A 56,384-nucleotide genomic window follows, 5' to 3' on the forward strand; every position below is an offset into this window, starting at 1 on the left:
CGGCTCTCGAAGTAGCGCACCACGTGTGTCTTGGACACGTTCAGCTGACGGCCGAGCTCGCGGAGGCTGATCTCCTCGGCGGGCAGCTCGGCCAGCAGCGCCTCGGCCGCGTCCAGAATCTCCTGGCGCCGCAGTTCCCGCTGCTCAGGGCGTCTGGCTCGCTGAAAAGCCGGTACCTCCATCGAACCTCCTCGTGCCGGACGTCACCAGGATAGTGGTCCACCGGACACTTGATAAGTGTCCATCGGACCGTTAACGTGGATGGCATAACGGTCCACTGGACACATCAGAGGGAAGTCACGATCACTTACGACAGGGACGGCGCCTTCGGTGGTTTCAAGAACAGTGGCATCGGCCGTGAGTTCGGCGCCACCGGCCTCGCGCAGTATTTCGAGTACAAAACCATTGCCGCATAAGGAGAACTGTCGTGCGGGAAGCACGTATCACCCTTGGGCACACTGATATCTCGATCCGGCCGATCGGCCTTGGCTGTATGGGAATGTCCCAGTTCTACGGTGACGCCGACGATGCGGAGTCTATCGCCACGATCCACGCCGCCATCGACGCGGGGATCGACCACTTCGACACCTCGGACATCTACGGTGCGGCGGGCGCGGCTACCGGGCAGACAGGAAAAGGCTTCGGGCACAACGAAGAACTGCTCGGCCGAGCCGTTCGCGACCTGCGTGACAAGGTTGTACTGGCCACGAAGTTCGGCGGCAGGCCCGATCCGGAAGGCGGAGTGATCTTCGACGGCCGCCCCGAATACGTTGCCGCCGCGTGTGAAGCCAGCTTGCGCAGGCTCGGCGTCGACCACATCGACCTCTACTACATCCACCGCCACGACCCTTCAGTGCCCATTGAGGACACTGTCGGTGCCATGGCGAACCTCGTTGCCGCGGGCAAGATTCGCGCGATCGGCGTGAGCAACGTCGGGCCGGACCTGCTGCGCCGGGCGGCTGCCGTCGCCCCGATTTCGGCTCTGCAGAGCGAGTATTCGCTGTGGGCGCGCGAGGTGGAACAGGAAGTTCTGCCGACCTGTCGTGAGCTGGGCATCACGTTCGTTCCGTACAGCCCGTTGAGCCGGGCGGCATTGGCTGGCAGTTTCACCAGCGACAGTTCGTTCGCCAGCGACGACTTCCGGTCGACCCTGCCAAGGTTCCAAGGCTCGAACTTCGAGCAGAACCTCCGCCTCGTGGAGGGGCTGAAGGCTCTCGCGGATGAGTGGGGCTATCTCCCCGGGCAGATCGCGCTGGCGTGGCTACTGGCCCAGCCGTACGACATCGCGCCCATTCCCGGCACGAAACGGGCAGCTTATGCCCGCGAGAACGCAGCTGCCACAGCGGTTCCGCTGAGTGCGGACGATGTCGCCTTCCTCGCGGAACTGTTCGACCCAGCGAAGGTGCGCGGGGAGCAGTACGGCACCCTTAAGGTGCGTAGCCAAGCGTCATACGAGAGTGAATGACTGGGCAGCCACGGCTGATATTGCTCTGCGGGCTGCCCAGTTCGGGCAAGACGACGCTTGTTTCAGCTGAGCACGCGGTTGAACTACCAGCCGCAGCGCGCCGATGTGCCGCTGATGATCGGCACGTGGGGCGCAAGGACCGCGGCGCTCGCCGGGCGGATCGCCGACGAGGTCAAGATCGGCGGCACGGCGAATCCGCGGGTAGTCGGCGTGATGCGGGACCGGATCGGATCGCCGGATGTCCGAATCGTCGTCGGCGCGGTCACGGTCGTGGACTCCGACGGCGTCAAAGCCCGTGCGCTGGCACGGACCGAGGTAGCCAAGAGGACGCGTTGAGTTCGGGTGTCAATCCCCTCAGATCGTGGAGACGGTTTATGCCACTTCGGTTCTGACCTGCGTCGCTGATACTGCTCGTGCGTGTGCCATCTGATGCTCGAACGGGATCGGGGCCAGGCCGTCGTTGGCGCTGTGCCGGCGGGTGGTGTTGTAGAAGTCCGCGATCCAGGTCGCGACCTTGATCCGCGCCTCAGCTCGGGTAGTGAACCGGTGTCGGTGTACGAATTCGACCTTGAGTGTGCTGTTGAACGCCTCGGCCGCGGCGTTGTCCAATGCGGACCCGACCCGGCCCATCGACTGCACCACACCCAGCGTCCGGCAGGCCGCCGCGGTCGCTGCGGCGGTGTATTCCGATCCGCGGTCGGTATGGAAGATCACCCCGTCCACGTCCCCGCCCCGGGTGGTCGCGGCCATCCGCAGCGACGCCACCACCACAGCCGCGTCATGGTGGGCGGACATCGCGTAACCCAGCATCCGGCGGGAGAACAGATCCTCAGTGGTCGCGAGATACAGCGGCCCCTCATCGGTGTCGATCTGCGTGACATCCCCGCACCACAACACATCCGGTGCCACCGCGGTGAAGTTCCGCCGAACCAGATCGCGAGCCACTGGCCGTTTCCCCGGCCGGGTCAGCGACCGCCGGCGTTTCGGCGGTCGTCCGGCCAGACCGAGCTCGACCATCCGCGCCGCCACGGTGTTCTCCGAGACCTTCCAGCCGGCCTCCCGCAGGTCACGGGTGATCCGGGGACTGCCATAGGTCTCACCCGAAACAGTGAACAACCTCCTGATCTGCTCATCCAACTGCTCCCGCCGCTGATCACGGGCAGTGGGCTTGCGGTTGATCCACTTGTAGAACCAGGACTGCGAGACCTCCAAGGCCCGGCAGGCGATCGCATGCGGGACACCGTGCTTGGTCCTCTGGGACGCGATGAACTCCGCCACGATCACTGGTTCATCGCGTCCTTCACCCACAGGACCACGGAGCGCTTGAGCACATCACGCTCCATCTCCAACTCGGCCTTCTCCTTCGCCCACTGAGGTGATCTCAGCGACTTTCACGCGATCTTGCCGTGTTCGAAATGCGTGAGGACAAGGGCGGCTTTGACGATGTCGCCGATCTTGCTGGGGCTGGCGGTGAGATGCCGCAGGCTGCGCCAGCGTCCGGTGAGCAGGGCGAAACCACGTTCGCCCAGACACCGCAGGCCACGCAGCAGAGCGTTGCGTGTGCGGGTGTCCACGTCGAGGACCTGGCCATCGGCAGGCTGTTTGACCGGGGTGTGCACGCCGATGCCGGCACCGTCGTAGCCGCCATCGGCCAGCGTCGGCAGATCAAGGTGCGAGGCGGCCCAGTACAGCGCACCCAGCACATGCTCGCGCGCCACGGTCAAGTCATGGAGTGAACCGGGCTCGACATCCGAGACCCACCACGGAAAACCGTCCGGCGCGCACAGCGCTTGGATGTTGCCGCCGTGCTCGCGGGCTTTGCCGGAGTACCACAGGTCGATCGGCTCGCCTTTCACGCTCAACGTTTTCTCGCTACAGCGATCGGCGGAGAAGACCTTTCCATCGAGGATCACGTAGGCCGTGCCCTCATCCTTGGCCCGCTGCAGGGCCTCATGCAGGTCCGGCGCCTGCTCGGCGAGCACGATGACGACCTCATCCAAGTAGCGGTAGCCGGTGGCGCGGGAGATGCCGTGATCGCGAGCCAGGGCGGGGACGTCGGTGTTCTGCCGGAACCAGCGCAGGCCCAGCACCGCGTGGCGAAAGCAGGTCAACGCCCTGCTGTTCTTGCGGGTGCCGCGTCGGCGGCGTTCGGCGTGCAGCAGCCGGCTGAGGTAGAGGGCCAGTTCACGCGGGACATCGAGCATGGCACGATACGCAATCACGGGGAGCCTTCTGGTCCGGACTTGATCTTCGCAATCCAGTTCTACCAAGGGCTCCCCGCCCATCTTTCCCCGGGTCTCACCACTCCCCAGCACATCGACCAGCGCTCGTCCGAGCAGCTTCGCGGCTCAACAAACGAACCAGAATCTTGGTGAGATTACCTCACTGTGCTCGTTCGGCCCGCAGCCGGGCCAACTCCGCACGCTCGGCCTCGTTCAACCCGTCTGCGGGCTGCCCGGTCTGGCGCCGGTCGGCCTGTACCCAGTTGTGCAGGGTGTACGCGCTGATCCCCAGATCCCGTGCGACCTGCGCCACCGACTTGCCGGTCTCGGACACGATGCGCACCGCACCCGCCCGAAACTCCGGATCAAACCGGCGCCTCTTATCTCCCACGACCTGATCATCTCTCTTGGTTCAGGTCTCCACGCTACGAGGGGAAGCACACGGGACACCATACGGCCTGACCAACGACCACGGCGTGCATCTACTGGGCAGCAAGGTTTTGCCGTTGTTGCGTCAGTGGCTGTAGCTCTCGTTCAACGTACTGGCCTTCTTCCACTCGGTCGTTGACGCGTCGTCGAAGTTGACTGAACGGGTGAGCTCGTCCCATTTCGCGTCCTCCGCTGAGCGTTTGCGGGCGGCTCCGGCGGCGATGTCGGCAGCGTCGCTGCCGATCAACAGGCGCATGGGTGGGTCGTCGACCTCGGTGATTTTTACGATCGCCGTGGCCGCGCGGTCCGGGTCGATGGGCGCGCTGTCCACGACATCGCGCAGGTGCTCGGCGATCTGACCGACCGTGCCCTGGTACTCGCTGGGCAAATCGGCGATCTGCATGGACGATCCGGCCCAGTCGGTGCGCATGAAGCCCGGTTCGACGATCGTGACCTTCACGCCGAAGGGCGCGGTTTCCGCGGCGAGCACCTCGGAGAACCCTTCAACCGCCCACTTCGCGGACTGGTAGGCCCCGACGCCGGGAGCGCCGACGCGCCCGCCGATCGACGAAATCTGCACGATATGCCCGGAACGCTGGGCCCGCATGATCGGCACAACCGCGCGGGTCACCTCGACGGTGCCGAAGAAGTTGGTCTCGAACTGCTTGCGGAAGTCCCTGGGATCGATGGTCTCGATGGGTGCGATGTTGGCGTAACCCGCGTTGTTGACCACGACATCGATGCGGCCACACAGGTCCAGTGTGGACTTGACGGCGGCCTCGATCGCGGCTGGATCCGTCACGTCGACGGCCAGTGCGTGCAGCGTGGCCGGGTACTTCTCGACGAGGTCGGCCAGTTGGGACGGTGTCCGCGCGGTGGCGACGACGTCATGGCCTGCGGCGAGTGCGGCCTCGGTGATGCTGCGGCCGAGGCCACGTGATGCTCCAGTGATGAACCAGGTGGACATCTGTTGCTCCTTTCACTGCTTCCGAGATTAACGAAACCCAGTTGCGTAATCAACGCAACTGGGTTGTGTAAAGTGTGATCGTGCAGACATCCGGCTTCCAGCGAGCGCGAAGCGCAGAGCACAAGCAGCAACGCCGCGACGAAATGCTCGACGCGGCACGAAAGCTAGCCACGGACAGAGGAGTGCGCGCGGTCACAATGACCGACATCGCCACCGAGGTCGGTGTGCACAAATCGGCGGTCTTGCGCTACTTCGAGACCCGCGAGGCGGTGTTCTTGGAACTGGCGACCGAAGGCTGGCGAGAGTGGATTGCCGCATGCGTGCCCGCAGTGCACGCCTCGGGCGCAGATCCGGCGAAAGTGGCCCGGGCGATCGCCGACACGCTGGTAGAGCGCCCATTGTTCTGCGACCTGCTGGCGCACGCCCCGATGAACCTGGAACGCGGCGTGTCCGTGGAGGCGGTACGCGAGTTCAAGCTGGCGACCTTTGGGCACATCGACCGATTTGTTGAAGCCGTGACGACGGTCCTGCCGTCGTTGACGGATGCTGACGCGCATGAGCTGGTGTCGGCGGTGAACGCGTTCGCCTCGACGTTGTGGCAGATCACGCATCCGACGGATGCGGTGGCCGAGCTGTACCGGACAGACCCGCAGATCGGCCATGCTGTCGGTGAGTTCGGCCCGAACCTGCGCCAGCAGACCGAGACTTTCATCCTTGGGCTGCTGGCGCGACGCGGCTAGTGGCAGCGGACCTGGTGAGACGAGCCATTGGTGCCCTGCCGAGCAGGGTGCTGACCGGGCGTGATGAGGCCGATGGCATGTGGGGTTGGTTGCCGGGCGTGATCAGGCTGGTGGCATCGTGGGGCTGTCGGGATCGATCGGTTTGTCGTCGCTGATCCCCGTCCCACCGGTCGTGTCACCGTAAGGGCGCTCCGATTTTCCCTTCGTACCTAAGGTTCTGCGGCCTTCTTCGCCCTCCGCGCCGTACTCCTCGCCTCGGGTTGTTGCGCTTTCCCCTACGCCCAAAGGGCTTCGGGCCTCGGTGTCGGTTGGTGGGACACCGGTCCGCTCTTCCTCGGACTTCTCACGGCTGGACTCGCTGCGTTCGTCGTCGGATGGTCCGTCGAACGCTTTCACGTTGGCTTCGGTGGCTCGTTCGCTTCCACCCTCGCCGACGTCGGGGGACCAGCCGTGTTGTGGGTCTTCGTGCCGGGACGGTTTGTCGTTCATCGTCGATTCCTGGGGTTACTGGACCCTGTCGTTCTGCGGATACCAAGGCCCACTGGAATCGAAACGGCAGTACGGAATTAGCGGGATCAGCGAATACGCGTTACAGGCTCACGGGATGTAAGGACCCGCCGTAGCTTCATCCCGACAAACACAGCCACAGCGATGGCTACGGCGGTCATGGGCCAGTTGTTCTGGACGGTGTCGCCATCGGGGTACGTGTAGAGGATCAGGAAGATCGAGACCCCGCCGATCACAGCGATCCGCCTTGCCGGAAGCGCGAATGCCGCGGCGAGCACGAGAGGCCAGCTGAAGTACCACGCGAACGTCACCGAAGACAGCAACACCGTTGCCAGCAAAGCGAGTGCGGCATTGCGGATCGCGATCGGCCCGCCATGCCGCGCCTTCCACCACAGCCACACGATCACGCCCACCAGCGCGACCCAGCCACACAACCGCGCGACGTTCACGACATCAGCCGGATTCACGTCGGCGAAAATGCCGATCACCGAGGTCGCGAGCTTGCCGGCCAGCGTCGGCAACGACAGCCACAGGTCCACGATGGCATTGCCGTCCAACGCCCCGATCCAGCCGAGATCCACGCCCGCCAACAACGTGAATCCGCCGAACACGGCCACGACGATCGCCGCCCCGACACCAGCCGTGATGGCGAACGAACCGACACGGGACGAGTCCTTGCGGTGCGCCATCCACACCCAGACCAGGAACGGCAGCACGACCGCCGCGGTCGCCTTCACCGCGAACGCGGCACCGACGAGGGCGAATCCGAACAGGTGCTGCCGGTTGAGGATGAACAGCGTGCCCGAACAGAGCAGGCCGATCATCAGCAAGTCGTTGTGCGCGCCCGCCACAAGGTGGATCAAAATCAGCGGGTTGACCGCGACCAGCCACAGCGCCATCTCGGGCCTACCCCCGAGGTGACGGCACAGCCCAGGCAATGCGGCGCACACCAGCACCAGGCCGCTGACCATCAGCAGCCGGATCAGGATGACGCCGAGCATGATGTTGGTGCCCGTCAGCGCGACGACGCTCTTGAGCAGGATGATGAACAGCGGGCCGTAGGGCGACGGCGTGTGCTGCCACACCTCGGCGACGTTCTCCGACATCGGCCCGAGCAGCCGCGACGGGCCGTCGGTGTACGGGTCGAATCCGGCGTTGGCCAGGGCACCTTGTGCCAGGTAGATGTACGGATCCTTGGTGAACAACGGCGGCGCGATCACCAGCGGCGCGACCCACGCGGCCACCGCGCGCCACATCCCGCGTACGTCGACCACGTTCGCCTTGATGGCGCGGGCGAGCTTGATCCAGGCCCAGACCAGTAGCGCGACACCGACGTAGACGCTGGTCGACGCGAGCATCTTGCCGTGCCCGTAGCGCCAGATGCCCAGCACGGTGTTGGACAGCAGCGGGTCGAACCGCAGTGTCGCGCCCGCGCCCGCTCCGCCGATCACGATCAGGATCGACCCGATCAGACCGAGCCGGATCGCCCGGCCGCGCACCGAGTCATCGGCGGGCTCGGCGGGTGCTTGCGGAATCGCTGTTGGTGTCGCCATCAGCGGCGGAATATACCTGGGGCTTCGTCGGGCCTGGCGGGTGACAGGCGGTTGTAGGCCCGCGATCATCGCAGGTCGGCACCGTGCGGACGGATGAAGCGTCCAAACGGGAGGAAGCGCGATGAGCGGCTATACGGATGTCCCGCGAGTGCAAGGCGTTCACGGTGGCTGCGGCATGATCGATGTATGCGGATAGCGCTGCTCGGCCCGGTTCAGGCGTACGCCGCCGATGGCACGCCGATCGAAGTCTCGGCGGCCCGGCTGCGCACGCTACTGGCCAGGTTGGCGCTGGCCGTGGGTGAAACCGTGTCGTCCGAGGCGCTCATCGACGACCTCTGGGGACACAACCCGCCCACCGACGCGCTCAACGCCCTGCACGCCCTGATCTACCGTCTCCGCAAGGCTTTGCGCGACCCAGGGGCGCTGGAGTCGGCCGGGGTGGGCTACCGCCTGGCCGTGGCCCCGGAAAACGTCGACATTCGTCAGTTCGAGCACCTGGCCACCCGAGGTAGGCGAGAACTGAGCACGGGCGCGCCCCAGCAAGCCGCAACCCTGCTCGGCGAAGCCCTCAACCTCTGGCGCGGGACCGCGCTAGCCGACGTACGCGAAGCCCCGTTCGCGGATGCCGCCGCGGTCCGGCTGGAGGAACTGCGGGCGGTCGTCCTGGAAGACCGGTTCGAAGCCGAACTGCGCCTCGGTCACCACGCCGAAATCCTGGCCGACCTGACCGCGGCCTCCGCGGACCACCCGCTCAGGGAAAGGCTCGCCGCCCTGCGGATGCGAGCCCTGTCCGCGGCAGGACGTCAGTCTGACGCGCTGGCGGCGTACGAGGAGGTCCGCAGCAGGCTCGCCGACGAGCTCGGGGTCGATCCATCGGCAGATGTGCGGGAAGCGCACCTGGCCGTACTCCGTGGCAGCGTCGAGCGCCCCGAGCTGACTCCAGGCCGTCTGCCTGCGCGGCTGACCAGCTTCACCGGCCGAGACGACGAGCTGAAACTCGTCGCCGAGTTGCTGGATTCGTCACGGCTGGTGACCGTGGTCGGCCCCGGCGGCGTCGGAAAGACAAGCCTGGCCATCAAAACAGCGACCCAGCACCGGACGTATCGGCAGGGCAGGCTGTGGCTCGTCTCGCTGGTGGGTTCGAAGAGCGTGGCCGAAGCGGTCCTCGGCGCCCTCAACTCGCCCAACGCACGCCCGCCGGGCACTGGTCCGGCTGAACCACTAAACCGGGTGGTCGAGCTGCTTGGCGTGAGCGAAGCCGTGCTCATCTTGGACAACTGCGAGCACATCGTGGACGCGGTCGCGCAGTTCGCCCGTGAGGTCCTCGAACGACAGCCCGAGCTGACCATTTTGGCCACCAGCAGGGAACCCTTGGAAGTCATGGGCGAGGCGCTGTGCCGTCTCGGTCCGCTCGACGAATCCCCTGCGGTGCAGCTGTTCGTCGACCGCGCAATGGCCGCACGACCCGGATTCCGGCTCGATGAGTCCACTATGGACCATGTGGTTGACGTCGTCAGGCGGCTTGACGGGTTGCCGCTTGCCCTGGAACTGGCCGCCGCGAGGCTGCGGTCGATGAGTGTCCAGCAGATCGCGCAGCGCCTCGACGACCGGTTCCGGCTCCTGAAATCCGGTAACCGGGCGGCGGATCCACGTCAGCGCACTCTGCACGCGGTGATCGACTGGAGCTGGGACCTGCTGACCGGGCAAGAACAGCTGCTGGCGCGCCGGATGTCCGTATTCCCGACAAGTTCCAGTGCCGACGCGATCGAGGCGGTGTGCGGCGGCGAGGACATCACGGCACTGGTCGACAAGTCCATTGTGGAGGAAACGGCCACCGGCTACCGGATGCTGGAGTCCATTCGCGCGTACATGGCAGAAAAACTCGTGCCAGAACGGGATGAAGTCCTGCGCAGGTTCGCGCGGTACTTCGCCGATCTGGCTGAGCGACACGAGCCATTGCTGCGGTCAGCTAAGCAAGACGAGTCGTTGAAGCTGTTCGAAACCGAGTACGACAACCTGATTTTCGCCCTGCAGACGGCCGTCGACGCCCGCGACGCGATCACGGCGTCCCGGCTGCTGACCCCGTTGTGCTGGTACTGGAGCATGCCGCGATACGACGCGCGCGCCGAAACATTCGTCGCGCAACTGCTCGAGTTCGGCGACGCGCTGCCGGAGGTCGACCAGGTCGCATTCAGGGCGTTCCAGCTGGTCACGGGCACAGGGCCAGCGCCGGACGACGCTGAGTTGGTGCGTGAGTTGATCGAGGACTGCGCGCGAACCGGCGCCCTGCGGCGGTATCCGATGTCGATGGTGGCGACGCTCGGAACCGGCTACATGCTCGGCCTGGACGACCTGGTCGAGCAGGAGATCCGTAAAATCCGTGCAGGCACAGACCCTTGGGCCCGCGCGTGCACGTATCTGGTCGAAGCCTTCGCCCGCTACTTCAAGGGCGACTGGCAAGGCGTCGCGACATCGACTCAGCAAGCCCTGCAAGGGTTCGAGGAGACGGGCGACCGCCTGTTCATCGCGACAGTACTGGCCGGTGTGGCGCACATCAGCACCACCAACGGCGATCACGAAGCCGCGATCCGGGCCTACGAGCGAGCGGTCGCACTGGCCACCCCGAACCAGTGGGAATACCTGGTCGGCCTTGCCAACGAGCGAATGCGTGCGGGCGACCTGCCAGGCGCCCGCCGAGAACTCGACAGAGCGGGTTACGAGAGCGGCCAGCGGCTGATCGACGCTGTGGTCGCGCAGGCCAAAGCCGACTTGTTGCGCCGATGCGGGGATATCGACGGATCCGACCGTGAACTCGACCGGTCGTTAACCTATGCGCGCGATACGCCGATGCCCGAAGAAGCCGCGCACAACATGATCACGCCAGCGAGGATGGCGAATCGCCTCGCCGCAGGCGACATTCCAGGCGCGCGAGCCCTGCTGCCCTCGCTCATCAGCGTGACATCAGGCAACCTCGACCTCCCCATGGCCGCCCAAAGCCTCGCCAGGCTTCGATATTTGGAAGGCGATTTGACTGGCGCGGCCACGGCACTCGGCATGAGCGAGGCCATTCGCGGCGTCTTCGACAAAGGCGACCCAGAACTGCGCGATCTCGTCGCTGACCTGGTCAACCACCTCGGTCAGGACGCGTACGACCAGGCATACGGCCAGGGCGCGCAGATGCCGAGGCAGGACGCGATGGACACCCTGATGAAGCCTGTCAGTGGCTTGTAAGAACGCTGTCATCGCAGGTCGGCACGGTCGATGGCATGACCGAACCATTCACCGAGGTGAAACTGCTCGCCCAGCGGTCGGATGAGCACCCCTTCAAGCTGATGCCCGAACTCATCCGGATACGGGAGGAACGGCCGCTGACCCCGATGATCTTCCCCGACGGACACGAAGGCTGGCTGGCCACCGGGTACGACGAGGTCCGAGCCGTGCTCAGGCATCCGAGGTTCAGCAACCGGTACGAGCTGCAGCACGTGCCGATACCTGGCTTCACCGAAACGCCACCGCCCGCGCAGCCTGGCGACATGCTTGGATTGGACGCGCCCGAACACACCCGCTACCGCAAACTGCTGACTGGCAAGTTCACGCCACGCCGGATGCGGCTGCTGACCGAGCAGGTCGAGGCGTACACCGCGGAGCGGCTTGACGCGATGGAACGGGAAGGTCCGACGGTCGACCTGATGGAGGTGTACGCCCGTCCCATTCCCGCCCTGATGATCTGCGAGCTGCTTGGCGTGCCCTACGACGACCGCGAGCACTTCCAGCGGCTCATCGACGCGATGGTGTTCCGCGAGGGCATGTCGATGGCGGACCTCAGCGCCACCTGGGCCGAGACGCAGCAGTACATCCGTGCGCTGCTCGCTGCCAAGCGCAAGAGCCCGACCGATGACGTGTTCAGCGAGCTGACCAGCAGCGACCTCGACGACGACGAGCTGTCCGGGCTGGGAGCGTTCCTGCTTGGCGCTGGCATGCACACCACGAGTGCCGTGATCGGGATGGGCACGTTCGCCTTGCTGATCCACCCCGACCAGTTCGCGGCCCTGCGCGACGAGCCGGAACTGACCGCGGGCGCGATCGAGGAACTGTTGCGCTACACCGGGATCGGCCCTGGCGCGGTGCGGACCGCGCTCGAAGATGTCGAGATCGAAGGCGTACCGATCAAAGCCGGGCAGACAGTGACCATGTCGATGGACGCGGCCAACCGTGATCCTCGCCGCTTCGCGGACCGTCCGGACGAGCTGGACCTGCGGCGCAACGCGTCCGGGCACCTGACCTTCATCCACGGCGTGCACCAGTGCCTCGGTCAGCACTTGGCCCGTGTCGAACTGCGGACCGCCCTTCCCTCGCTGGTCAGGCGGTTTCCCACGCTGCGGCTGGCGATCCCGGTGCAGGAGGTGCCGATGCGGACCGATGGGAACATCTACGACGTGACGCGGCTCCCGGTGACCTGGGCCGGACCGTCACGCGGCCAGTAACCCACTACGCGTTCCCGTTCGGGCCGTCACATAATTGTCGGCGGCCCGTCTTTTCGAACTGGATGCGTAGGATGATCACTACTGTTTTGACGACTCGTCAAGACAAGGCGCGGGGGCTGCTACTCGGCCTCATGCTCGGCGACGCGCTCGGCGCCCCGTTCACCGGCCGGGCACGCGTATCCAGCGCCGACCTGGCGGCTGAGGAGGCGGCGCCGAGCAGTCTGGTGCTGACCGGCGACGCACTGCTGGCGTTGGCGTTGACCGACCATCTCGCCCGGTTGCCCGCGATCGACAGCGCCCTGCTGGCCGAGGAGCAGGCGGGCATGTGGAAGTCCAGGCCGTTGCGGTGTTATCCCGACTCGGCGATGGTGGTCTTCAGTCAGATCGCCAGTGGTGTGCGGTGGGAATCCGTCACCGTGACCGGTGCCGACGACAGTGTGGCGGAACGGATCACACCGGTCGCCCTGATTGCTGACGACCTTGAGCACGTCGTGCAGCTCGCGTTACGGGCTGCCGCCGTCACGATCCCTGACGAGGAAACCGAACAAGCCGCGACCGTGCAGGCTTCTGCCGCGTTCTTGGCGATGCACAGTGACATGGACTGTCCACTTGATCCGACCCAGCTCACCGCGGACCTCGCCGCCGCATTCCCGTCATGGCAACAAAATCTGACGATCGTGGCCGATCTCGTCGACGCCGACGCGACACCGGACGAAACCGCGGACGCGTTTGGCCACACGGTGCCAAGGGCGTTGGTCGCCTTCCTGCTCAACCCGGATGACCCCGATGAAGCGATCCGCTATGCGATCCAGTGTGGCGGGGAAACCGGGACTGTCGCGGCGATGGCAGGTGCGCTCGCCGGGGCCCGCAGCGGGACTTCGTTGATGTCGAAGACTTTGCTCGGCCGCCTCGAAGGGCGCAAGCACGCGACGCGCCTCGCGGACCAACTTATCGTACCCTAACTGCATGGGGAACGCGCGTTTGTCGTTCAGCCCTCGTGAGTGGTTATGCGTGTTCTAACCCTGCTAACCACTCACGAGGGCTGACATGGGGGTTTGTAGGTGAGTTGGGACAGGTGGTGTTCCCAGACCTCGGGCGTCAGCACGTCACGGGTGGTTGTGCAGATTCGCTGGATCGCGTGTTCCCGGTCCAGATCCCAGATCCGGATGAGGTTGTCGCCGGTTCCGGTGACCAGCACGCGCGCCGTGGGGCTGAACGCGGCTGTGTATCCGGTGTCCATCCGGCCGGACAGCATGCCGATCGGGCGTGCGTTGGCGGCGTCTGAGATGTCCCACAACCGGATCGATTTGTCCGCGCTTGTCGTGGCCAGGGTGCGGCCGTCCGGGCTGAACGCGGCCGAGATGACCGACTCGGTGTGTGCCGTCAACGGGTTGCCCAGCAGCGTCGGGTTCATCGGATCCGCGACGTTCCACAGCCGTACGGTCTTGTCCGCGCTGGTCGTGGCGATGATTTTGCCGTCGGGGCTGACGGTCGCCGAATGCACCGCGCCTGAGTGCGCGGTGACCACGTTGCCCAATGGACGAGGCGCCGCAGGGTCGTCGACATTCCACAGCTTGAGGGTTTTGTCTGCGCTGGTGGTGGCGAGGATGCGCTGGTTCGGGAGGAAGGCGAGGTCGTTGATGTAGTCCGTGTGGCCGGTGCGGAGATCCCCGAGGCGCGTGACTTGCCCCTGGGTGTCCCAGAACGTGACGGTCGAGTCGCCATTCAGGGTCGCGAGGATACGGCCGTCCGGGCTGAACGCGACTTGCCCGCCGAACCTCGTGCTGAGCGCCAGGGGAGTGCCCATTGGCTGCGGATGGGCCGGATCGGACACGTTCCACAGCCGTACTTTCTGATCACCACCGGCGGTGGCCAGGATGCGCCCGTCGGGGCTCAAGGCGAGGTTGTTGAGGTAGGTGTCGTGCCCTTCCAGCGGCGGGCCGAAGGACCTCGGATGGACAGGATCGGTCATGTCCCACAGCCGGGCCGTCTTGTCTCCGCTGGCGGTGGCGAGCAGCCGTCCGTCCTTACTGAACTCCAGCGAACTGACCCAATACGTATGTCCGGCAAGGATTGTCGACGGGATCGACCATAGGCTGACCGCGCTGCTGTCGGTTCCGGCGGCGAGAGTCCTGCCATCCGGACTGAACTCGACCGTATTGACGCCGCTGCTGCCTGCCGACAGCGGTGGCCCGAACGGTACTGGATCGCTTGGAGCAGAAAGGTTCCACAGCCGGGTCGTGTTGTCGGTGCTCGCGGAAGCCAACATGCGACTGTCCGGACTGAACGCTACTTGCCAGACAGCCGCGCTGTGCATGGTGATCGGCTGGCTTTGCGGCACGGCATGCGCTCGATCCGTCACGTTCCACAGGCGGACTGTCTTGTCCTCGCCCGCGGTTGCCAGCATGCGGCCGTTGGGGCTGAACGTGACCGAGTGCACTATGTCGGTGTTGCCAGTGAGTTGGCCGAGTGATGCGGGCTGTTCGAGGTCGGTGACGTCCCACAGCCGGACGCCCTTGTCGTTGCCCGCGGACGCGAGCGTGCGGCCGTCCGGACTGAACTCGACGGAACGCACCGGAGCCGTGTGGCCGACCAGTGGCTGACCCAGCGGCCGCGGCTTGACCGGATCGCTGATATCCCACAGCCGCACGGTTTGGTCGTCGTTCGCGGTGGCGATGGTCTTGCCGTCTTCGGTGAACGCGACCGAGTAGATCGTTCCGTTGTCGCCGGACAAGGGCTGGCCGAGTGCGGTGGGATGCGCGGGATCGCTGACGTCCCACAGGCGCACGACGTTGTCGTTGCCCGCGGTGGCCAGCAGCTTCCCGTCGGGACGGAACACCGCCGACGTGACCCAGCTGGTGTGTCCGGTCAGCGGCTGGCCCAACGCGACCGGACGAGATGGATCACGCATGTCCCACAGCCGGACCGTTTTGTCGTCGCTGGCGGTGGCCAGGATCTGGCCGTCCGGTCGCCATGACGTCTCGTAGACCGGTCCGGTGTGGCCGAGGATCGGGGTGGCCAGCGGTGTGTTCTGGGTCGAGATGAGCCTGGAGTAGACCTCTTGGTCGTCCGGCCGGATGCGGTGCGCGACCAGGTTGAGCTGGGCCGACAGCGACGGATCGGCCTCGGCGAGCCGGTCGGCCTCGGCCAGGATCCGCCTGAACTCGGCGTCATTGCGTTCGGTGATCGCGATCGCGGCGGCGACCACCGCGACGATCGCCAGCACGCAGACCAGCGTGACCGCGACGCGGCGGGTCCATGTCGCCCGCTGTCGTTGTTTCGCTGACGCGGCAAGGAAATCCTTGGCGATCCCGGTCGGTCGTTTCGCCCGCAGCAGCGCGGTCTCCAGCCGCGCGCCGCGATAGAGCAGCGACGGATCCCTGCGCTCGGTGTCCCAGGTCTCGGCGTCTTCTTCGAGACGTTGCCGTGCCAGGTTTCCGGCCCGGTCGTTGTCGATCCAGCTCCTCAGCCGCGGCCACGCCTGCAAGAGGGCCTCATGGCTGATCTCGACCGAGTCGGCGTCCAATGTGACCAGTCGGGCCCGTGCCAACGCCTCCAATGCCTCCGCCGCGGCGTTGGGATCGGCTGATCTTTCGACGATTTCGTCTCGTGTGGACCGTCGGCGAGTGTCCCTTGTGTCTCGTCCAACGTGGACAAGGCGCAGCATGACCTCCGGTGTCGCCGATTTCGCCGCGGACGTCAACTCTGCCCACGCTTGTTCGGCTGTGGCGGCGACAGCCCCGTGGATGCCGCCTGCGGCACGGTAGCCCGCGATCGTCAGTTTGCCCGCCTGCCGCCTTTGCCACGTCGCCAGCAGCGCGTGGGACAGCAGCGGCAGGGCGCCCGCGTCGTATGAGCCGCCTCTGGTCCGGGTGCTCGCGCCGAGGTCGCGCATGAGCAGGTCGACCAGGCCGGTTTCGAGCTGGACGCCCACGGCCCTGGCAGGCCGCGTGATCGCTTCGCGCAGTTCGGTCGCTGCCATCGCGCCGAGGACCATTTGCCGGTCCTGCAAGGCTTCCGCCAGTTCGGGGTAGTCAAGGCACTGACCGTAGAAGTCCGCGCGGACACCCAGCACCACCAGCGCGGGCGGGCTTCCCGCGTCGCCTGGCGTGCACGCGGCGCGCAGGGCGTGCACGAACAGCTGGCGATGCTGCTCGTCGCGGCAGAGCGTGAACGTTTCCTCGAATTGGTCGACGATCAGAACAAGCCGTTCGCCCTTTCCGGCGATGCCGTGCCGGATCAACTCGGCGAAATTCTCTGGCTCCTGCTCTTCGTTGGCTGCTGTCGTGAGCACGTCGGCCAGGCCGGGAATATGGAGGAGCAATTCCTTGACCGGGTTGGCGCCCGGTGTCATGAATATCGCGGACGCCAGCGTCGCACCGACACCGGCTTGCAGAACAGAAGACTTACCGGATCCGGAAGCGCCGACGAGCATGATGATCCCGCCGGTTTCGCACGTGTCATCGAGGCGGGCAAGCAAAGCCGCGGTGCTGCGTTCCCTGCCGAAGAACCAGTCGGAATCCTCTTGCCGGAAAGACGCGAGACCGCGATATGGGCAAACGCCGCTATCGACGTCAACGCTCGGCTCATCCGGCATTTCGCCGCTGGCCACCGGGCTGCTCTGCGCCTGTTCCCACAATGCGCGCCAGGTATCGAGGTCGTACAGGCCGTCGACCAGTGGAGCGGTACGTGCCTTTCGGGCCTCGCCGATCAAAATCTCCAGCGTCGCCGCCAATGCGGAGAACCGCGCGGGAACGTTGCGGCCACGTCGCCAGTCACTGATTCGCTGTACCGATACCCGAGTCGGGCGGCCCATTTCGTCGACTCGGCGGGCCCGCGCGACCGACTCGGCGACGCGCTTGAGCGGCGGGTCACCGGCGGCTGCGTAGAGCAGAGCGAACCGCTCCGCGAACGCCGCGCGGTGGTCCGACTCCTGGCCCGGACTGGGCATCTATCGTCCACCCCTCGGTTGGCTGTCCGTCCAGGTTCCGGACCGGAACATCCGTTCTTTCGGCTGAGCAGGCACGCTGGGTGCGGTCAGCCACTGAGGGTAGCCCAAATGATGATCGTTGCAGGGAGAATCCGGAACACGACTTCGCCGGACAAGCACGGCGGAGTGCGTGCCGGCCGACTGGCTCCGGGGCGGTGCCAGTCGACCGGGCAGGTGCTCGGGGAGTAGGGATATTCGCCCGGCCGGGACGGCGGCTTAACTAGGGGTGCCGCCGTAATGGGCGTGGCGAATATCCGTTCTAGGCTGGATCGATGGCGAGAGCGTCAACAACGTCGACGGCCTGTTTTTCACGCTCGAAAGTGCGAAGCTGCCGTTCAGCCCCGCCGCCGGCGGCAACGAGTTGCTTGACATGCTTTTCGGCGAATTCAAGGTCGCCATTTTCCCGTAGCGCGGGTTTGAGCAATTCAAGCAGGTCGTTCAACACGGCGTTCGCGGGAAGCGGAATGCCGTGCTGTGGATGCGGGCATTGACCGCTGATTCCGTCCCGCGCGGCTCGCCACAATTGTGCCCGTAGAATCTCGTTCGGCAGGTCCAATGGCGGCTTTGTGGTATTCAGGGCTGTATGGCTGAGCGCGCGAACGATAACCGCGAGCAATACGGCCTCTTCCAGTGTCGCGGCCACATCGCCGATCCGAAATTCCAAGGTAGGCTGATGTTCGGACAACCTGATGTCCCAATAGACCATTCCCCGGTCAAGGATGGCCCCGGATCGAAGGCAGCCGTTGACAATGGATTCATAATGATCGACGGATTCGAAAGCAGGGGGCGGGCCAGCGGACGGCCACTGCGTCCATTGCCGGTAACGCCAGCTGTGATACCCGGTGTCCACACCGGATTCGATGGGAGAATTGGCGGTGACCGCGAGGAGGATCGGCAGCCAGGGCCGCACCTGATTGATCACCTTGATCCCGGTAGCGGCGTCCGCGATCCCGACATGGACATGACAGCCACACGTGGTGACCTGGTGAATCATCGCCCCGAAGTGTTCGGCCATGCGCTGGTACCGCGGATTCGGTGTGATGGCAGGCGGATCCGGTTCAGCGACCAGCGCGGCACCACTGGGAACCAGCCGGAGGTTGCGGCGCGCGCCAGCCGTGGCAAGCGCGGACCGGAGATCGTGCAGCTGCGTAAGCAATTCGTCGTGCGTCCGGCAGATGCCCGTGGCGGTCTCGGCCTGAGACCGCTTCAACTCGGTCTGCAGCTCGCCATCCTGTTCCTCCGCGGCATCGACGAGCCTGGCCGCGTGTCTAGACAGGTGGCCGTGGCGATCCACGACGAAGAACTCCTCTTCGACCCCCACGGTCAACTGATCGTTCATGTGCGCTCCTCGGGTGTGTCCGGAAGAGATACCCCGGGTTAGACGCTGTTACCCACCGGGTAGGCCTTAAGTCGCCAACCTAGGAGGTATCCATGCGGGCTGTGGTGCTGAACTGCACACTCAAGCCGTCACCAGACCAATCCAACACGGAACTACTGGCCGAACCCGTCGCCGCGGGTCTCCGGGACAAAGGCGCGGCGACGGAGTCATTCCGGGTGGTGGACTACAACATTCTGCCGGGAGTGGAAACAGACCTCGGCGAAGGCGACCAATGGCCAGAACTGCACAAAGCGTTGCTGGCAGCGGAAATCCTCGTGATCGCCTCACCAACATGGCTCGGCAGGCCCTCATCGATAGCCCAGCGAGTGCTGGAACGAATGGACGCCATGATGTCGGAGACAGATGAGCAAGGAAAACCGGTGGCATACAACAAAGTCGCCGGAGTCGTGGTGACCGGGAACGAGGACGGCGCCCACCACGTGATCAGCGAAATCTCCGGGGCCCTGAACGACATCGGATACACAATCCCAGGCCAAGCATGGACATACTGGAACATGGGCCCAGGTCCCGGACCCAGCTACACGGACACCGACCATGGCCACGAGTGGTCACACAAGACGGCGGCGACCATGGCGGACAACCTGTTCGCGGTGGCTTCAGCCTTGCAAGCCAATCCAATCAGCTGAATCCAGGTGAGGCCTCGGGGCCAGCTGAGCCTCGGGGCCGGGGCCAGCGCCGGGGGCTACCAGGGGCCGCCATTTCGATGCCGAGCCGACCTGACGGGCCAATGGACCACCTGATCATCAGCCAGTGTGGGCCTTCCAACCCCATCCTTGCCTTAGTCGGGCCTCAGTTGTTGCTTCATGTCCATGCCACCTTGCCCCTCGGGGACCGATTCGTCGGCAGCCTTCTCCGGCGAATCCTCGTCCGCGAAGGTCGGCTTCGTATGCTCGCCCGCGAAGTCCGCGTCCTCTTCCATGCTTTCCGCGGTGTCCTTGTCGATCTCCGGTCGTCGGCTCATCGGCCGAGGGCCTTCTGCAGCTCCGACTTGTTCATGCTCGACCGGCCCTTGATGTTCTTCTTCTTGGCCTCGTTGTACAGCTGTTCCTTCGTTGGGCCCTTTGGGCCTTTGCGGCCGGAACGCTGGCCGCCGCGGCTTTGCGGCGACTTGTCGTTGGTCGACGACTTGCTCGCGGTGCGGGATTCGCCGGACTGCGCGCGGTTCTTGTTCACGATCCGCGCGGCGAGTTCTTCCGCCCTGCTCTCGCTCGCGCCGCTGCTCTTGGCCGAGGACTTGATGTGCTTGTACTGGCGTTCCCGCTTCTTGCTCCACGCTTTCTGAGGCATGACGTTCCTCCCTTGAAAGGCTGGTCACCCGGAGATATACCCCGTGGTCACGGCGTTATGCCTAGCGCGCTCACGGTGCTGAGGTCCTTGACGAACTCGCGGTACGCCTCCTCGCGGTTGTCGGCCCGGAGCACGGCGGACGGGTGGACGGTCGCCGTCACCTTGGCTGTGGAATCCGGCAGATCCATGATCTCGCCACGGTGCTGCGTCACCTTGAACGACGAACCCAACAGCGACTTGGCCGCCACCGAACCCAGGCAGACCACGAGCTCCGGTTTGACCGCGGCCAGCTCGCCGAGCAGCCACGGCTGGCAGGCGACCACTTCGGTCCGGTTCGGCGTCTGGTGGATACGGCGTTTGCCGCGTTCGGTGAACTTGAAGTGCTTCACGGCATTGGTCAGATACAGCGCGGAACGGTCGATTCCCGCGTCCGCAAGTGCCCGGTCAAGCAGGCGGCCCGCCGGGCCGACGAACACCTTGCCCGCCTTGTCCTCCTGGTCGCCGGGGGTTTCGCCGATCATCATCACGCGGGCACGCGCCGGACCTTCGCCGAAGACGGTCTGGGTCGCGTCCTTGTACAGGTCGCAGTTGTGGCACTCGCCAGCCTCGCTCCGCAGCTTCGACAGGCTCTTCATACCCCAATGGTTACCCAGCTGACGGCTTGCGGACGCACATCCAGTACCCGGCCAAGGTCAGCACGATGAACACCACCGCCATGAACAGGTTCATCGGGATCCCAGCCAGCCGCGCGGACTCGCCCGGATACTCCTCGTAGCTCGTCCCCGGCACGAACAGTGGCACGAAGAACGCGCCCCACACCACCACCGGCACGGCCGCGGCCACCTGGAAGAAGGAGCGTCGCCACAGCAGCCACAGGCCGACGAGCGCCATCCCGATTCCCACTGCGAGCAGCTCGACCGTGTGGAACCGGGCGTGCGGTGGCCACGCCGGGTTGAACACGTGACTCTCGTTGAAGTCGATGACTGTGGGGCCAAGCATGGTCGCGACCAGCGTGACTGTGAGGATGATCTTGCCAGCGCGCAGCATGCCGCTGACCTTAGCGTTCGTGATCATTCGAGGGCTGGCGAAAATTTGTTCGCGGCAGGCGTCGACATCGGCCACGTCCGTTCGACGCAGTGATGACAGCAGGTCAGAACAACCGAGGAGCACCCATGCGTACCCTGATCACCACCGCCTTCGTCTCGCTCGACGGCGTCATCGAGGGGCCCGGCGGCGAGCCGGAGTACCGCAACACGGGCTGGACCTTCAAGGACATCGAGTTCGACGAGGCCGCGTACGAGCTCAAGGGCCGTGAGCAGGACGAAGCTGCCGCGATGATGCTCGGCCGCGTCAGCTACCAGGCGTTCTCGCCGGTGTGGCCGGGGATGACCGAGGACTTCGCGGGGTACAACGCGATGCCGAAGTACGTCGTGTCCAGCACGCTGCAGGAGCAGGACCTGGTCACCAACTGGGGCGAGATCACGATCCTGCGCACGCTTGACGACGTCGCCGCGCTCAAGCAGACCGACGGCGGGCCGATCATCGTGCACGGCAGCGCCAACCTGAACCGGAACCTGTCCGACGCCGGCCTGATCGACCGCTACCACCTGCTGCTGTTCCCGGTGCTGCTCGGCGCGGGCAAGCGGCTGTTCAGCGACGCCGACAAGGACAAGCAGAACCTCAAGCTCGTCGAGAGCGAGTCCTACCGCAACGGCATCCAGAAGCTGGTTTACGACGTCGTCCGTTGATCGGCCCTGGCCGGGGTCGCCCTTGGCGGGCGACCCCGGCGGTGCTTACCGTTCGTAGGCGCCGATGTCGTGGTTAGCGCCTGCGGGCCGCGGGTTGTTGTCGAGGTCGAATGCCGGGGCGGAATCGGTGCACGGTGTCGCCAGGCTGCGCCACATCGGCCGCCGCCTGCACGGTTGTGTACTGGCCACCAGGCCCGACAGTCAGTATTCGGTCTAGCGCGGTGGCCGAGGCCGTTGCTGTCGTCAGCAGGCTCGCGGCCAACGCGGCCACGGTCCCCAACGCGATTCCGTTCAGTCCCACGTGAACCTCCCCGGTCAGTTGAATGCCGAGGAGAGCTTGTCCTGGTTCGGTGGGGACCTCTCCCCGCGGCTGGCTAACGTCGTTCAACCGGCACATATTCGAAAGTTGGGCCAGCAGTCGATTCTTCGTCGTCATTCGGCATCTGCATGAGGGCGATCGCCTGCGCCTTCAGCGCATACATCGTGCCGATGGAAGCGCCCAACTGAGCCGGGTTGCCGTTGAACGCCTGCTGGAGCTGGCTGAGCAGCTCGCAGTACTGGACGTTGAATTTCTCCTGTGCCACACGGATTTCGCTGCCTTTGGGGTAGTCGGCCGTGCGTGGATTGGGCTTCATCGGCAGGATCCCGTCAGGGTCGACGGTGATCTTCTCGCCGCTCGGCCCGGACTGCGGCGTGTCACCGGTTTGGTACCGGCGCCCGACCTGGAGTTCTTTGAACCGGTAGAAATGCGCGACCTCGTCACGGTCGGGGTGGAAGACGTCGCGGTCGCCGTCCCACACCTCCGTACGTGCGGCCCCTTCGCCTTGCTCGACGATCTCGGCGAGCGCAGCCATCGCGGACTTCAGATCATGGACGGGAATGACCTGACCGCCGCCCGTGCGGATGTGCATCTCGCCGATCTGCCGTGCCGGATCGCCGCAGAAGACAGCCTCCTCCCCGAGTTCCTCGCACAACTTTCGAAACCCGGCCTCAATAGCGACGTAGAACTGCCCGATTGTCCGATACTCGTCCGACTGGGGCGGCGCGTCCACCGACGCGGGCTGTTCGATCTTCAGGAACAACTCGATAGCCGCCGGTCCGAACGGGTTCAAGTGGACCAGCACGGACTTGTCGCTGTGCGGAAGCGGATGTGGATAGGGCCGCAACAGGTCTGGCGTGTCGACCTTCGGCTCGCCGCCAACGGCGTTCAGGAGGTTCGCGGCCAGCGCCAGATGCAGCATCTCCTCGGTCAGGACGCTGTTGACGACGTGTGCGGCCTCGACGTTCCTGGTCGGATCCAGTGAGTAGAGGGCACACATGTACGGCGGGATAGTCGTGTGCTCAAGCTCGATCGCCCACTGCAGGTGGCGGCGGAGATCGACCAACGTGTCGATGGCATGAGCGCCACTGGTGCCCATTGTGGAACCTCGTCTCGGTGATTGAGCCAGTTCGGTGTCGGGAAGTAGGACAAGGTGGGGCAACGCCTTGTGACACGTCGTCACAACGGTGATCGCTCTCCGGTCATGGTTGGTGGTCCGGCCGAGTCACGAGTTAAGAGCGGGAGTACCGGGTTTCAGGCGGCCTGAACGGTATGCGTCAAGCAGAGCGTGGCTGGTCCCACCCGCCGCCGGACCTCGATGGCGGCGCCTGTCGAGAAGCAAGCGGCCGATGGGGCGTGACTGGACTCTGGCTCGTGTGGCGCGCACCTCACGAACTTGTTCGTAACGAACATGTTCGTTATGGTCGATGATGACCCCCAAGAACGAAGGAGAACCGCTATGACCAACCACTATCCAATCGCGATCATCGGTGCGGGCCTTGGCGGCCTCACCTTGGCCCGCGTTCTGCACGTCAACGGCATCGACGCGGCCGTATTCGAGACGGAGCCGTCAGCCGAGGCTCGTACCCAGGGCGGCATGCTGGACATCCACGCCGATTCCGGCCAGGTCGCCCTGCACGCTGCCAACCTTCACGCTGACTTCCGTGGGCTCATCCATGCAGGTGGGCAAGCGATGCGGATCGTGGACCCGCAGGGTGTGACGCACTTTTCCGAGCGGGACGACGGCACCGGTGACCGGCCTGAAGTCGACCGGGGGCAGTTGCGTGACCTGTTGTTGAACTCGTTGCCGGACACCACCGTTCATTGGGGCCGGAAGGTCACGGATGTGCGGGCGTTGGGAAATGGGCGCCACGAGGTGACCTTCGCAGACGGCGTCGTGATCACGACGGATTTGCTGGTGGGTGCGGATGGCGCGTGGTCGCGAGTACGGCCGCTGGTTTCATCCGCTGTGCCCGAGTACACCGGCATTTCCTTTGTGGAGACGGATTTGCTGGACGCTGCCGCTCGGCATCCGGTGTGTGCGGACATGGTTGGCTCGGGTTCGTTCATAAGTCTGGGTGATAACAAGGGCTTGCTTGTGCACTGTGAGAGCGACGGCAGCCTGCATGTCTATACCGCGCTCAAGGTTGACGAGAGCTGGCTGGACGGCATCGACTTCGCCGATGCGCCCGCCGCGAAACATGTTGTCCTCGAACAATTCGAGGGTTGGCACGACACACTTCGTGCGTTGATCGCCGATGGCGATGTCGTGCCGCGCCGGATTCATGCGCTGCCGGTTGGGCACCGATGGGATCGGGTGCCTGGTGTCACCTTGGTGGGTGACGCCGCGCATCTGATGTCGCCGTTCGCGGGGGAGGGGGCGAATCTCGCGATGCTCGACGGTGCCGAGCTCGGTCTTGCCATCGTCAACCACTTGGGGGACACCGAGGCGGCGCTGGATGTCTACGAGCGGGCACTGTTCCCGCGCAGTGCATCCTCGGCTGCTGAGTCCGCGGGCAATCTCACCATGATGTTCGGCGACGATGGCCTTGACGATCTGCTCGATCAGTTCCGGCACCGGTCGCTCGTTTAGTGTGACGCCATGCCACCCCGGTCGAGAAATCCGATCAGCCGACGCGAACGGCCAGCCAAACCTGCGCTGACCCGCGCGGGAATCGTGGCGACGGCTGTCGAGATCCTGCGCGCCGAGGGGCTGGCGAAGGTGACCATGCGGCGGTTGGCGCAGGAATTGGACACCGGCCCGGCCTCGCTTTACGTCTACGTGGCCAACACCGATGAGCTGCACGCCGCGATCCTCGACGACTTGCTCGGCGAGGTGGATTTGGAGACGGCCGCTCGCGGCGACGACTGGCGCGAGCGGCTGGTTGGGGTGCTCAGCTCGTACACCTTGGTGCTGTTCACGCACCCGGAACTGGCCCGCGCGGCCTTGGTTGCGCGGCCTAGCGGGGAGAACTACCTGCGGTTGCTGGAGCGATTGCTCGCTCTGCTGGATGAGGGTGGCGTGCCAGCGGCCCAGGCCGCGTGGGGTGTGGACATTCTGTTGCAGTCGGCCACCGCGACTGCCGCTGAGGCGTCAACCCGTGCACAGTCGCAGGCGCGTGCTCAGCAGCAATGGGACGCGATGACGCGTGCACTGCACGAAGTGGACGGACAGGCCTATCCGCAGGTGCACGCTTTGGCGGACCAGTTGCTCAGCGGTACGCCGCAAGAGCGGCTGTCTTGGAACTTTCGAATGTTGATCAATGGCATCGCCAGCACGCCGGTGCCTCAGCCGTTGCCTTCGTAGGCCTCGATCGTTCGTACGAACATCGCCCGGTCCTTCGGGGAGAGCGGCTCGAATGCCTTCTGCCACGCCACCGCGCCGTTCGCGAGCCAGTTGTTGATCGCCGTACGGGTCTCGGGGTCGTCAGTGATCGCGACGATCGTGCGGCGCCGGTCGGCCGGGTCAGTCCGGCGGTCGATGGCGCCGTGTTTGCTCAGATCGCTGACCATCAGGCTGACGGTCGTCGGCGCGACCTCAAGGCGCGCGGCGAGCTGGTTGACTGTCATCGGGCCGTCGAACATGAGGTAGGACAGCATCGACAGGTGCCGGGGCGCCAGGTTCATCGACTGCAGCTGTTCCGGGATCTTCGTACGCTTGAGCCGCGCCGTGACTCTGGGCATGAGCAGCAGCATCGCCCTGATGGCCTCGTCGACGCTCATGCCCTCGGTTGACAACCCGCTTACTCCCTCATTGGTCGGCCCACCACCGTACCCGCTCGTCAGGTCACTTCGAAGTTCGCCATCATCGCCATGTCCTCGTGCTCGGCGTTGTGGCAGTGGAACACGAACCGGCCGCGATAGTCGTCGAACCGCGCGATGACCTCGACCGCCTCGCCAGGGCTCAAGTCGACGGTGTCCTTGATCCCGCCGTCGAACTGCCCTGGTGGCAGCGTGCCCCGCGACAGGATCTGGAAACCGACCAGGTGCATGTGCACGGGATGGTGGACATCGGCGACGAAGCGCCAGATCTCCGTATCGCCGAGCTTCGGCCGGGCTTCCATCCGGTCGGGCGAGAACGGCTCGCCACCGATGACCCATCCCCGGCGGCCGTGGAAATGACCAGCGCGGAAGGAGAACTCGCGGATCGCCGAGGCGTGCTCACGGGTGAGCGGCTCGATCTCACTGAGCTTCGCCGGGATTCGAAAGTCGTCCGATCCACGGCGGGCCACGACGAACCGCATAACCTGTGCGGTCGACCCAGTGCCGAGGCGGTTGACAAGGGTGACCTGGGTGCCGACCGGATACTGTCCAAAGTCGACGATCACGTCGTACCGTTCCGCTGGCGCGATGGGAAGGTGATCGTGGCTGCGCGGCGTGTCCAACAAGCCTTGGTCGCTGCCGATCTGCACGAACTGTCCGCCTGGTTCCAGCGCCAGGTCGTAGCGGCGCGCATTGGATCCGTTCAGGAACCTGAGACGGTACTTGGTTGCCGAGACCTCGTGAACCGGCCAAGGCGCGCCGTTGACCAGAACGACGTCGCCGAACACACCCTCGACGTACGCGTCCTCCACGCCTGGTACAGAGCGCAGAGTCCGGTCGATGGACGGGTACATGAGGGCGCCGTCCTCATCGAACGCGCGGTCGGCGATCATCAGCGGCAACTCGCGGTCGCCCGACGGCAGGCCCAGCGCGTCTTCCTCCGCGTCACGGACGAGATGGAACCCGGCAAGGCCTCGATAGACGGCAGGACCGGTGAAATCCATCCGGTGATCGTGGTACCAGAGCGTCGCCGCGCGCTGGCGCATCGGAAAGACGTAATCACGGGCGCCTTGGGTGATCCGGGCGCGGGCGTCGTGCATCGTGTGTCCACTGTGGTCCCAGCCGGACACCGGCAGCACAAGGTCTGTCGGGTAACCGTCGTCGTCGGCTGGTGTGTGACCGCCGTGCAAGTGGACGACTGTCGGGACCGGAAGTTCGTTGCGGTGGTGGACAATCGTTGTCCGGTCCCGCCGTGACTCGATCGTCGGTCCGGGGAATATGCCTTCGTATCCCCAAATCGGGGTGTGGACGCCAGGGATGATCTCGGCCGTGGCCGGTCGTTGGGTGATCGTGTATCGATCGGCTTCATCGGTCCTCAGTGGACTGAGCACGCGTGGGATCGGCAGCGGCACCGTGAACGGCTCGGGCAGGGGAATCTTGCTGCGCAGCAGTTCCCCGGTGGCCTCGGTTCGGAGCAGTCTCGGTCCGGCGAGCCCTGCCGTGAGCAAGATGCCACCGGCCAAGCTCAGGAATGTCCGTCGGGGAAGACCGTTCACGGGGCCACCCGCCAGATGCCGATGGTCGTCAGCGCCATGCCGGTGACGAGCGCGACGCCGAGAGGTATGTGCAGGTCAGGCGCGCCCGCGACGCCCGCGAAGTACTGCGCGGTCTCACCGAGGAGGATGAGCACGCTCGCCACGAAGACCCACCGAGGCCCGCGGGACAGCCACAGCACAAGCGCGGCTACGACCTGTGCGACGCTCAGGAACGACACGGTGTCGGCGCCCCATCGGTGCAGCCAGAGCATGTCGTAGTCGCCGCCGAGGTAGCCACCCGCGAAGATCGGCTGGCCGATGATCGCGACTAGGTGAGCACTGACGAGTATTCGAGTCACCAGCAGTGTCCTGGGTGCTGGCACGGTTTCAGTCACGTAGCCGAACGTATGAGCGGACGGCTTATGCTGTCCAAGACAAGATTCGTTATCTGTTCATAACAGGTGAGGCATCAGCGTGGATCTCCTGGCACTCCGGTACTTCCAGGCCGTTGCCCGGCTTGAACACGTCGGCCGGGCCGCCGACCAGCTACGAGTCGCCCAGCCGTCGCTCAGTCGGACCCTGGCCAGGTTGGAGAGCGACCTTGGGGTGCCTCTGTTCGACCGGCGCGGGCGCCGGATCCGGCTCAACCGGTTCGGGGCGGCTTTTCTGCGCCGAGTCGACCGTGTGCTGGCCGAACTCGACGATGCCCGGCAGGAGCTCGTGGACGCCGTCGGGCTTTCGGGTGGCACGGTCACGTTGGCTGCTGAGACGCTGATCCCTCTCGTCGAGCCACTCCGGTCTTTCGTCGCCGATCATCCTTTGGTGGACGTGCGGCTGGTGCAGTCGTCGGCCGCGATGATGGCTCAGCAACTGCGGGCCGGGGATGTCGATCTGTGCGTTGCCTCGCAACCGTTGCCAGGGCAGGGGATTGAGAGTCAGGTTTTGCTGGATGAGCCTGTGTTGCTGTGTGTCCCCGTTGGGCATCGGCTTGCCGGGCGGTCGCGGGTTGGTGTGGCCGAGCTCGCTGGGGAGCCGTTTCTCACCACCCGGCCTGGGTTTTGGCAGCGGGCGCTCGTCGAACGGCTTTTCGCCACGGCTGGGGTCGAGCTTTCCGTTGTTTGTGAAGGGGATGAGCCCAGTGTCCTTTTTGAACTCATCGGCGCTGGGCTCGGAATCGGGCTGGTTCCTTCCGTCGGCCGGTTGACGTCGGCTGCGACTCCGGTTTCGTGGGTGGAGGTCGACGATCCGGACTGCCGCCGGGTACTCAGTGTTGCGTGGCGGGAGGACGGATACCTGTCTGTGGCAGCCTTGCGGTTCCGGGATCACGTTGCCAGGCACTTCGAGTGATGTACTGCGTGCGCGGCAGGGTTCGGGTACGTCCAACGCGGGATGTCGGTGTCGCGTCGTTGCCTTAGCGTGGGGGCGTGATGCCCGTTGCCACGTTTGCTGATGTTGGCCGGGCTGACACCATGGGGCTACACCAGGTTCTGGTGGGTCACCGTGAAAATCGTCCTGGCGCTCGGTTGTGCGCTAGGCGGGAGAGCGACGTTCGGCCGCTGGCTGGCGACTGCGGCGCGCCAGCCGATTCCCAGCGACGCGTTGATATGGGGCGCTGTTCTCATGATCGCCGCGATCGCGTTCATGGCCTGGGTCGCCCGCGCCAAGCCGTGGGGCCAGATCGGCCACAACCGCCAACCCGTACAACCATGGGACCATCCGGCGTTGTGGGTGATCGTCCTGGGCGCGCCCGTCGCGGACTACGTGACCGACCTGCCACCGCAGGCGATCCCCGCAGCACTCGTGCTCGGCCACCACGCACTCCTGACGCGCCGCCCGGCGGATGGCGTGTCCGGTTAGGACCGTCAAGGCTGCGCGATGGGGCAGACAATGGGGAGATCGGCCGGATGGGCGGCCAACTGGACCTAAGCTGCGCCCCCGTGACCGATGGAACGGGAATGCTGGTCGCCCAAAGGTACCGTCTGGTGCGGGTGATCGGGGCAGGCGGAATGGGCCGAGTCTGGCTGGGGCACGACGAACTCATCGGCCGCGAAGTGGCGATCAAGGAGCTGCTGCTGCCGCCAGGGCTCGACGATGCCCAGCGGACGATGCTCTGCGAGCGCGCGATGCGGGAGGCGCGGGCGGCAGGCCGGCTCAACCACCCTGGCATCGTCACGGTGCACGATGTCGTGCAGCACAACGGCTCTCCGATGATCGTGATGGAGTTCGTGCGCGGTGGGTCGCTTTCGGACGCTGTCCGGGCGCAGGGGCCGCTGCCCGTCGAGCAGGTGGCGTACATCGGTCTTGCGATGCTCGACGCGCTGCGCGTGGCCCATCGTGCCGGGATCGTGCATCGGGATCTCAAGCCTGCCAACGTTTTGCTCACCGAGGACCGGGTCGTGATCACCGATTTCGGGATCGCTCGGTTGATGGGTGACGTTCAGCTCACCACGTCCGGCACGATCGTGGGCACGCCCGCGTACATGGCTCCAGAGCAGGGGACCGGCGCGCCCGTGACGCCCGCGTCCGACTTCTGGTCGTTGGGCGCGACGCTTTACGCCGCACTGGAAGGCCGTCCGCCCTACGACGGCCCCGATTTCATGGCGACGCTTTCGGCTTTGCTCACCAGGGATCCACTTCCGCCGACGCGCGCTGGACGCCTTACCGGACTGCTCAACGCGTTGCTGCGTAAGGATCCCAACGAGCGCGCGACCGCGGAACAGGTCGCGACCATGTTGGCCGGTGGCGACAGCGGCATGGTGACCGAGCGGATTCACGCCCCGGGGATCCCACCGGCCAAGCGTGGCACGAGCAGGCGCACGATGTTGCTCGCCGGAGGTGCCGCGCTGGTGGCGATCGGCGCGTCGGCGGCGTGGATCCTCAGTGGCAAGGAAGGGGAGGACAAAACTCCCAGCAACACTGCCAATTCCACGGGTCTCGGCGGGGAAGAGAGCCCAGCAAGGACGACCGACACCCAGGCCAAGACAAGTGCTGCGGGCCAGCCGGAAAAACCGGCCGAGATCACCGACCACATCCAGCTGACCGGGCACGAAGACGACGTGACCTCGGTGGCCTTCAGCCCGGACGGCAAGCTGCTCGCCAGCGGCGACGACGGTCTGCCCGACGCTCCGACGGCCCGGTTGTGGGACGCGGCGACCGGACAGCAGGTGGCGACCCTCGTCGGCCCGGCTGGGCCTGGCGGCGGTTCGGTGCGTGCCGTTGCGTTCAGTCCCGACGGCAAGCTGCTGGCCTTGGGCGGTAACCACCTGAACGAAAGCACGAGGTTGTGGAACGTCGCGGACCGTCAGCTCATCGGTCCGCTGCCGGAAAGCCGTTCGATCATGCGGCACCTGTCGTTCAGTCCGGACGGCAAGGTGGTGGCCGGGGTGACGCACGGCGGCTCGGTGAAGCTTTGGGACGTCGCCACCAGGCAGGTCAAAATCGGGCTGCCCGCCGAGGGCGGCGACCGTAACATCGTCTTCAGCCCGGACGGCTCCATGCTCGCCTACTGCGGCTCAGGCAAGGAAGAGGTCCGGATCGTCGACCCCGCGACCGGCCGGACCATCCGTAGCATCGACGACGCGACCGGCAGCGACATCTCGTTCTCGCCGGACGGGAAGCACCTCGCGGTCCCCGACGCCGACGGGACCAACAGCCTGCGGGTCTACGACGTGTCCACTGGTGAGAGCGTTGCTTTCTACGACCGCAACGACGACATCACGCTCGCTTCGGTCGCCTACAGCCCGGACGGCAAGACCATCGCCGCGTGGGGCCATGGCAACACCATCCAGTTGTGGGATGTGGCAACCAGACGAATCCGCGCGGTTCTCATCGGCTCGGCGGGAAGTGTGAATACAGTGGTGTGGGACGCCGCTGGAACACGGATCGCCAGCGGCGCCGACGACAAGATCATCAGGATCTGGAAGCTGTCGCCGTCGAAGTGAGGACTGCCGATGCCGGACGCAGGCTGGGATGTCCTGTCCGCCCTTGGTGTCGTGGCGCTCGTGGTGGTCATCGTCAGTGCCCTCGTGGTGCTCGGCCTCGCGATCGCCATGATCCGGCGGCACCGGAAGGTGCATCAGCCTGACGTGCCGGTGTCGGCCAAGATCTCGTACTACGGCTCGATCATCTACGCGCTGTCACCGATTGATGCCCTGCCGGACCCGGTCTTGATCGACGACATCGGCGTTCTCGCGGCCGCGGTGCTTTATGTGGGACGTGTGCTGAAGAAAGTCACCCGCAAGCGCGATCAGATTTCGCGGTGAGCACATCGCATATGGCACGATCGCGGACGTGACCAGCCGACCGACCGACGAGCAGCGCAAGAGCGACCTCGTACGGCTGCGTCGTGTACGTGACCAGATCGACCGGGAGTACGCGCAACCGCTGAACGTCGAGGCCTTGGCACACGCGGTGAACATGTCAGCCGGTCATCTCAGCCGTCAGTTCCGGGCCGCATACGGTGAGTCGCCGTACAGCTACCTCATGACTCGACGCATCGAGCGCGCGATGGCACTGCTGCGTCGTGGCGACCTCAGCGTCACCGAGGTCTGCTTCGAGGTGGGCTGCTCGTCGCTGGGCACGTTCAGCACGCGGTTCACCGAGCTGGTCGGCGTGCCACCGAGCACCTATCGCGCCCAGGAGGGTCGCACGACCGCGGGCATACCGTCCTGCGTGGCCAAATACGTGACCAGACCGATCAGGAATAAAGAAGCATCGGTCGCCAGCCGCACCTAGTGTGACCTCCATGGACATCTCAATTCACGCGAGTTTCCTGCCGCATGACGATCCAGACGCCGCGCTGGCGTTCTACCGGGACGCGCTCGGTTTCGAGGTCCGTAACGACGTCGGGTACAACGGCCTGCGCTGGATCACGGTCGGTCCGCCAGGACAGCCGGACATCAACATCGTGCTGCACCCGCCGGGCGTCGACCCTGGCATCACCGACGATGAACGCCGCGTCATCACCGAGATGATGGCCAAGGGCACTTATGGCGGCATCGTACTGGCCACCAAGGACGTCGATGGCACCTTCGCGCAGCTGCAGGCCAGCGACGCCGAGGTGATCCAGGAGCCGATCGACCAGCCGTACGGTGTTCGCGACTGCGCGTTCCGTGACCCCGCGGGCAACATGATCCGGTTGCAAGAAATTCGCTGATCGAGCCCGAGCGAGGCGGTCCCCGCCCGAGTAGATGGAGACAATGAGTTGAGCAAGGCCCGCAGGACCGCCACGCCGTCGTCCACCCCGCACGTCGCGGACACCCACGAGTTGATCAGCGTGCACGGCGCGCGCGAGAACAACCTCAAGGATGTCAGCATCGACATCCCGAAACGCAGACTCACGGTGTTCACCGGTGTGTCGGGGTCGGGCAAGAGCTCGCTGGTCTTCGACACGATCGCGGCCGAGTCACAGCGGCTGATCAACGAGACCTACAGCGCCTTCATCCAGGGCTTCATGCCGACGCAGGCGCGGCCGGACGTCGACGTGCTCGACGGGCTGACCACCGCGATCATCGTCGACCAGCAGCGGATGGGCTCAGACCCACGCTCGACGGTCGGCACGGTCACCGACACCAACGCGATGCTGCGCATCCTGTTCAGCAGGCTTGGCAAGCCGCACATCGGTTCGCCCAAGGCGTACTCGTTCAACGTCGCCTCGATCAGCGGCGCGGGCGCGGTCACCATCGAACGCGGCGGGGAGACCGTGAAGGAGCGGCGTTCCTTCAGCATCACCGGCGGCATGTGCACGCGTTGCGAAGGCCGCGGCACGGTGAATGACATCGACCTCACGCAGCTCTACGACGACTCGAAGTCCTTGGTGGAGGGCGCGATCACGATCCCAGGCTGGAAGCTGGACAGCCCGTGGACCGTGAAGATGTACGTGCAGTCGGGGTTTGTCGACCCGACCAAGCCGATTCGCAAGTACACCAAGAAGGAGCTGCGCGACTTCCTGTACGGGGAGCCGACCAAGGTCAAGGTCGACGGCGTGAACCTGACCTACGAGGGCATCATCCCGAAAATCAAGAAGTCCTTCCTGTCCAAGGACAAGGAAGCGATGCAGCCGCACATCCGGGCCTTTGTGGACCGTGCGGTCACGTTCACCGTCTGCCCGGACTGCGACGGCACCCGGTTGAACGAGCTGGCGCGCTCGTCGAAGATCAAGCGAATCAGCATCGCTGACGCCTGTGCGATGCAGATCAGCGACCTCGCCGACTGGGTCCGCGGCCTGAAGGAGCCGTCGGTGGCACCGTTGCTGAAGGCCTTGCGGCACACGCTGGATTCGTTTGTCGAGATTGGACTTGGCTACCTCAGCCTCGACCGGTCGACGGGCACGCTTTCCGGTGGGGAGGCCCAGCGTACCAAGATGATCCGACACCTGGGATCGTCCCTTACGGACATTACCTACGTTTTCGACGAGCCGACCTCGGGGCTGCACCCGCACGATATCCAGCGGATGAACGACACGTTGATGCGCCTGCGGGACAAGGGAAACACGGTGCTGGTGGTCGAGCACAAGCCTGAGGTGATCGCGGTCGCCGACCATGTTGTCGACCTTGGCCCGCGGGCAGGTGCCGAGGGCGGCGAGGTGATGTTCGAGGGCACTATCGATGGCCTTCGTGCCAGCGGGACCATTACCGGCCGCCACCTTGACGACCGTGCGGCGCTGAAGGAATCGGTGCGCACAGCGTCGGAAGTCTTGGAGGTGCGTGGCGCTGACACACACAACCTGCAGGATGTTGACGTCGACATCCCGCTGGGTGTGCTGTGTGTTGTGACTGGCGTCGCCGGTTCTGGCAAGAGCTCGCTGATCCACGGCTCGGTGTCCAATCTGGACGGCGTGGTCGCGATCGACCAGACCCCGATCAAGGGTTCCCGCCGGAGCAACCCGGCGACGTACACAGGATTGCTGGAGCCGATCCGCAAGGCTTTCGCCAAGGCCAACAACGTGAAACCGGCGCTGTTCAGCGCGAACTCGGAAGGCGCGTGCCCCAACTGCAACGGCGCCGGCGTGATCTACACGGAGCTGGCGATCATGGCAAGCGTCGCCACGACCTGTGATGAGTGCGAGGGCAAGCGTTTCCAGGCATCGGTGCTGGAATACAAGTTCGGGGGGAAGGACATCAGCGAAGTGCTCGCGATGTCCGTGACCGAAGCGGAGAAATTCTTCGGCGCGGGGGACGCGCGGACGCCTGCCGCGCACGCGATCCTGGACCGTCTTGCTGATGTGGGGCTCGGTTACATCAGCCTCGGTCAGCCGTTGACCACGCTGTCCGGTGGTGAACGGCAGAGGTTGAAGCTGGCGACGCACATGGCGGAGAAAGGCGGCATTTACGTCCTCGACGAGCCGACTACCGGCCTGCACCTCGCGGACGTCGAACACCTGCTCGGCCTGCTGGATCGCCTGGTCGAATCGGGTAAGTCGGTGATCGTGATCGAGCATCATCAAGCGGTGATGGCCCATGCGGACTGGATCATCGACCTTGGCCCGGGCGCCGGTCACGACGGCGGCAAGATTGTCTTCGAGGGGACACCGGCCGAGCTTGTGGCCGACCGGTCGACTTTGACCGGCGAGCACCTCGCTGACTACGTCGGATGATCGGGATCCTTCAGCCGGGGCAGATGGGGGCGGCGGTTGCTGGGCTTCTCGTTGCCCGTGGCTTTGAGGTGGGCTGGGTTTCCGCTGGTCGAGGGGCCGAGACGCGTCGGCGGGCGGAGTCGGCTGGCTTGATCGACTGTCTTACTGTGGATCGGCTGGCTGACTCGTGCTCGATCTTGTTGTCGATTTGTCCGCCACACGCTGCTTTGGAGACTGTGCGGCAGTTTCGCGGCTACTCCGGGTTGTATGCGGATCTCAATGCGGTGAGCCCGGCGACGGCTGTGGATGTTGGCGGGCACGTCGCCCGGTTTGTGGATGGCGGGATCGTTGGGCCTCCGCCCTCCCGAGCCGGGACTACGCGGGTGTATTTGGCGGGGGAGGAGGCCGGGGTTGTTGCCGCCTTGTTCGAGGGGACTGCCTTGCAGGCCCAGGTTCTTGGGGCGCGGCCTGGCGATGCGTCCGCGCTCAAGATGATGTACGCGGCCTGGACGAAGGGTACGGCCGCGATGCTGCTTGCGATTCGGGCCGCGGCGCGTGAGTTCGGTGTGGATGAGGCCCTGGTTGACGAGTGGGAGATCAGCCAGCCCGAGTTGCCCGGGCGGTCCGAGACAGCGGCCCAGTCCGCGCTGGCCAATGGCTGGCGGTGGGCTTTTGAGCTGGAGGAGATCGGCCGTACTTTCGCGGCCGCGGGGCTTCCTGACGGTTTCGGGGCCGCCGCGGCCGAGGTTTTCGGCCGGGTTGGGTGTGGTGGCGAAGGCCTTGACGAGGCCATTTCCCGGCTCCAGGACTAGATGACTGATTCCGTGAAATTGGTGTTCAGTGATCGAACGCGATCAGTGACCGCTTGCTGGTCACGCCGGTTTCCCAGTTCTGCCAGATCCCGGCGGCCATGGCCAATAGCCGCTGGGCGACGCGGGTGAACACCCCGGCTGGAGTGCGGGCGCCGTGGTGCTCCAGGTCGAGCTGGCCTTTGAGGGTTTGGTTGACCGATTCGATCCACTGGCGCACGTGGCCGAGGTTGCCGTGGCGGTAGGTCTCGTCGCGGCGGTCCGGGCGCAGCAGTCGCAGGCCCAGCGCCGCGGTCAACTCGTGGAAGTGCTTGCCGGCGAAGCCTTTGTCGGCCAGCAGGATCTGCCCGGAACGGATGAGGTGGTGGTTGCGCTCCAGCAATGCGGCGAGTACCTCGCGCTCGCCGAGCTTCGGGTTGGCCAGGCACCACATGATCGGCATCCCGTCGCCCGCGCAGACCAGGTAGAGTTTCAGGCCCCAGTAGAACCGGGAATGCGCGGCGCAGTAGCCGTAGCCGGCGTGCCCGGCCAGGTCCGAGCGTTTCACCGTCTCGCGCGACATGCCGCACGGAACGGGGGTGGCGTCGGCGATCCACACATCGTCGAACCAGGACGGGCAACACGCAGCCAGGACAAGAACCGCCTTGCACAGCAACGGATGGACGTTCTTGAGCCGCTTGTGGTAGCCGGACTGCTCCGGCAGGTACGGGAACATGACCTGCCACTCGGCGCTGGAGCGGATATGCCGGATCCAGCGCCGCTCGCTGGGGTACCGCAGCAGCACCTGAGCCACGGCCAGGGTGATCAGCTCGCTGTCGGACAGCAACGGCCGACGGCCGCGTCCGGCGCGGGGTGGTACCACGTGATCGTCGATGAGCACGTAGAGTGCGGTCAGGAGGGTGTTCAGTTCTTTCGTCACACATTGATCTTGAACACCCTCCTCTCATGTCCGCGCCCCGGCCTCACTTCACGTGATCTTCACGGAATCAGTCATCTAGGGGGCCGCGGGCCCAGTGGTCTATGGCGGTCGGCAGGCAGCACTAAATTTGAGACTACGGCCCTTGTTGATTTTAAAATGACGAAAATGCCTTCTAGGCCACGAAGGGAAGTGGCGTGGTGGCTTTGCCGCGGTGCTTGGTTGCCGCGGTGCTTGGTTGCCGCCGCATACGGCGCCAGGTCGTTGCTGAGATCGTGAAGGCGGTCGGAGATGCGGTCGACGATCCACCTGGTCACCGCGCGCGACGCGCGTGAACTGCGGCCGTTGACCGTCGTTGAATGCTTGTTTCGCGGTTGCTTTAGCTGATGGCGAGTTTGCCGCGCTTGTTCGCCCAACGCTCGAACAGGATTGTGCCAAATGGCGGGATGCTCGCGACCAACGCGAGGAAGGTTGTGCCGACGTCCCACCGTTGCGGGGTGCGTACAAGCAGGGTGACGACGACGTAGCCGACGAAGATCACGCCGTGGATCGGTCCGAAGATTTGGACGCCGATTTCGTTCTGCACGACGACGTACTTGAAGAACATGCCGATCAGCAGACCGGCCCAGGACACCGCCTCAGCGAACGCGAGGAGCCGGAAACGTCCGATTTGCGTCGAAAGCATGCATCTTATTGTGCGCCGTGATCGCGATCACCAGCTCCCCGGGGTGGGACGCCGCTTGCATTAGTCGATGCGCAGGGCGCTGCTGGTCTGAGCGCCCGCGCATCGACTGGCTGGTTTACATCAGTTTGTCTTGGGTGATCGGCAGATCGCGGATTCGTCTGCCGGTGGCGTGGTAGATCGCGTTGCCGATAGCCGCGGCTACGCCGGTGCCGGGGGTCTCGCCGAAGCCGCGTGCCCCTAGCGCTGTGCTGACCGGGTCTGGTTTGTCGACGAAGATCGCCTGGATGTCGGGCACGTCCGCGTTCACGGGGATCAGGTATGTCGACAGGTTGGGGTTGACCACGCGCGCCGTGTGCCGGTCGTGCACGGTGTGTTCCATCAAGGCGTTGCCGATGCCCCAGGTGAAGCCGCCGATGACTTGGCTGCGTGCGGTCTGGCGGTTCATTACGCGGCCGGTGTCGTACGCGGCGACCCCGCGGGTCACGCGGACCCGGCCGTAGCGTGGATCTACACGGACTTCAACGAAGACCGCGCCTGTGGTGTAGCCCCTGGTGTTGGTCATCGTGCTCGTGTTCTCGACCGGCGCGCCGTGCCTTGTCATGACCTCGCGGTAGCTTTCGCGGCGGGACCGGTCTGGGGAGAACAGGTACCCGTGCTGAGTGATGATCTGGTCCGCGGGCAGTCCATGCAGTGGTGACGCGGGATTCGACACGGCCAGCTGGATGACGGCGGTCCGCACGGCCAACGCGGCCGCGTTGACCGCGCCGGTGGTGCTCGCGATCGTTCCTGACCCGGCCGACATGGACCCAGGCGGGAAGTTCGAGTCGGCGAGTTCGACCCTGACCTGGTTCAGCGGCACACCGAGTGCGTCCGCGACAATCTGCGTGAAGACCGTGTACGTGCCCGTTCCGATGTCCTGGGTGGCCATCTGGCTCAGCACGGTGCCGTCCGGCGCCATCCTGACCATTGACGATGACGAGTTGTTGCCGCCATGGTCGTGTGCTTCGGTCGCCATGCCCCACCCGACGAACTCGTGACCGTCTCTTGTGGAACCTGGCTTGGGGTTGCGCCGGGACCAGCCGAACGCGTCGGCACCGAGCTTGTAGGCGTCGAGCAGGAACTTGCTCGAGAAGCGCTGGCCGGTGGTCGGGTTCACGTCGGTGTAGTTGCGTCTGCGCAGTTCGAGCGGGTCCATGCCGAGCTCGTAGCTCAGCTCGTCCAGCGCGGTTTCCAGTCCGAAGTGGGCAGTCATCTGCGGTGAACGCATGAACCGGGGCGTCGGAAGGTCGAGGCGGACTCCCAGTTGCCGCGTTTGAATGTTCGGGCACGCGTAGAGCGACCTGCTGGAGAGGCTGAGGTTGAACATGTTCTCGCTGGTCCGGGACAGTTGCTGGGTGCTGACGTGAACCAGCGCGGTGAGCGTGCCGTCTCGTTTGGCGCCAAGGGTGATCTCTTGCTGGTGCTCGGCGCGGTGACTGACGATCGAGTACATGTGGGACCGCGCGAGCACTATCTTGACGGGTCGCCCGAGCTGCCGGGCGATCGCGGCGTTGAGCAGCGAGTGCGGCCACACTGGTGACTTGGCGCCGAATCCACCGCCCAGATACGGCGCCAGCACCCGGACATTGGTCTGCGGGATGCCGAAAGTCGTGGCGTAAGAGCGTTGGGCACCGACGACGCCCTGGCTCGTCTCGTGCACCGTCAGGCGATCGCCGTCCCACTGCGCGACTGACGCATGTGGCTCGATCGGATTGTGGTGGTGCGCCGGGCTCGAATAGCTCTGCTTGACGGTGACGTCGGCCGCGGCGAGACCCGCTGTGGGGTCGCCAACGATGACTTCCTGGTTCGCGGGCAGGTACACCTCGGACAACGCGTCGGCGATGACCGCTACCGGGGTTTGCGCGGCGTACGTGACCCGGACGAGCTCGGCGGCTTCCTGCGCTTGCTCGAGCGTCGCGGCGACACTAATGGCCACGATCTCGCCGTTGGCCTGGATCTGGGTTCCCTGCAACGGCATGCCCTGGCCGCTCAACCGGGGCGCGTTCTGGTGCGTGAACACCTCGACGACGCCGGGCACCGCGCGTGCGGCGGCGGTGTCCACCGCCGTGATTTGGCCACGAGCGATCGTGCCCAGTGTCAGGTAGGCGTACAGCATGCCGGGCAGAGTGCGGTCGGCTGTGTACCGCGCGCCGCCGGTGACTTTCGCGTGGCCGTCAACACGTTCGACGGGCTGTCCTACGGTCATCGCACGCCTCCTAGGTCTCGCAGGAGGCCGTCGAGTGCTCGTTGGACGAGCTCTACTTTGAACGCGTTGTGGTCACGGGTGACCGCGCCGCGAACGAGCGCACGTCCGGCTTCGGTGATTGTTGTGGTGGTGAGGGGTTTTCCGCGCAATGCTGTCTCTGCTTCTGGTGCGCGCCATGGCTTTGTCGCGACGCCGCCGAAGGTCAGCCGGATATCCCGGACTGTGTTGCCGCGCATGTCCAGCGCGGCTGCGACGGACACGACCGCGAACTCGAATGTCGCGCGATCACGCAGTTTGAGGTAACGAGACCTGGCCGTGAGCGGTGTCACTGGGATCTCGAACGCCGTGATCAGCTCACCGTGTCCGAGCACGGTTTCCCGATCCGGGGTGGCGCCGGGGACTACGTGGAAATCGGCGAATGGGATGCGTCGGCGGTCGGTCAGCACCACAGCGTCCACTGCTAGCAGAGACACCGCCAGGTCTGACGGGTGTACGGCGATGCAGTGGTCGCTGCCGCCGAGGATCGCGTGACCGCGGTTCTCGCCTTCGAGCGCTGGGCATCCGCTGCCGGGCACTTTCTTGTTGCACGCGGTTCCGCTGTCACGGAAGTAGCCGCATCTGGTCCGCTGCAGGACGTTTCCGCCGACCGCGGCCATATTGCGGACCTGCGGGGATGCGGAGTTGAGCAGCGCCTCCGACACCACGGGCGCCGACCTGCGGATGGCCGGGTGCGCGGCGACGTCGCTCATCCGGGCCAACGCGCCGATCCGGATCACGCCGTTGCGCTGGACGATGTCACCCAGTGGCAGGCCGTTGATGTCGATGATCGCGCCGTGGCTCTGCGCGCCGTCCTTCATCAGGTTCAGCAGGTCTGTTCCGCCCGCGATGAATCGTGCGTCGGGGTTCCCGGCCAGTCGCACCGCGTCGGCCACGTTACGGGGCGCGGCATACGTGAAGTTCCTCATTTCGCGGCATCCTGGATCGCGGCGACGATGTTGGGATAGCACGCGCACCGGCAGAGATTCCCGCTCATCCACTCGCGGATCTCGTCAGCCGACTTGGTGTGCCCCTCGTCGATGCAGGCGACTCCGGACATGATCTGCCCGGACGTACACCCTCCACATTGGAACGCGTCGCGCCTGATGAACGCGGCCTGCAGCGGGTGCAGCCGGTCGCCCTGCGCCAGTCCTTCGATCGTGGTGATCTCGGCGTTCTGCCGCATCACCGCGAGAGTGAGGCAGGACTTGATCCGGCGCCCGTCGACGAGGACGGTGCACGCGCCGCACTCGCCCCGGTCACAGCCCTTCTTGGTGCCGGTCAGGTCGAGGCGTTCGCGCAGGGCGTCCAGCAGCGTCACGCGCGGTTCGACGGTCAACCGCTGGTCGCGGCCGTTCACCCGCAATGTGATGTCCACTGAGGACGAGCTTGGCTGGGCCGCGGCGGCAGGTGCTGCCGCCAAAGTCGCTGTGACGGCGGCACTTCCGGCCTTCAGCACGGTTCGCCGCTTGAACTCAGAGTCGGCAGTCACTCAAACACTCCGGGGGCTCGTGGTGGATACGTCAACATAATGGCCCGGGAAACCGGGCGGCGCTGAGTTGGTGACAAACCGACAGCGAGAAGACAGCTGCCTTCCCTCTTGCGGCACTATCGCGTTATTGCTCAGAACGGCGGAACTGGTACGGCTCGGGCGTTGTGGCGATAGCGCGGTTGGCGGGCGCGTGAAAGTCGGCCTCGTGCGGCTGTAGCGTGATGGTGAGCGACGACGGGCCTTCAGGTTTGTCCCATTTGGTCACATCGCGCCGGATCTTGGCCAGTTTCCGCGTTCCTCCGCCCCTTCGGGATCGGCGCGGATGACCTCACGGTTGAGGGCGTGCTTGAACTTGGTCAGGTTCCCGCAGTGCCCAGCGTCCAGCAGGTGAGGTCCGCGAAGTGGGCGAGGCTCGTGCAGGGTGATTGTCAGCTTTTCGCTCATGTGTTCAGATTAACGGAAGGTTGTGTCAAGAAGCTTCACTGTATCGGGTGGTTTGGTTCGTGGTCGGGCTGGGCTGACGGCTTTTCTTGTGTCGCAATACTTCTTAGGCCTGGCGGGATCGTTGGTAGTGACGACGCGCCTTCATTCGGTTGCCGCAGACGGCCATCGAACACCATCGGGCGTTGTTGGCCTTGCTCCGGTCGATGAGGAACAGCTCGCACTCCGAGTTGGCGCACGGGCGAAGTTGCCCATGGCTCGTCGAATTGAGCCAATCCCAAGCCAGAACAGCCTGTGCCGCTACAGAATCCGAGTCCAGTGTCCACTTGAGACCATTATCTGTCATGGCTGGAACGGCTCGGACGTCCGCAAGGAACCGTGCCAGCGACGACGCCCCGGCCTCGCCGCGGATCACCGCTTTCAGTGCGTCCCGTGCCTCGCGAAGGACGGCGGCGGGGTTGTCCGATGGAGACCGGCCCTGAGCGGCCAGCCAGGTCTCGGCGGAGTCGAGTTCGTCGCGGGGCGTGCCGTCGATCACCGGGGCGCTGTTGAGCAGCGCCAGCAACAGTGCCTCGTCGCGCCCGAGATCGCCAAGCATGTCTAACTAACCTCCTTGGACCCTGTTGACAGGTTATAGCACGCGTGCTTGGGTCTAACCATCAAACACACCTCAAAGGGGTTAGGGATGACGCGTCACCGGTACGCCACCGTCAACGGTCACACGCTCTTCTACCGGGAGGCAGGCCCGGCCGACGGGCCGGTCATCGTGCTCCTGCACGGCTTTCCGACCAGCTCGTTCATGTTCCGCAACCTGATCCCCGAGCTGGCGCGGGACTATCGCGTGATCGCGCCGGACCACCTCGGGTTCGGCTACTCCGACGCGCCATCAGCCGACGAGTTCGACTACACCTTCGACGCGCTGGCCGACCTGACTGCCGGGCTGCTCAAGCAGGTCGGCGTCGCCCGGTACGCGATCTACGTACAGGACTACGGCGCGCCCATCGGCTGGCGGCTGGCTCTGGGTGATCCGGCGGCTATCACCGCGGTCATCACGCAGAACGGGAACGGCTACGAGGCCGGGTTCATCGAGGACTTCTGGCGCACGGTGTGGGATTTCCACCGTGAACAGACTCCGGAGAGCGAGGCAGGCGTCCGGCAAGCACTCACCGCCGACGCCGTGAAGTGGCAGTACCTGCACGGCGAACCTGACGAGAGCCTGGTCAGCCCGGACACCTGGCACCACGATCTCGCTTTGCTCGCCCGCCCTGGCAACGACAAGGTCCAGTTGAAGCTGTTCGGCGACTACGCCACCAACCCTCCGCTCTATCCGAAGCTGCACGAGTTCCTGCGCGCCAGCCGGGTGCCGGTGCTGGCGGTGTGGGGACGTAACGACGGCATTTTCGGGCCGGACGGCGCACGGGCTTTCGCCAGCGACCAGCCGGACGCCGAGATCCACCTACTCGATGGCGGTCACTTCGTGCTCGAGAGCCATGTCGAGGAGATTGGGCAGTTGGTCACCAGGTTCCTGGCGAAGAACGCACATATAGTCGGGTCGTGACGACGTATCTGATCACTGGCGCTGCCGGGTTCATCGGTGCCAACTACGTGCACTTCCTTGTGGACAAGGAACCTGAAGCCGAGGTGATCGCGGTCGACTACCTCGGCTTCGCCTCGAATCTGGCGAACCTCGACCCGGTGGCCGACCGGATCCAGTTCGCGGCCGTCGACATCGCCGACTACACGGAGATGCGCACGCTCTACGAGCGATACCGGCCGGACTACGTGGTCAACTTCGCGGCGGAGAGCCACAACGACCGCGCGATCGTGGATCCATCGTCGTTCGTGCGCTCCAATGTGACCGGTGCACAGGTGATGCTGGAGTGCAGCAGGAAAGTCCCGGTGACCGCGCACCTGCACGTGTCCACCATCGAGGTCTACGGCGAACTGCCGCAAGGACAGCACTCCTTCACCGAGGCCAGCCCGCTGAACGCCAAAACCCCTTACAGCGCGGCAAAAGCCGCTGGCGACCAGATGGTTCGTGCTTACATGCAGACGTATCCCGAGCTGGACATCCGGATGACGCACTGCGCCAACAACTACGGCCCGTATCAGCTGCCCGAGAAGCTCATCCCGCTGATGATCACCAATGTCCTGCGGGGCCGCAAAGTCCCGGTGTACGGCGACGGCTTGCAGATGCGCGACTGGCTGCACGTCCTGGACCATTGCCAGGCGATCCACACCGTGCTCAAGGCGGAACTCGGCCCGATTCCCGAGGGTGCCGCGACCGACACGGCGTTGCTGCCGATCTTCGACGTCAGCGCCCGGCACGAGGTCAGCAACCTCGACATCGTCCGCCGCGTCCTGCGTGAGCTGGGCAAAGAGCCGGATGAATGGATCGAGCACGTCGCCGACCGGCCCAACCACGACCGGCGCTACCTGATCGACCCGTCGAAGATCGAGACCCAGCTTGGCTGGGCCCCGACCGTCGAGTTCGAGTCCGGCCTCACCGAGACCGTGGCCTGGTACGTCGACAACACCGACTGGTGGCAGGCCATTTTCAAGCAGAAGGGCGACCTGCAGGTCGACTGGTCTAAATAACGTGCGGCAGCACCTCGGCGGCGAACAGTTCGAGCTGCTCGATGTCCTTGACGTCCTGCAACTGCACGTAGATCCGGGAGATCCCGGTCTTCTCCTGCCACTGGCCGATCGCGTCGACGATCTGGCTCGTCGAGCCGGCGAGCGGATTGATCCGCGCGTACTCCTCGGGCAGGTTGTACTTCGCGGCCCGTGCGATGACCTCGGCGTCGGTGTTGCCGGTCAGCAAGGTGTGCACGCAGGACAGAACAAGCTCTGACGGGTCACGACCGGCGTCGCCGCAGGCCTTGGCGACTCGCTCGAACTGCATGCTGGCCTTGTCAAGCGGCGCGAACGGCACATTGAACTCCGACGCGAACCGGGCGGCGAGAGCCGGGGTCTGCTTGGCGCCCATCCCTCCGACGATTACCGGGATCGGCCGGGCTGGTTTTGGCAGCGCGGGGGAGTCGGTCAGCGTGTAGTGCTTGCCTTCGAAGGAATACGTCTCGCCGACTGGCGTCGCCCAGAGTCCGGTGACGATCTCTAGCTGCTCGGTGAGCCGTTCGAACCGCTCGGCGATGGGTGGAAATGGGATGCCGTATGCCTTGTGCTCGACCTCGAACCAGCCCGCGCCGAGGCCGAACTCGATTCGTCCGCCGGACATTTGGTCGGCCTGTGCGACGCTGATCGCCAGCGGCCCGGGAAAGCGGAAGGTGGCCGAGGTGACGAGCGTTCCAAGCTTGACGCGTTCCGTTTGGACAGCCAGTGCGGACAACGTTGTCCATGCGTCCGTCGGGCCAGGCTCACCGGGGACGCCCATGCCGTGGTAGTGATCGGAACGGAAGAATCCGTCATACCCGGCTGCCTCGCTGGCCTGCGCGGCTCGCAGGATTTCGGCGTAGCTGGCGCCTTGCTGTGGCTCGGTGAAGATCCTCAGGTCCATACCCGCCACCCTATCGAGGCCGGACCTCCGCGCTGATCAAGGACAACGCTGTCGGTTTGCCCAGGTCAACCCTCGTGAGTGGTTAGCAGGGTTAGAACACGGATAAACACTCACGAGGGAATGGCGTCAGGCCGGCCCCGGCGGTTTCAACCTGGTCGACGGAACGCTTGTCTCCCACGGCGGAATGGGTCTGCTGTGGTTCCCGGTCCGGCAGTTCAGCAACTACTCGCTGCGCCTCGACTGGATGATGCCCGGCGACGACAACGGCGGCGTGTTCATCGGTTTCCCTGACCCGCAAGGGGATCCGTGGCGTCCGGTCGGCGCAGGGCATGAGATCCAGATCGACGCCAGCGACGGCGGCCCCACCAGGACCACCGGCAGTGTTTACAGCTTCCGCGCGCCGGACCGCCCGCTGCGTGACAGCGTGCTGAACCCGCCTGGGCAGTGGAACTCCTACGAAATCGCCGTGCACGGCCAGTTGGTCGAGGTCTGGCTGAACGGCGTGAAGATCAACGAGTACGTCAGCAACCGTGACATCGCCGTCGGGTACGTCGGTGTGCAGAACGACGGCGTCGGCCTGGACATCAGTTACCGCAACATCCGTGTCCGGCAGGACGCGGGCGGTGGGGGCACGGATTTCGCCCGTAACCGTCCGGTGTTTGTGTCCAGTGTGGAGCCGGACAGCTCGCACGTCGGCGCGAACGCGGTTGACGGCAACAACCAGACGCGGTGGGGCAGCGTGCACGCGGATCCACAGTGGATCACGGTTGACCTCGGCGAAACCCGTACGATCGACCGGGTGCGGCTGAGCTGGGAGGCTGCGTTCGCCCGTGCGTACAAAGTCCAGATCTCGCCGGACAACGCGACCTGGAGCACGATCTACAGCACGGAAACCGGCGATGGCGGGGTTGACGAGCTTTTGGTGGCAGGTAGCGGTCGTTATGTCCGCGTCGAGGGAACGCAACGCGGGACCCAGTGGGGTTATTCGCTCTGGGATCTGCAAATCCTGGGTGAGGGCTGACTTTTCAAGCGCGGCTGAATCCGGTCAACAGCCGGGCGGCTGATGTCCGAATCTGCTTGGGTTCCGGCTATGCGATCGATTCGACGGCTTGCCGTCATCGCCGTGGTCACGGTCGCGGGCGCGCTATGTATGCCTGCGACTGTTCCCGCCGCCCAGAATCTCTGCGAACCACCTCATTGGGAGAGCCCGGAGTACTACAACTTCATTCATACGTACAAAACCGAGTGCGCGTCGAAGCAGAATTACGACCGGACATTTCCCGACGTCACCGCGTCGAGGATGGTGGACGGGCATAACCAGCTCTCGGTGACTACTTCGACGGCGCTGGCCGGTGCGATCGCGTCGGTGAAGGTGAACGGCAAGGAGTTCATCGCCAGCGGAGCAAAGGGCACCGCGTTCCAGTACGCGTTCCACGCCTGGAATGAGGGCGGGGCGCCAAGCGAGTGCTACAACCCGACGCAGGCTGGGGCGCGTATCGAGGTCGAGAGGCAGCGGGCTCCGTTCCACGGGCCGAGCACGAGCGCGCTGTACACGCACGCAGGCACCGGATCTTCGATCAGGACCGAAGCCAGGCCTGCGATGTTCATGACCAGGGACGATCCGGTGCTGGGCTGGGGCGACTGCCTGGCCGCGAACTACCAGCCGGACCGTTCTCCGTTCACCATGGGGCTGTCGCCTTACTGGCTGAAGACCGAGATCCAGCTCGGACTGCGTGGCTTGGACAACGTCTTCCGCCTCGGTGCGACGATCACGTCCGATGACGATCCGCATGACCATTTCGACGGCGTCACCGTGGCTTACCTGCAGCGGGATTTCACCGAGGTGTACTCGTACGAGCTCGCTGACGGGACCACGACTCTGCGTCCGCCTGCTTCACACGCGAGCAAGGACCCGATGATGCGCTGCACGTCGGACAGCAACTACTGCCTTGGCCTGTACATCAAACCGGCGGCTGTTGCTGCGGGCGACTATTACTACACGATGACTCGGCCGCCTTCGTCGTACAACGGAATGCTTGGCGAGGCCACGATTCAGGTCGACAGCAGGACAACGTCCGTGAACGGGGGCGACACCATCGGCTACGAGACTTTCGTTGCCGTTGGCAACAAGGATCGGGTCAGCTCCACTTTCGCGGCACTGCACCGCGCTTTCGGTCAGACCAGCTGAGGTTGCAGTTTTTCCGCGGTGTCCTTGAGTACTGGTAGCATGCGTTCGTGCATCTCCACTTCGGACATTCGCTCCACGCTCGTGCCGATGTTCAGTGCGGCGATCGCGGTGCCGTCCCAACGGTTCAGCGGCACCGCGATCGAGTGGAAGCCTTGCTCCACCTCGTGTGCGACGTACGAGTGACCCTTGTGCGCGATGGCTGAGATCTTCTTTTCCAGCGCCGCCACCGACACCTCGTCACCTGCATAGGTCACGAGGTGTCGGTGGCGGCGTTCTTCGTTCAGGCCGCTGAGCAGCATCAGGCCAAGCGCTGACTTGGTTGCGGGGACGTGGAAGCCGATGCCTTGGCCGATTGGCAAGGCGTGCCTTGGCAGTGCTCGCGCGATCATCATGGCCGAGGGGCCGTCGAGGACCGCGGCGCCGCATGATGCCTGGAACTCCTCGGCGAGGTTGTCGCATACAGGCTGGAGCACGTGGCTTACCGGGTTTGTGGTCAGGTAGGCCGAGGCGAGCGTCAGGACCCTTGGGCCCAGGCGGTAGGTCTTGTCGTCGGGGATCACGTAGCCGAGGTGGGTCAACGTCAGGAGTGCGCGGCGTACGGTTGCCCGGGGTAGGTCGAGCTTTCTGGCCAGTTGGGCTTGGGTCAGGCGTTCTTCGGTGCGGTCGAAGGCCGTCAGGACCAGCAGGCCGCGTTCGAGGGCTTCCGAGTAATCGGCGCGGTTGGTGCCGTCTACTTGTCGGGCGGCCCTGCGGGCTTCGTCGCGCGCGTTGAGTTTCGCCACCGTTCGATTAACGCACACTTGGTCCGGAAATGTAACGGCAACCCGTGGGTAGGTCTTGCGGCTGTCGAAAGCTGCTGCCTACAGTGGCTCGTATCTGGTCTATATGTTCGGTAATTGAACAGCCCGGCGAAGGGAACATTCGTGGCGTCCAACGCCGCGAAGGTGGCCTTCACGGCACACCGCCAGCCGATGGAGTCTGAGATGCGTGCTGAGGACAACCGCAAGCTCACCGAGACCGGTCCGGGGACCCCTGGTGGGGAGTGGATGCGGCGGTACTGGCAACCGGTGGCGCTGAGCGAAGAATTGGAGACCGAACGGTCGGTCGTTCCCGTGCGTGTTTTGGGAGAGGACTTGGTTCTGTTCCGCAACCAGGATGGTGGCGGCGCTATTGGTCTGATCGACCGTAGGTGTGCGCATCGTGGCGCTGACCTATCCCTTGGGCGGCTGGAGGATGGTGGGTTGCGCTGCTACTTCCACGGCTGGCTTTTCGGGCCGGATGGGTCCTGTTTGGATGTTCCCGCTGAGCCAGAGGACAGCATTCTCAAGTACAAGGTGTGGATTCGGTCTTACCCTGTGCGGGAGTGTAACGGGATTATCTGGGCGTATCTCGGTTCTGGTGAACCGCCGAACCTGCCCGCGCTCGACTGCTTCATCGCGCCTGAGCAGTACACGTTCGCGTTCAAGGGCTACCTCGACTGCAACTGGTTGCAGGCGCTCGAAGTCGGGATCGACCCCGCGCATGCCTCCTACCTCCACCGCTTTGAGCAGGATGAGGACACTGAGGACAGTTATGGCAAGCAGTTCCGTGGTGCCTCGCTCGGCACGAACATGCCGATGACCAAGATACTTCGTGAGTACGGCAGGCCTGAGATTCTCAACGCGCGCACCGAGTATGGTCAGCGGATCGTGGCGTTGCGCAAGCTGGACAAGGATGGGCTCGACGGTTCGTCCACGCATGTTCGCATTACGCACCAGGTCTTTCCGCACGGCATCACGATCCCGCTCAGTTCGACCATGGCGATCACCCAATGGCACGTGCCCATCGACGATGTCTCCTCCTATTGGTACGCCATGTTCACGAGCCTTGATGAACCTGTGGACAAAGCGACGATGCGGGCACAGCGCCTCGAAGGCATCACACTTCCTGACTACAAGCCGATCCGTAATCGTGCCAACAACTATCAGTTTTCCTATGAGGAACAACGGACTCAGACGTACACCGGGCTTGGCAAGGACATCAATGTTCACGATCAGATGGCCGTTGAGGGGCAGGGGTACATCTACGATCGCAGCCGGGAGCGCCTTAGCCGGTCCGACCGGGCGATTGTGACCTATCGGCGGATGGCCTTGAAGGCTATCGACACCGTTGCCGCTGGCGGCGATCCCGATGAGTTGCTTATGGACACCGCCGATGTGGAGAGTCGCGGGCCGATTCCACTCGACGGCATCGGTCCGACAGGGGACTGGGAGAACTATTGGGCGCAGTCGATTGCTGATCTGCGCAAGGCGAGTCCGTGGGCGTCGGAGTTGGAGGCCGCTCTGCGGACGGGGCCCGCTGGTGTTCCGGGGGCGGAGATCGAGCCTGATCGGTCCCAGTCGCCTGATGCTTACGACCGGTCGTGAGTCATGGGGTTCATTCAGAAGTTTGGGTTGTGGACCGAACAACAGCAGCAGGCCGCGCGTGACGTCCTGGCAAGAGCCGAGGAACTGAGGTCCGTCCGGGTGTCCTTTGTGGATCAGCATGGACTGCTGCGCGGCAAGACCATTCCGGCCAGTGGATTGGCCGCGGTCTTCAGCAGCGGGATGACGTGTGTGTCGACCTTGCTGTCGAAAGACACCTCTGGGACGACCGTTTTCAAGGCGTTCAACGCTGATGGCGGGCTCGGTGTCGCCGCGATGGCCGGTGCGGCGGATATCGTGATGGTTCCCGATCCGACAACGTTCCACAGTATTCCTTGGACGGATGGAACCGCCCGGATTCTCTGCGATCTGCGGTTTCAGAACGGGGAACAGGTGCCGTTCTGCAGTCGTGGGGTGTTTCGGACGGTTGTTGATCGTGCTCGGGCCGCTGGTTTTGGCTACCAGACTGGGATCGAGATCGAGTTTCATCTCTACCGGCGTGCCGACCACGCTCCGAACGCTGATGGGATCGGCAAGTGTACGTATCCGACACCGGTAGAACCGATCAACCAGGGCAACCAGCTACTCAGTGAGGATCGGGGTGACGAGGTCGAACCCGTCGCCCAGCGGATCAGCGAAGTCCTTGAACGGATGGGGATCCAGCTGCGCAGTATCGAGGTCGAGTACGGCGCCAATCAACTCGAAGTCACGCTCGATCCGGCGGAAGGACTCCGATCTGCCGACGCCGTCGTGATTCTGCGCAGTACGATCAAGCAAGTCGCGCGGCGCCACGGGTATCACGCCACTTTCATGTGCCGTCCGAAGATCACCGACAGCAAATCCAGTGGTTGGCATCTGCATCAGAGCCTGGTGGGGGACAGCGGCAATGCCTTTGTCCCCGAGGATGGTGATGGACCGATTTCGACGGTCGGTAGGCAGTTCATCGCCGGGCAGTTGGCGCACGCGAAGGCGGCGTGCGTGTTCGCGAACCCGACCATCAACGGCTACAAGCGATTTCAGCCGTATTCGATGGCGCCGGACCGGATTGCTTGGGCACGGGACAACCGGGGCGCGATGATCCGGCTTGTCGGGTCGGCGGAAGAAGGAACGACCCATATCGAGAACCGGGTTGGCGAGTCCGCGGCCAATCCTTATCTGTACATGGCTTCTCAGCTGCACTCCGGCTTGTTGGGGATTGACGCTGGTTTGCCGTTGCCCGCTTCGGCCGACGATCCGTACACCACCGAAGCCGCTCGGTTGCCTGTGAATCTGCGCGAGGCGGTCGATGCGCTTGAAGCCGACACTGTGTTCGCCAAGGCGATGGGCGTGCAGTTCGTCGCTTACTACGCCGCCATCAAACGAGCCGAGATCGCCCGCTTCGAGCGCACGGTCACTGACTGGGAGCATCATGAGTACTTCGATCTCTACTGAGCTCGTTGAGCCAGATGAAGCGGTCGAACTTGAGCTGCGCCGGTCCGGGACAACGGTCGTCGCCGGGCCGGGAACCTCTTTGCTGCAGGCGATTCGGGACGCGGGTATCGAGATCGAGGCGGAGTATGAAGAAGGCTATTGCGGCACGTGTGAGACCTTTGTCCGCGACGGGAAGCCTGATCACCGGGACATCGTGCTGTCCAAGACCGACCGCGTCTCCGGCCGCACTTTCATGCCTTGCGTCAGCCGTGCGTGCGGCCCCAGGCTTGTTCTTGACCTGTGACGGATCAGCCGACGCTGTAGGCCAGCCACTGCGAGTCCGCGACCGCCCGCGGATCGTAACTGCTGGTCACCAGCGCTTGTTGTCCAAAAACCGAAAAAACCGCTCGGTCCAGCGAATGGACCGAGCGGTTGGGACAACGATCTTTATGTGAGCACGCGTCGCCACCACTGGGTCGCGATGCGTTCGTGTAGCCAGAGGAATCCGATGGCGAACCCTGCACTGATGATCGCTTGGAATGCCAGGAATCCCCATACTTTCGGTGGGAGACCTGGCTCGCCGAGCAATACCAAGCGCGTGAGCACTTCCTGCAGCAACCGCGCGAGTGGGAACGCGATCAGCCAGAACAGGCATGCGGGGGCGAACCCGCCGCGCCGAACTTTGCCTGACGCCAGTAGCACGCTGTACACCGCGCCGAACAATCCGAGGGGCACAGCGAGCGCGACCACAGCGATCACGGACCACATCCAGGGCTGTCCTACGACCAATGCCATCAGGCCTGCCGTTGTTCCCGCGAGGAATCCCACGGCGAAGCCTGGGAAACCTAGTCGCCAGTCCATCATCCGACCACCACGCCGAAGCGGAACAGGGAATAGAACAGCATTCCCAAGTAGAACACCGCGCCGAAGCCGATGATCAGGTTCGTGTACCATTTCGGACGGATTGCCCGAGGAAGCATCTTGTTGTTCACCAACAACAACACCACGCAGTACGAGCCCATCGCGAACGTGGACAGGAACGCCAAGATGTCCAGAACCGACCCTGGCCCGTCGACTGGGCCGAACAGCAGGATCAGGATGCCGAACGTGATCAGGCCCCACAAGAAGCCCGCGTACAGGTGCGACATCTTCAGCCGCTTCGCGCCCTTGACGAAGAAGTACGTCATGTCCGCCTGGCCACGGGAGAAGGAGTCGAACAGGCCAAGTGTCGCGTTCAGACCGATCAGCGCGATGAAGCCGAGGAAGATCGCGCCGAGGACCGGTCCACCCGCTGCGGAGAACGCGTCCGACATCGCCGACAACGCGGCTTCCCGTTCACCTGTCTCGATCAATCCTCGGATGTCCGGGTTGGCCCGGACCGCGGATTGCGCGAGTACCGTGAACGAGACGGTCACAAGCATTGTGATGCCCCAGAACAACAACAGGGCATCGAAGGTCACCCAGCGCCGCCAGCCTTTCCATTTCCGCAACTCGTTCGCGTCCGATGTGTCGAACATGTAGCCGCGGTTGGGCATCTCCTCTTCTTCGCCCGCGTGCCGCAGTCCGCGCAGCTTCGGGATGTACGCGCCCATGCCCGCGCCGCTGTCACGCAGGTGCAGCGTGTACCACATCTGCTGCATTCCCGATGGGCCCGCGAACGCGATCGAGCCGACCACGATGGGGAACCAGACTTCGGTCATGATGCCGGATGGGACGTAGCCGAACGAGAACATGCCGCTGACGGTCGAGGCGAGATCGTCCCAGCTGCCCACGAACGAGGCGACCACCGCGGTCCCGATCACCAGGATTCCGATCAGGATCGCGAGGACGTTCTCCAGCAGGTTGTAGATGACCCTGGCGAGACTGAACAGGATGCCGACAACCACAAGGGCGACACAAGCGGTCACGACCCACGGTATGCCGGTTATTTCCTCCAATGCCGCCGCGCCTGCCGAGAGATGACCCGGCCAGATGTAGACAAGGATCGCGACGATGAAGAAGAACCACATGATCGGCTTGAACACCCTGGCCGCGCCGGTGAAGATGCTCTCGCCGGTGGCCATCGTGTAGCGGGCCATCTCGAGCATCACCACGGCCTGCAGGGTCACGCCGACAAGGAACAACCACCTGATGTCCGGCCCGAACACCAGCACGAGCCGTGGCCACATGTAGGACTCGCCCATCCCGACGCCAAGGGCGACGAGGAACACCGTCGGGCCGAGCAGATGGATCGCCGGAGGCGGTTCCGGCAGAGTGCGGATCGGCATCGGTTCGAGCCGACCGGCCCGCCACACTCTATCCCCACCGGCAGGTAATCGATACCTGGCCGCCGGGGTATGCGAGGTTTCCATCCAACCCTCTCCTTTGAGGATATGTCGATGTACCACCCCCGTCGAGCAACCCCTTGCTGTGGCTCCCTTTTCTCGATCAGGTGATCAACCCGGCGAACACCATAGGCCGAGTGGCAGAGGTGTGCCAGTGGCCACGCATCACAGACTGGCTACGGTCTCGCCCCGGTCTACATCGGACGACAACACCAGTAGTGGCTGATCATTCATTGACTCGGGTTCAAAGTGGATATGCGAGGGGAACGTTTCGGGCGTCCAACGCCGGTAACTCGGCCCTCACTCGTGGCCGAGCCGGGTGCGGACTATTGCCGCGTAATTTCTGGATTCCGCCGCGAATGCCCGGCCGAGCGCCGTACGGTCCGAAGAGGACAATGTCCGGCGCAGCTCGTTGACCAGTGTCCGTTCTTCCTCGCGGATGTGTGCCGTTACCGCTGCCTCCAACGCAGTGAGATCCTCGTCCAGTGAGATCTCCACGCGCTTGTGCAGAATCCGTTCCGTGGCAGTGAAATGCGCGCCAAGCAAGGCCGTGAGCTCGCTGAGCACGCGCGCGTGGTCGGTGTCTTCGTTACGAAGCTCGCGCAGCAGGTGCTCGATCTGGCGGTGGTCGTCGAGAATGACCTCGATCAGGTCCGTACCCGCTGGCCGCCGGGAATTGTGGGCCGGTCGCATCCATCCGAACGTCAGCTCCACGGCCTGTTTCCATTGCGCGTATTCGGTATCCCGGCGTGCTGGCGTCATCGCGGGCAGCCACTGCCCGGCCCGATGCCAGTTACGCCGCAAACCTTCCAAATCAGGCCAATAGCCCACGGACAAGCCCGCCGCGTAAGCGGCCCCAAGCGACACCGTCTCGGCGACCATCGGCCGGACCACGGGCACATCCAACACGTCCGCGATGAACTGCATGAGTAGGTTGTTCGCGGTCATCCCGCCGTCGACCTTCAACGTCGACAGCGCCAGGCCCGAGTCGGCGTTCATGGCGTCAACGACCTCGCGCGTCTGCCAACCTGTTGCTTCCAGCACCGCCCGCGCCAAGTGTCCTTTGTTGATGTACGACGTCAGCCCAGCGATCACACCGCGTGCCTCGCTGTGCCAATGCGGCGCGAACAACCCCGAGAACGCGGGCACGATGTAGCAGCCACCGTTGTCCGAGACGATCCGCGCCAAGGTCTCGATCTCGGGCGCGCTACTGATCAGTTCAAGGCCGTCACGCACCCATTGCACCAGGGAACCGGTGACCGCGATCGAGCCTTCCAACGCGTACACCGCGGGCTCGTCACCGATCTTGAAACCGACCGTTGTCAACATTCCGTGTTTGCTCAGCACCGGAGTCTGGCCGGTATTCAGCAAAAGAAAACTGCCCGTGCCGTACGTGCATTTCGCCTCACCCGGCGCGAAACAGGTCTGGCCGAACAACGCCGCCTGCTGATCGCCCAACGCCGCCGCGATCCGGATTCCCGGCGCCACCGTCGTGGTAGTCCCGTAGACCTCTGTGGATGATCGAATCTCCGGCAACATCGCTTTCGGGATGTCGAAGAAAGCCAGCAACTCGGCATCCCACGACAGCGTGCGCAGGTTCATCAGCATGGTCCGGCTGGCATTCGTGACGTCAGTGACGTGCAAGCCACCGGTCAGGTTCCAGATCAGCCAGCTCTCGATCGTGCCGAACAGCACCTCGCCGCGTTCGGCCCGCTCCTGCAGGCCCGGTGTCTGATCCAGCATCCACCGGATCTTGGGCGCGGAGAAGTACGTGGCCAGCGGCAGGCCACAGAGTTCACGGACCCGCTTCGCGCCAGGCTCCCGTTCGAGCTGTTCGATCATCCGGTCCGTGCGGGTGTCCTGCCAGACGATCGCGCGCCCGATCGGCGCTCCGGTCCGCCGGTCCCACAGCACGGTCGTCTCGCGCTGGTTGGCGATGCCGAGCCCGACGACCTGCTCGGCGCTCGCCCCGGCCTGTGCCAGCGCGTCCGACACGATCTTGCTGAGGTTGCGCCAGATCTCGGCCGCGTCGTGCTCGACCCAGCCGGGGCGCGGGAAGTACTGCTGATGCTCGCGTTGCACGACAGACACCAGACGGCCGCGCGCGTCGAACAGGATGCACCGGGTCGATGTGGTGCCCTGATCGATCGACATCACATAACGCTGGACTCTGCTCAATTGCCCTCGCTTCGCTCAGGCAGCCTAGGTGCAGGCATTGTCCTCACCACCTGGAAGCGCCAAGGTCGCGTGATACCGCACGCGCGGCATCACGTACATAGGTGAGCAGTGTCGCTTTGGGATTGCCGTCCGGGTCGCAGAGGCGTTCAGCCGCTCCGGATATTCCCAACGCGCCGACCACGATGCCGCCGTGACCTCTGATCGGCGCCGCGATCCCGGCTTCGCCGGGTGTCATCTCGCCAAGCTCGCTGGCCCAGCCCGCTTCCCGGACGCTGGCCAGTGCCCGCTTGACCGCGGTTGGCGAAGCGAGAGTCCGCCGGGTGTAGGACTCGAGCTCGCTGCCGCGCAACGATGCCACGAGACTTGTGTCGTACGCCAGCAGAACTTTGCCCAGAGCGGTCGCGTGCAACGGCAACAACGCGCCAACGTCGAGTGTCTGCAGCGAATCATCCGGCCGGAACACGTGGTGAACGACGAGCACACGGCCTTCGTACGGCGCCCCGATGCGAACGGCCTCGCCACTGCGTGCGGCCAGGGCGTCGGCCCAGTTGATCGCCCTTGACCTCAGCTCGTTGACATCGAGATAGCTTGTGCCAAGGTGTAGCAGGGCCGCACCGAGCTGGTACTTGCCGGAATCCTTGTCCTGCTCGACGAACCCGACGCCCTGCAGCGTGCGCAGTATCCCGTGCGCGGTGCCCTTGGCCAGCTCCAAGGACTCGGCGATCTCGCCGATGCCGAGCCTGCCCGATCCGCGCGCCAGC

The 56,384-nt window shown here is 64.7% G+C and carries 57 protein-coding genes and 1 pseudogene (2 of these 58 running past the window's edge); 27 read left to right on the plus strand and 31 right to left on the minus strand.

From position 1 onward, the window contains the following. Window positions 1-182 carry the beginning of a TetR/AcrR family transcriptional regulator gene (locus tag LWC34_RS50210; RefSeq protein ID WP_233733218.1) on the minus strand. Its footprint begins 472 nt before the window's first position, so the window shows 182 of its 654 coding nt (coding positions 1-182); its start codon is at window positions 180-182; its stop codon lies off the left edge, out of view. Window positions 183-257: 75 nt separating this feature from the next. On the opposite strand from LWC34_RS50210, the gene LWC34_RS57660 reads away from it, so the two are divergent. From LWC34_RS57660 to LWC34_RS50225, 3 genes are read left to right on the plus strand one after another with little or no spacing between them, the layout of a single operon-like run. Next, window positions 258-416 carry an aldehyde dehydrogenase family protein gene (locus LWC34_RS57660; RefSeq protein ID WP_372496811.1) on the plus strand — a complete coding sequence of 53 codons (159 nt, stop codon included), beginning with the start codon at window positions 258-260 and terminating at the stop codon, window positions 414-416. Between the two features lie 11 nt (window positions 417-427). After that, a complete protein-coding gene (locus tag LWC34_RS50220) occupies window positions 428-1,465 on the plus strand; it encodes an aldo/keto reductase (RefSeq protein ID WP_233733225.1) in 1,038 nt (345 codons plus the stop codon). Between the two features lie 57 nt (window positions 1,466-1,522). Beyond that, entirely contained in the window at window positions 1,523-1,801 is a 279-nt protein-coding gene (locus LWC34_RS50225; RefSeq protein ID WP_233733226.1) for an LLM class oxidoreductase, read from the plus strand. 36 nt (window positions 1,802-1,837) lie between these two features. Here LWC34_RS50225 and LWC34_RS50230 read toward each other — a convergent pair whose 3' ends face one another. From LWC34_RS50230 to LWC34_RS50245, 4 genes are all read right to left on the minus strand, one after another. Then, window positions 1,838-2,749 (minus strand): IS3 family transposase, encoded by a 912-nt coding sequence (locus LWC34_RS50230; RefSeq protein ID WP_233722569.1) that lies wholly within the window; start codon window positions 2,747-2,749, stop codon window positions 1,838-1,840. 107 nt (window positions 2,750-2,856) lie between these two features. Beyond that, window positions 2,857-3,687, minus strand: coding sequence for a transposase family protein (locus LWC34_RS50235; RefSeq protein WP_233722715.1), 831 nt, complete (start codon window positions 3,685-3,687; stop codon window positions 2,857-2,859). 160 nt (window positions 3,688-3,847) lie between these two features. Then, window positions 3,848-4,078, minus strand: a complete 231-nt coding sequence (locus tag LWC34_RS50240; protein ID WP_233733227.1) for a transposase — start codon at window positions 4,076-4,078, stop codon at window positions 3,848-3,850. A 123-nt stretch (window positions 4,079-4,201) separates the two neighbouring features. After that, window positions 4,202-5,083, minus strand: coding sequence for an oxidoreductase (locus LWC34_RS50245; protein ID WP_233733228.1), 882 nt, complete (start codon window positions 5,081-5,083; stop codon window positions 4,202-4,204). 80 nt (window positions 5,084-5,163) lie between these two features. Between LWC34_RS50245 and LWC34_RS50250 the strand changes: the two genes are divergently transcribed. Further along, window positions 5,164-5,823 carry a TetR/AcrR family transcriptional regulator gene (locus tag LWC34_RS50250; protein WP_233733229.1) on the plus strand — a complete coding sequence of 220 codons (660 nt, stop codon included), beginning with the start codon at window positions 5,164-5,166 and terminating at the stop codon, window positions 5,821-5,823. A 102-nt stretch (window positions 5,824-5,925) separates the two neighbouring features. On the opposite strand, the gene LWC34_RS50255 is transcribed toward LWC34_RS50250, so the two are convergent. Beyond that, the gene (locus LWC34_RS50255; protein WP_233733230.1) at window positions 5,926-6,312 is read right to left on the minus strand and encodes a hypothetical protein; all 387 of its coding nucleotides are present in this window, start codon (window positions 6,310-6,312) and stop codon (window positions 5,926-5,928) included. A gap of 86 nt (window positions 6,313-6,398) precedes the next feature. Then, complete coding sequence (mptB, locus tag LWC34_RS50260; protein ID WP_233733232.1) at window positions 6,399-7,883, minus strand: polyprenol phosphomannose-dependent alpha 1,6 mannosyltransferase MptB; 1,485 nt, start codon at window positions 7,881-7,883, stop codon at window positions 6,399-6,401. A gap of 186 nt (window positions 7,884-8,069) precedes the next feature. On the opposite strand from mptB, the gene LWC34_RS50265 reads away from it, so the two are divergent. From LWC34_RS50265 to LWC34_RS50275, 3 genes are all read left to right on the plus strand, one after another. Further along, window positions 8,070-11,114, plus strand: coding sequence for an ATP-binding protein (locus LWC34_RS50265; protein ID WP_233733233.1), 3,045 nt, complete (start codon window positions 8,070-8,072; stop codon window positions 11,112-11,114). Between the two features lie 35 nt (window positions 11,115-11,149). Beyond that, window positions 11,150-12,367: a cytochrome P450 gene (locus LWC34_RS50270; RefSeq protein WP_233733234.1), complete on the plus strand. Its 1,218-nt coding sequence runs from the start codon at window positions 11,150-11,152 to the stop codon at window positions 12,365-12,367. 71 nt (window positions 12,368-12,438) lie between these two features. Beyond that, complete coding sequence (locus LWC34_RS50275; protein ID WP_233733235.1) at window positions 12,439-13,329, plus strand: ADP-ribosylglycohydrolase family protein; 891 nt, start codon at window positions 12,439-12,441, stop codon at window positions 13,327-13,329. 71 nt (window positions 13,330-13,400) lie between these two features. Here LWC34_RS50275 and LWC34_RS50280 read toward each other — a convergent pair whose 3' ends face one another. Both LWC34_RS50280 and LWC34_RS50285 read right to left on the minus strand, forming a co-directional pair. Further along, window positions 13,401-17,318, minus strand: coding sequence for an nSTAND1 domain-containing NTPase (locus LWC34_RS50280; RefSeq protein ID WP_233733236.1), 3,918 nt, complete (start codon window positions 17,316-17,318; stop codon window positions 13,401-13,403). Between the two features lie 298 nt (window positions 17,319-17,616). Next, entirely contained in the window at window positions 17,617-18,696 is a 1,080-nt protein-coding gene (locus tag LWC34_RS50285; RefSeq protein ID WP_233733237.1) for a carboxylate-amine ligase, read from the minus strand. Between the two features lie 92 nt (window positions 18,697-18,788). On the opposite strand from LWC34_RS50285, the gene LWC34_RS50290 reads away from it, so the two are divergent. Beyond that, window positions 18,789-19,382, plus strand: a complete 594-nt coding sequence (locus LWC34_RS50290) for a flavodoxin family protein (RefSeq protein WP_233733238.1) — start codon at window positions 18,789-18,791, stop codon at window positions 19,380-19,382. Window positions 19,383-19,534: 152 nt separating this feature from the next. On the opposite strand, the gene LWC34_RS50295 is transcribed toward LWC34_RS50290, so the two are convergent. The 4 genes from LWC34_RS50295 to LWC34_RS50310 are packed head-to-tail and all read right to left on the minus strand — an operon-like array spanning window position 19,535 to window position 21,117. After that, window positions 19,535-19,717: a hypothetical protein gene (locus LWC34_RS50295; protein ID WP_233733239.1), complete on the minus strand. Its 183-nt coding sequence runs from the start codon at window positions 19,715-19,717 to the stop codon at window positions 19,535-19,537. Continuing rightward, window positions 19,714-20,043 (minus strand): plasmid stabilization protein, encoded by a 330-nt coding sequence (locus LWC34_RS50300; protein ID WP_233733240.1) that lies wholly within the window; start codon window positions 20,041-20,043, stop codon window positions 19,714-19,716. The genes LWC34_RS50295 and LWC34_RS50300 overlap by 4 nt, the downstream gene beginning before the upstream one ends. Before the next feature lie 47 nt (window positions 20,044-20,090). Next, window positions 20,091-20,678 (minus strand): UdgX family uracil-DNA binding protein, encoded by a 588-nt coding sequence (locus tag LWC34_RS50305; protein WP_233733242.1) that lies wholly within the window; start codon window positions 20,676-20,678, stop codon window positions 20,091-20,093. A gap of 10 nt (window positions 20,679-20,688) precedes the next feature. Next, window positions 20,689-21,117, minus strand: coding sequence for a DUF6640 family protein (locus LWC34_RS50310; RefSeq protein ID WP_233733244.1), 429 nt, complete (start codon window positions 21,115-21,117; stop codon window positions 20,689-20,691). A 98-nt stretch (window positions 21,118-21,215) separates the two neighbouring features. On the opposite strand from LWC34_RS50310, the gene LWC34_RS50315 reads away from it, so the two are divergent. Continuing rightward, window positions 21,216-21,791 carry a dihydrofolate reductase family protein gene (locus tag LWC34_RS50315; RefSeq protein ID WP_233733246.1) on the plus strand — a complete coding sequence of 192 codons (576 nt, stop codon included), beginning with the start codon at window positions 21,216-21,218 and terminating at the stop codon, window positions 21,789-21,791. A 45-nt stretch (window positions 21,792-21,836) separates the two neighbouring features. On the opposite strand, the gene LWC34_RS59235 is transcribed toward LWC34_RS50315, so the two are convergent. After that, window positions 21,837-21,947, minus strand: coding sequence for a choice-of-anchor Q domain-containing protein (locus tag LWC34_RS59235; RefSeq protein ID WP_372496813.1), 111 nt, complete (start codon window positions 21,945-21,947; stop codon window positions 21,837-21,839). 218 nt (window positions 21,948-22,165) lie between these two features. After that, window positions 22,166-23,209 carry a ferritin-like domain-containing protein gene (locus tag LWC34_RS50325; RefSeq protein ID WP_233733250.1) on the minus strand — a complete coding sequence of 348 codons (1,044 nt, stop codon included), beginning with the start codon at window positions 23,207-23,209 and terminating at the stop codon, window positions 22,166-22,168. A gap of 360 nt (window positions 23,210-23,569) precedes the next feature. Here LWC34_RS50325 and LWC34_RS50330 point away from each other — a divergent pair, with 360 nt between their 5' ends. Next, entirely contained in the window at window positions 23,570-24,703 is a 1,134-nt protein-coding gene (locus LWC34_RS50330) for an FAD-dependent oxidoreductase (protein ID WP_233733252.1), read from the plus strand. Between the two features lie 9 nt (window positions 24,704-24,712). Beyond that, window positions 24,713-25,417: a TetR/AcrR family transcriptional regulator gene (locus tag LWC34_RS50335; protein WP_233733254.1), complete on the plus strand. Its 705-nt coding sequence runs from the start codon at window positions 24,713-24,715 to the stop codon at window positions 25,415-25,417. Here the strand turns inward: LWC34_RS50335 and LWC34_RS50340 are convergent. From LWC34_RS50340 to LWC34_RS50350, 3 genes are read right to left on the minus strand one after another with little or no spacing between them, the layout of a single operon-like run. After that, window positions 25,399-25,833, minus strand: coding sequence for a MarR family winged helix-turn-helix transcriptional regulator (locus LWC34_RS50340; RefSeq protein WP_372496837.1), 435 nt, complete (start codon window positions 25,831-25,833; stop codon window positions 25,399-25,401). The genes LWC34_RS50335 and LWC34_RS50340 overlap by 19 nt on opposite strands. A 59-nt stretch (window positions 25,834-25,892) precedes the next feature. Beyond that, on the minus strand, window positions 25,893-27,428 hold the full coding sequence (locus LWC34_RS50345) for a multicopper oxidase family protein (RefSeq protein ID WP_233733257.1): 1,536 nt from the start codon (window positions 27,426-27,428) through the stop codon (window positions 25,893-25,895). Beyond that, window positions 27,425-27,802, minus strand: coding sequence for a hypothetical protein (locus tag LWC34_RS50350; protein ID WP_233733258.1), 378 nt, complete (start codon window positions 27,800-27,802; stop codon window positions 27,425-27,427). Before LWC34_RS50350 ends, LWC34_RS50345 begins: the two co-directional genes overlap by 4 nt. 79 nt (window positions 27,803-27,881) lie before the next feature. Between LWC34_RS50350 and LWC34_RS50355 the strand changes: the two genes are divergently transcribed. The 8 genes from LWC34_RS50355 (at window position 27,882) to LWC34_RS50390 (ending at window position 35,792) form a co-directional block, all read left to right on the plus strand. Then, entirely contained in the window at window positions 27,882-28,754 is an 873-nt protein-coding gene (locus LWC34_RS50355; RefSeq protein WP_233733259.1) for a LysR substrate-binding domain-containing protein, read from the plus strand. A gap of 102 nt (window positions 28,755-28,856) precedes the next feature. After that, window positions 28,857-29,264 carry a hypothetical protein gene (locus LWC34_RS50360; RefSeq protein WP_233733260.1) on the plus strand — a complete coding sequence of 136 codons (408 nt, stop codon included), beginning with the start codon at window positions 28,857-28,859 and terminating at the stop codon, window positions 29,262-29,264. An 80-nt stretch (window positions 29,265-29,344) separates the two neighbouring features. Further along, a complete protein-coding gene (locus tag LWC34_RS50365; RefSeq protein WP_233733261.1) occupies window positions 29,345-31,348 on the plus strand; it encodes a WD40 repeat domain-containing serine/threonine protein kinase in 2,004 nt (667 codons plus the stop codon). 9 nt (window positions 31,349-31,357) lie between these two features. Further along, window positions 31,358-31,669, plus strand: a complete 312-nt coding sequence (locus tag LWC34_RS50370) for a YkvA family protein (protein ID WP_233733262.1) — start codon at window positions 31,358-31,360, stop codon at window positions 31,667-31,669. Between the two features lie 28 nt (window positions 31,670-31,697). Then, complete coding sequence (locus LWC34_RS50375; RefSeq protein ID WP_233733263.1) at window positions 31,698-32,141, plus strand: helix-turn-helix transcriptional regulator; 444 nt, start codon at window positions 31,698-31,700, stop codon at window positions 32,139-32,141. 10 nt (window positions 32,142-32,151) lie between these two features. Then, the gene (locus LWC34_RS50380; protein WP_233733264.1) at window positions 32,152-32,562 is read left to right on the plus strand and encodes a VOC family protein; all 411 of its coding nucleotides are present in this window, start codon (window positions 32,152-32,154) and stop codon (window positions 32,560-32,562) included. 48 nt (window positions 32,563-32,610) lie between these two features. Then, window positions 32,611-35,001, plus strand: a complete 2,391-nt coding sequence (locus LWC34_RS50385) for an ATP-binding cassette domain-containing protein (protein ID WP_233733265.1) — start codon at window positions 32,611-32,613, stop codon at window positions 34,999-35,001. Window positions 35,002-35,147: 146 nt separating this feature from the next. Then, the gene (locus LWC34_RS50390; RefSeq protein WP_233733267.1) at window positions 35,148-35,792 is read left to right on the plus strand and encodes a DUF1932 domain-containing protein; all 645 of its coding nucleotides are present in this window, start codon (window positions 35,148-35,150) and stop codon (window positions 35,790-35,792) included. Between the two features lie 25 nt (window positions 35,793-35,817). On the opposite strand, the gene LWC34_RS50395 is transcribed toward LWC34_RS50390, so the two are convergent. The 7 genes from LWC34_RS50395 to LWC34_RS50425 all read right to left on the minus strand — a co-directional run bounded on the left by LWC34_RS50395 (window position 35,818) and on the right by LWC34_RS50425 (window position 42,202). Then, on the minus strand, window positions 35,818-36,708 hold the full coding sequence (locus LWC34_RS50395; RefSeq protein WP_233723300.1) for an IS982 family transposase: 891 nt from the start codon (window positions 36,706-36,708) through the stop codon (window positions 35,818-35,820). A gap of 376 nt (window positions 36,709-37,084) precedes the next feature. Then, window positions 37,085-37,390, minus strand: coding sequence for a DUF3817 domain-containing protein (locus LWC34_RS50400; protein ID WP_233733269.1), 306 nt, complete (start codon window positions 37,388-37,390; stop codon window positions 37,085-37,087). 115 nt (window positions 37,391-37,505) lie between these two features. After that, window positions 37,506-39,635, minus strand: a complete 2,130-nt coding sequence (locus LWC34_RS50405; protein ID WP_233733270.1) for a xanthine dehydrogenase family protein molybdopterin-binding subunit — start codon at window positions 39,633-39,635, stop codon at window positions 37,506-37,508. Next, entirely contained in the window at window positions 39,632-40,600 is a 969-nt protein-coding gene (locus tag LWC34_RS50410) for an FAD binding domain-containing protein (RefSeq protein ID WP_233733271.1), read from the minus strand. Before LWC34_RS50410 ends, LWC34_RS50405 begins: the two co-directional genes overlap by 4 nt. Continuing rightward, window positions 40,597-41,163: a (2Fe-2S)-binding protein gene (locus tag LWC34_RS50415; protein ID WP_308200272.1), complete on the minus strand. Its 567-nt coding sequence runs from the start codon at window positions 41,161-41,163 to the stop codon at window positions 40,597-40,599. Before LWC34_RS50415 ends, LWC34_RS50410 begins: the two co-directional genes overlap by 4 nt. 261 nt (window positions 41,164-41,424) lie before the next feature. Then, a complete protein-coding gene (locus LWC34_RS50420) occupies window positions 41,425-41,607 on the minus strand; it encodes a hypothetical protein (RefSeq protein ID WP_233733272.1) in 183 nt (60 codons plus the stop codon). 103 nt (window positions 41,608-41,710) lie between these two features. Beyond that, a complete protein-coding gene (locus LWC34_RS50425; protein ID WP_233733273.1) occupies window positions 41,711-42,202 on the minus strand; it encodes a CGNR zinc finger domain-containing protein in 492 nt (163 codons plus the stop codon). 87 nt (window positions 42,203-42,289) lie between these two features. On the opposite strand from LWC34_RS50425, the gene LWC34_RS50430 reads away from it, so the two are divergent. Beyond that, window positions 42,290-43,162: an alpha/beta fold hydrolase gene (locus LWC34_RS50430; protein WP_233733274.1), complete on the plus strand. Its 873-nt coding sequence runs from the start codon at window positions 42,290-42,292 to the stop codon at window positions 43,160-43,162. Then, the gene (rfbB, locus tag LWC34_RS50435) at window positions 43,159-44,202 is read left to right on the plus strand and encodes a dTDP-glucose 4,6-dehydratase (RefSeq protein ID WP_233733275.1); all 1,044 of its coding nucleotides are present in this window, start codon (window positions 43,159-43,161) and stop codon (window positions 44,200-44,202) included. The genes LWC34_RS50430 and rfbB overlap by 4 nt, the downstream gene beginning before the upstream one ends. Here rfbB and LWC34_RS50440 read toward each other — a convergent pair. Beyond that, the gene (locus LWC34_RS50440) at window positions 44,195-45,121 is read right to left on the minus strand and encodes an LLM class F420-dependent oxidoreductase (RefSeq protein ID WP_233733276.1); all 927 of its coding nucleotides are present in this window, start codon (window positions 45,119-45,121) and stop codon (window positions 44,195-44,197) included. The two genes, rfbB and LWC34_RS50440, sit on opposite strands and share 8 nt — an antisense overlap. A 127-nt stretch (window positions 45,122-45,248) precedes the next feature. On the opposite strand from LWC34_RS50440, the pseudogene LWC34_RS57665 reads away from it, so the two are divergent. The 3 genes and pseudogenes from LWC34_RS57665 to LWC34_RS50450 form a co-directional block, all read left to right on the plus strand. Beyond that, window positions 45,249-45,719: pseudogene (locus tag LWC34_RS57665) on the plus strand (3-keto-disaccharide hydrolase); the annotation flags it as partial. A 72-nt stretch (window positions 45,720-45,791) separates the two neighbouring features. Beyond that, window positions 45,792-46,142 (plus strand): discoidin domain-containing protein, encoded by a 351-nt coding sequence (locus LWC34_RS57670; protein WP_308200298.1) that lies wholly within the window; start codon window positions 45,792-45,794, stop codon window positions 46,140-46,142. 69 nt (window positions 46,143-46,211) lie between these two features. Further along, window positions 46,212-47,309: a hypothetical protein gene (locus tag LWC34_RS50450; protein WP_233733277.1), complete on the plus strand. Its 1,098-nt coding sequence runs from the start codon at window positions 46,212-46,214 to the stop codon at window positions 47,307-47,309. Here the strand turns inward: LWC34_RS50450 and LWC34_RS58505 are convergent. Next, the gene (locus tag LWC34_RS58505; RefSeq protein ID WP_233733278.1) at window positions 47,297-48,091 is read right to left on the minus strand and encodes an IclR family transcriptional regulator domain-containing protein; all 795 of its coding nucleotides are present in this window, start codon (window positions 48,089-48,091) and stop codon (window positions 47,297-47,299) included. The genes LWC34_RS50450 and LWC34_RS58505 overlap by 13 nt on opposite strands. 114 nt (window positions 48,092-48,205) lie before the next feature. Here LWC34_RS58505 and LWC34_RS50460 point away from each other — a divergent pair, with 114 nt between their 5' ends. The 3 genes from LWC34_RS50460 to LWC34_RS50470 are packed head-to-tail and all read left to right on the plus strand — an operon-like array spanning window position 48,206 to window position 51,425. Beyond that, window positions 48,206-49,714, plus strand: coding sequence for an aromatic ring-hydroxylating dioxygenase subunit alpha (locus tag LWC34_RS50460; protein ID WP_233733279.1), 1,509 nt, complete (start codon window positions 48,206-48,208; stop codon window positions 49,712-49,714). A gap of 3 nt (window positions 49,715-49,717) precedes the next feature. After that, complete coding sequence (locus LWC34_RS50465; protein ID WP_233733280.1) at window positions 49,718-51,142, plus strand: glutamine synthetase family protein; 1,425 nt, start codon at window positions 49,718-49,720, stop codon at window positions 51,140-51,142. Then, window positions 51,120-51,425: a 2Fe-2S iron-sulfur cluster-binding protein gene (locus LWC34_RS50470; RefSeq protein ID WP_233733281.1), complete on the plus strand. Its 306-nt coding sequence runs from the start codon at window positions 51,120-51,122 to the stop codon at window positions 51,423-51,425. The genes LWC34_RS50465 and LWC34_RS50470 overlap by 23 nt, the downstream gene beginning before the upstream one ends. A 143-nt stretch (window positions 51,426-51,568) precedes the next feature. Here the strand turns inward: LWC34_RS50470 and LWC34_RS50475 are convergent, their stop codons facing one another. The 4 genes from LWC34_RS50475 to LWC34_RS50490 all read right to left on the minus strand — a co-directional run. Next, window positions 51,569-51,985, minus strand: a complete 417-nt coding sequence (locus LWC34_RS50475; RefSeq protein ID WP_233733283.1) for a hypothetical protein — start codon at window positions 51,983-51,985, stop codon at window positions 51,569-51,571. Next, entirely contained in the window at window positions 51,982-53,472 is a 1,491-nt protein-coding gene (locus LWC34_RS50480; RefSeq protein ID WP_233733285.1) for an Nramp family divalent metal transporter, read from the minus strand. Before LWC34_RS50480 ends, LWC34_RS50475 begins: the two co-directional genes overlap by 4 nt. Before the next feature lie 273 nt (window positions 53,473-53,745). Further along, window positions 53,746-55,599 carry a glycerol kinase GlpK gene (glpK, locus tag LWC34_RS50485; RefSeq protein ID WP_233733291.1) on the minus strand — a complete coding sequence of 618 codons (1,854 nt, stop codon included), beginning with the start codon at window positions 55,597-55,599 and terminating at the stop codon, window positions 53,746-53,748. Window positions 55,600-55,666: 67 nt separating this feature from the next. Continuing rightward, window positions 55,667-56,384 carry the 3' portion of an IclR family transcriptional regulator gene (locus LWC34_RS50490; protein ID WP_233733293.1) on the minus strand. It continues 50 nt past the right edge of the window, so the window shows 718 of its 768 coding nt (coding positions 51-768); the start codon falls outside the window, past its right edge; it ends in the stop codon at window positions 55,667-55,669.

The sequence above is a fragment of the Kibdelosporangium philippinense genome (assembly GCF_021390435.2).
In the GTDB taxonomy this organism is placed as follows: domain Bacteria; phylum Actinomycetota; class Actinomycetes; order Mycobacteriales; family Pseudonocardiaceae; genus Kibdelosporangium; species Kibdelosporangium philippinense.

Coding starts and splice junctions, on each gene's coding strand:
- LWC34_RS50430 (WP_233733274.1), top strand. CDS start 42,290: ATGACGCGTCACCGGTACGCCACCGTCAACGGTCACACGCTCTTCTAC.
- LWC34_RS50480 (WP_233733285.1), bottom strand. CDS start 53,472: ATGGAAACCTCGCATACCCCGGCGGCCAGGTATCGATTACCTGCCGGT.
- LWC34_RS50475 (WP_233733283.1), bottom strand. CDS start 51,985: ATGATGGACTGGCGACTAGGTTTCCCAGGCTTCGCCGTGGGATTCCTC.
- LWC34_RS50370 (WP_233733262.1), top strand. CDS start 31,358: ATGCCGGACGCAGGCTGGGATGTCCTGTCCGCCCTTGGTGTCGTGGCG.
- LWC34_RS50245 (WP_233733228.1), bottom strand. CDS start 5,083: ATGTCCACCTGGTTCATCACTGGAGCATCACGTGGCCTCGGCCGCAGC.
- LWC34_RS50280 (WP_233733236.1), bottom strand. CDS start 17,318: ATGCCCAGTCCGGGCCAGGAGTCGGACCACCGCGCGGCGTTCGCGGAG.
- LWC34_RS50270 (WP_233733234.1), top strand. CDS start 11,150: ATGACCGAACCATTCACCGAGGTGAAACTGCTCGCCCAGCGGTCGGAT.
- LWC34_RS50315 (WP_233733246.1), top strand. CDS start 21,216: ATGCGTACCCTGATCACCACCGCCTTCGTCTCGCTCGACGGCGTCATC.
- LWC34_RS59235 (WP_372496813.1), bottom strand. CDS start 21,947: ATGTGGCGCAGCCTGGCGACACCGTGCACCGATTCCGCCCCGGCATTC.
- mptB (WP_233733232.1), bottom strand. CDS start 7,883: ATGGCGACACCAACAGCGATTCCGCAAGCACCCGCCGAGCCCGCCGAT.
- LWC34_RS50290 (WP_233733238.1), top strand. CDS start 18,789: ATGCGGGCTGTGGTGCTGAACTGCACACTCAAGCCGTCACCAGACCAA.
- LWC34_RS50465 (WP_233733280.1), top strand. CDS start 49,718: ATGGGGTTCATTCAGAAGTTTGGGTTGTGGACCGAACAACAGCAGCAG.
- LWC34_RS50335 (WP_233733254.1), top strand. CDS start 24,713: ATGCCACCCCGGTCGAGAAATCCGATCAGCCGACGCGAACGGCCAGCC.
- LWC34_RS50325 (WP_233733250.1), bottom strand. CDS start 23,209: ATGGGCACCAGTGGCGCTCATGCCATCGACACGTTGGTCGATCTCCGC.
- LWC34_RS50295 (WP_233733239.1), bottom strand. CDS start 19,717: ATGAGCCGACGACCGGAGATCGACAAGGACACCGCGGAAAGCATGGAA.
- LWC34_RS50360 (WP_233733260.1), top strand. CDS start 28,857: ATGTTGGCCGGGCTGACACCATGGGGCTACACCAGGTTCTGGTGGGTC.
- LWC34_RS50410 (WP_233733271.1), bottom strand. CDS start 40,600: ATGAGGAACTTCACGTATGCCGCGCCCCGTAACGTGGCCGACGCGGTG.
- LWC34_RS50470 (WP_233733281.1), top strand. CDS start 51,120: ATGAGTACTTCGATCTCTACTGAGCTCGTTGAGCCAGATGAAGCGGTC.
- LWC34_RS50300 (WP_233733240.1), bottom strand. CDS start 20,043: ATGCCTCAGAAAGCGTGGAGCAAGAAGCGGGAACGCCAGTACAAGCAC.
- LWC34_RS50285 (WP_233733237.1), bottom strand. CDS start 18,696: ATGAACGATCAGTTGACCGTGGGGGTCGAAGAGGAGTTCTTCGTCGTG.
- LWC34_RS50420 (WP_233733272.1), bottom strand. CDS start 41,607: ATGAGCGAAAAGCTGACAATCACCCTGCACGAGCCTCGCCCACTTCGC.
- LWC34_RS50440 (WP_233733276.1), bottom strand. CDS start 45,121: ATGGACCTGAGGATCTTCACCGAGCCACAGCAAGGCGCCAGCTACGCC.
- LWC34_RS50305 (WP_233733242.1), bottom strand. CDS start 20,678: ATGAAGAGCCTGTCGAAGCTGCGGAGCGAGGCTGGCGAGTGCCACAAC.
- LWC34_RS50340 (WP_372496837.1), bottom strand. CDS start 25,833: ATGAGCGTCGACGAGGCCATCAGGGCGATGCTGCTGCTCATGCCCAGA.
- LWC34_RS50275 (WP_233733235.1), top strand. CDS start 12,439: ATGATCACTACTGTTTTGACGACTCGTCAAGACAAGGCGCGGGGGCTG.
- LWC34_RS50450 (WP_233733277.1), top strand. CDS start 46,212: ATGCGATCGATTCGACGGCTTGCCGTCATCGCCGTGGTCACGGTCGCG.
- LWC34_RS50400 (WP_233733269.1), bottom strand. CDS start 37,390: ATGCTTTCGACGCAAATCGGACGTTTCCGGCTCCTCGCGTTCGCTGAG.
- LWC34_RS50425 (WP_233733273.1), bottom strand. CDS start 42,202: ATGCTTGGCGATCTCGGGCGCGACGAGGCACTGTTGCTGGCGCTGCTC.
- LWC34_RS50330 (WP_233733252.1), top strand. CDS start 23,570: ATGACCAACCACTATCCAATCGCGATCATCGGTGCGGGCCTTGGCGGC.
- LWC34_RS50310 (WP_233733244.1), bottom strand. CDS start 21,117: ATGATCACGAACGCTAAGGTCAGCGGCATGCTGCGCGCTGGCAAGATC.
- LWC34_RS50255 (WP_233733230.1), bottom strand. CDS start 6,312: ATGAACGACAAACCGTCCCGGCACGAAGACCCACAACACGGCTGGTCC.
- LWC34_RS50380 (WP_233733264.1), top strand. CDS start 32,152: ATGGACATCTCAATTCACGCGAGTTTCCTGCCGCATGACGATCCAGAC.
- glpK (WP_233733291.1), bottom strand. CDS start 55,599: ATGTCGATCGATCAGGGCACCACATCGACCCGGTGCATCCTGTTCGAC.
- LWC34_RS50405 (WP_233733270.1), bottom strand. CDS start 39,635: ATGACCGTAGGACAGCCCGTCGAACGTGTTGACGGCCACGCGAAAGTC.
- LWC34_RS50265 (WP_233733233.1), top strand. CDS start 8,070: ATGCGGATAGCGCTGCTCGGCCCGGTTCAGGCGTACGCCGCCGATGGC.